The organism is Pseudomonas sp. N-1-13 (assembly GCF_057787095.1).
This window is the reverse complement of the sequence record NZ_JBYNRI010000001.1, coordinates 3,334,242-3,391,912: the sequence shown is the minus strand read 5'-3', so window position 1 is coordinate 3,391,912 and position 57,671 is coordinate 3,334,242. Positions and strand designations below refer to the sequence as shown.

Below are 57,671 nucleotides of genomic sequence, written 5' to 3'. Positions count from 1 at the left end.
CGCACCTGCCCTCAAGCCGGTGTTGTCCTTGTTCGAGGGGGTATGCACCGGTGCTGCGGACGGCTACGGCCGGATTGCCGGCAAGCCGGCGATGACCCTGACCCACCTGGGGCCTGGCTTTGCCAATGGTATTGCCAACCTGCACAACGCCCGTCGCGCCAATACCCCGATCGTTAATGTCATCGGCGATCACGCGTCATGGCACGTCAATTACGATCCGCCGCTGGCCAGTGATATCCAGGCGCTGGCCGGGAGTGTTTCCGGGTGGGTGCGTACATCGCGCACCGCGTCAGGTGTGGGGGAAGATTTCCAGGAAGCCGTGCGTGCGGCCTGGCAAGCCAAGGGGCAGATTTCCAGCCTGATCCTGCCGATGGACTTGCAAGCCAACGAGGTGGAGCGCGAGCGCGCCTTCACCGCGTTGCAGGCCCCGGTTCGTCGTTTTGCCGGTGACCGGATCGAAGCCGTGGCCCAGGCACTGCGCAATGGCCAGCGCCTGGTGTTTATCGTGGGTGATCAGGGCTTGTCCGTCGCTGGCCTCGAAGCGGCGGGGCGTTTGGCCCAACTGCCGGGTGTGCGGATGTTCGCCGAAACCTTTCCGCGCCTGAGCTATCGCGGTGGTGGTTTGCCTGATCTGGATCGCTTGCCGTATTTCCCCGAGGTTGCCATTGAGATCCTTGACCAATACGACGCCGTGGTTTGCGCCGGGGTCCCGGATCCGATCAGTTACTTCGGTTACGAAGGCATTCCTTCGCGCCTGGCGGAACGTGATCGCCTGCTTTACCTGGCAGAAGTAGGGGACGACGTTGCGGGTGCGCTCACTGCGCTGGCCGATGCGCTTGAGGCTCCGGCTTATGTGTCCACGTCGCGGGCTATCGAGCTACCAGCGGGCAGTGCCGAGCTGACGCCGCAGTCGATCGGGCAGGTGTTGGCCGCCTCGCTGCCGGACGATTGCATTGTCTCCGTGGAGGGTGGGACCTGCGGTTATCCGTTCTTCACCGCTTCGGCCCATGCCGCACGGCATCGGGTGTTGACCAACACCGGTGGGGCCATCGGCCAAGGTATCCCGGTGGGATTTGGCGCCGCCCTGGCGGAGCGCGGCAATACGGTGTTCTGCCTGCAATCGGACGGCAGTGCCCAGTACACCATCCAGACTTTGTGGAGTATTGCCCGGGAGCAACTGCCGGTGGTGATTCTGATTGCCGCCAACCATCGCTACGCGATCCTGCAGAACGAGTTGCGCCGCTTTGGTATGACCGAGCTGGGCCCTGAGGCCCTGAGCCTGACGGTGCTGGACCGTCCTCGCATCGATTGGAAAGCCCTGGCCAAAGGCTACGGCCTGCCGGCCAGCACCGTACACACCAATGCTGAATTGCAGCGCGCCCTGGCCAACGCCAAGGCCGATGGCGGTCCGTGCCTGATTGAAATGGCGCTGTAAAGGAGGAGCTATGAGTCAGATCCAATTGTTACCTGCCGTCGAACAATTCCTGTCACAACCTGGGCGCCTGTTTATCGGCGGCACCTGGCAGGACGCCGCCAATGGTCGCCGGTTTGCCGTGGAGAACCCGGCCACTGAACACACCCTCGCTGAAGTTGCCGAAGGCGGCGAACGCGATGTGGATGCCGCCGTCGCTGCCGCCCGCGCGGCCTTTACGGGGACTTGGGCGCAGCAGTCGCCGGCCCAGCGCGGCCTGCTGTTGTTTCGTCTGGCTGAACTGCTCGACCAGCACCGCGAGGAGCTGGCGCAACTGATCACCCTGGAAAACGGCAAGCCGATCGCCGCGGCCCGGGGTGAAGCGGCCAGCGCGGCCAACATCATCCGTTACTTCGCTGGTTGGCCGACCAAGATCGAAGGCAGCACGCTCCCGGTATCGCCCTCCAGTGGCGCGCCGATGCTCAATTACACCTTGCGTGAGCCGGTGGGTGTCTGCGCGTTGATCGTGCCGTGGAACTTCCCGTTGACCATGTGCGTGTGGAAGCTCGGTCCGGTGTTGGCGACCGGCTGTGTCGCGGTACTCAAGCCCGCCGAACAGACGCCTCTGGTTGCGATTCGCCTGGTGCAACTGATCGAAGCCGCTGGTTTTCCGGCCGGGGTGGTCAACCTGATCACCGGCCTGGGCGTGCATACCGGCGGACCGCTGGCCCAGCACCCGGACGTGGACAAGATCGCCTTCACCGGCTCGACCCAGGTGGGGCGGCTGATTGCCCAGGCGGCCACCGGCAACATGAAGAAAGTGTCCCTGGAGCTGGGGGGCAAGTCGCCCAACATCATCTTGCCGGACGCCGATATCGTCCGTGCGGCCAAAGGCGCCGCCGATGGCATTTTCTACAACCAGGGCCAGGTCTGCACCGCCGGCTCGCGCCTGTATGTGCACGCCAGTGTTCTTGACCAGGTACTTGAAGAACTCCAGCGCCATGCCGCCGCCCATGTGCTGGGGCCAGGGCTGGATCCGGCCAGCAGCATGGGCCCGCTGGTCTCGGCCCGGCAGTTGGGCACGGTGCGTGGCTACCTGCAACGGGGCCAGGAAGAAGGTGCCGAACTGATTTGCGGCGGCGACCGGCCGGCCCATCTGGAGCGCGGCCACTTCATCCGCCCCAGCGTGTTTCTCGACCGCGCCGAGCGCGCCTGTGTCGCCCGGGAAGAAATCTTCGGCCCTGTGCTGACCGTCATGAGCTGGACCGAAATCGATGAACTGGTGCTGCGCGCCAACGACTCGCCCTACGGCCTGGCGGCCGGTCTGTGGACCCGCGACTTGCGTTCAGCCCATCGCGTGGCGGCACAACTGAAGGCCGGATCGGTGTGGATCAATTGCTGGAACGTCGTAGACCCGGCCTCGCCGTTTGGTGGTTACAAACAATCCGGATGGGGCCGGGAAATGGGTAAGAACGTGATCGATGCCTACACCGAAACCAAAAGTGTCTTCGTCGATCTCGCCTGAGCCGAACAATCACAAGAGGAACTGCTATGGATCTGGAATTGCAAGGCCGCGTGGCGATCGTCACGGGCGGTGGTATGGGCATCGGCAAGGAAGTCGCGCGTTTTCTGTCCCAGGAGGGATGCAAGGTGGTGATCTGTGCGCGGCGCATGGAGTATCTCCAGCAGGCCGCCGAAGAAATCAGCGCACAGACCGGCAACGAAGTGCTGCCGCTGTTCTGTGACACCAATCAGATGTCGGCCGTGTCCGACATGGTGGAGGCCGCCCACAAGCACTTTGGCCGCATCGACATCCTGGTCAACGGCGCCGCCGCACCGTCCGGCGTGGTGCGCAATGACATTGAACATGCGGGCGACGATGAACTGCTCTCCGACCTCAACACCAAGGTGATCGGGTATTTCCGGTGTGCCAAGGCGGTGACCCCGCACATGAAGGCCGGGGGCTTTGGTCGCATCATCAACATCGGTGGCTTGACCGGGCGCGGCAGCAAGGTCCTTTCGGGCATGCGCAACCTGGCCATCGCCCACATGACCAAAACGCTCTCCGATCAACTGGGCCCTTCGGGCATCACCGTCAATCTGATTCACCCCGGTGTGGTGGATACCCCGCACATCCAGGAGCTGTACGAGCGCGAAGGCGTCAAGCAGGGCAAGACGCCGGAGCAGGTGGAGCAGGGCTACATCGACGCAACGCCGATCCGCCGCACGTTGGCGCCCATCGAAATGGGCTGGCTGATCGGTTTCCTGGCGTCGCCCAAGGCGGGCGCCGTGACGGGAGAGTCCATCGGCATCGATGGCGGCCTGACCCGTGGCATCTTCATTTGAGGAGCAACAGTGATGAGTAACGGAACCCTTTTGGTCGCCACTGTGGGACAAGCGGTGATCCGCAGCGCCGACGATGGTCATACCTGGCATCGCCTGGGTCTGGGACAGGATCTGGAGTTTGATGCAATCACTCGATCCCTGAGCGTTCATCCCGATGCGCCTGAAGTGATCTATGCCGGGACCGACGTCGGCCTGTGTGTCAGTCATGACACCGGAGGCCATTGGCAGCGAGTGGATTCGCCATTCAACGGGCAGACCGTGTGGAAGGTTGCAGTGGATCCACAGGATGCGCAGCGCATCTTCGTCGGTACTGGTGCACCTTCGCGCGCCGTGCTGTGGCGCACCCTTGACGCCGGCCTGAGCTGGGAGCGCGCGCCGGTGGATATTCCGGAGTTCTGCGAAGGTGTCAGTCGGCCGCGCTTGCTGGCTTTCGCTTATGACCCGACTGATCGCGACCAGCTCTGGTTCGGCCTGGAGGAGGGCGGGTTGTTCCACAGCCGTGATGGCGGTGATTCCTGGACCCGTGTCGATGATCGGCTGCTGTGGGACTTCAACTCGGACGTCCACAACATCCTGGTCCTGCCCAACCATGGCCAGAAGGTCATCGTGGTGGTGTGCGTCAACGCCGTTTACCGCAGCCTCGATGAAGGGCAAACCTGGACTGGCATCATTGCCCGGGAAACGTTCGGCCTGTACTACGTGCGCGCCATGAACGCACCGCTGGGCAGTGAAAGCACCCTCTACCTGAGTATTTCCGACGGTACGCCTGGCACGACCAGCAAGGTACTCATCTCTCGGGATGCGGCCCTCAGCTGGGAGGTGCTGCCGCTGTCACAACAACCCAACTCGTGTGTCTGGGCCATTGCCTTCAACCCTGGCAACCCTCGTCAGATCGTTGCCGGGACCAAATACGGACACCTGTTCACCTCCGAGAACGGTGGGGACGGCTGGCAGAAGCAGTGGCGTGAGTTCAGTGAAATTGCTGATGTGCTCTGGACGCCCGCCGTGGCGCAGATCAAGTCCGGGCATCAATCCATCGTCAAACAGAACTGAGGTATCGCACGATGAAAATCGAGGTCGTTCGAACTCACCTGTCGCTGTTTGTCAGCGACCCTGAAACCTCGGCACGTTGGTACGCCGATGTTCTGGGTATGCACGAAAGCGCCCGGGGTGATAGCTGGGTCATGATGGCGTTTGGTGCCAAGCATCACGATATCGCTTTGATCCGCGCAGAGCCGGGGGCCCATCAGGGCGGCCTGGGTTTGCAGCACTACGGGCTGGAAATCGCCGGCGACATGACCACCCTGCGCCAGCTCTACGGCATGTTGCTTGCCAAAGGGGTTGAGGTGGTGAAGATCACCGATCACGAAATCGGTAACGGCGTGTACTTCAACGACCCCGATGGCAATCGCATGGAATTTTTTCTCGAGACCGAACATGACGACGCGCGAGGCAAGGCCCGTTTCAAGGCTGCCGGAGCGCCCAGCCGAAATTTTGATCTCGACCCACTTTGAAAGAGACCTGTCCGATGAAAACCGCAAATTTCGCCAGTTACCACATCCGCAAATGGTATAGCTTCGTCGAGGAAACCCTGGCCAACGAAAGTGGCCAGTTGGCCGATGGTGAACCGTTGTTCAAATACGCCATTGGCGCCGTGATCGCCAATCCCTATGCCGGGCGCTACAGCGAAAGCCTGGCCGAGCTGGTCGAGCCATCACCTTTGTTGGGGCAGGAGTTTGGTCGTCGCATCCAGGCACTGGCTGGCCAGCGTGAGATTGTCAGTTATGGCAAGGCGTGTCTGGTGGGCAGCCAGGGCGAGTACGAACATGGCAATGCACTGCTCACCAATCCAGCAGCGGATCCGATTCGGGTGGCATTGGGCGGTGGCAAATCCTGGGTGCCTTCCACGGGCAAGCGTGGCGGGCCTGGCGTGACCATCGATGTCCCGCTGGCCCATAAGGATGCGCTGTATGTCCGCTCGCACTACGACAGCATTTCGCTTTCGTTCGGTGATGGCCCCTCGGCGGACGAGTTGATCATCATCTGGGCCTTCGCCACTCGCGGGCGTTTGCATGCGCGCCTGGGTGGTCTCCAGGCTGCCGACATCAAGGGCAATGATGGCCTGCATTGAGGTGGGTTGACCGTGGAGACCAAACGAATGTCTGCAAACAGCCACTTCTTCACCAATCGCTCGCAGATGCGCCTGCACTATCTGTCGTGGGGCAACCCGTCGGGCATCGCGGTGGTGTTGTTGCACGGGCTGCGCTCCTATGCCCAGACCTGGGATGGCCTGGCTAATGCGCTGGGGGAGCAGTACTGTTGCTATGCCCTTGACCAGCGCGGTCGCGGTTACAGTGACTGGGCGGATCCCTCCAGTTACCGAACCGAAGCTTATGTCAGTGATCTTGAAGATCTGGTGGCGCACTTGGGACTGCAGCGTTTTGTCCTGGTAGGGCATTCCCTCGGCGGAACCAATGCACTGGAGTATGCGCGACTCAATCCGGGCCGACTGCAAGCCTTGGTGATCGAGGACATCGGTCCGGGCTCGTCGGTCAGTGGTGATGGTGCCGAGCGCATTCGGCGCGAGATGAGCCAGACACCGCTGGTGTTTGCTGACTGGGAGAGTGCCGCGCAATTCTGGCGCCAGGCTCGACCTGGCCTGTCGCTGGAGGGGCTGGCCTCCAGGCTGATGTACTCCATGAAGGAAACACTGGCCGGAATCGAATGGCGTCACGACCAGCAAGGCATTGCCCAGGCGCGCCTGAGTATTGCCCCGACTGACCTTTGGCCTGCGGTACGGGCACTGGATTGCCCGACGCTGTTCATTCGCGGTGCGCGTTCCGATTTCCTGCCCTTGGCGACCCTTGAGGCGATCAAACAGACCAGTCCATGGGTGCGGGCAGAGGAAATCGCCGACGCCAGTCATTACGTCCATGATGACCAGAGCGAAATGTTCAACCTTGTCGTCATGGATTATTTGTACGACCAACGCCTACAACCACAACAACAAAGCGGTGAATAGCGATGAAGCAGGAGAAAACCCAGGTTGTCATCGTGGGTGGCGGCCCGAACGGGATCACGGCTGCCCATTACATGGGGCTGTACGGAGTCGACTGCGTCGTCCTTGAATTGGCTGACGGCGTCCTGCCGTATCCGCGCGCGGTGGGCATGGATGACGAGGCGCTGCGTGTGTTGCAGGGCATCGGCATCGCCGAGTTGGCCGCGCGCGACATGATCTGCAACGTGCCCTTGCGTTACTACAATGCGCGAGGCGTCTGTTTTGCCGAGGTCAAGCCGAGCACGGCAAACTATGGCTGGCCGATGCGCAATATCTTCATGCAACAGTTGCTTGAAACGACGTTGCGCGAACAATTGGGCAAGCACGCCAGTGTCGAGTTGCGCCAGGGCCATGAAATGCTCGACCTGGAGCAGGATGCCGAGGGCGTGACCTTGCAGGTGCGCGATGCCGGGGGCGAGCTCTATCAATTGCAGGCGCAGTACGTGATCGGCGCCGATGGCGGACGTTCCAGCGTGCGCAAGAAGCTCGGTATCGAATTGCTGGGGCTGACTCATCCACGCAAATGGGTGGTGATCGACACGGCCAACGACACCCTGGATGCACCTTATACGGCCCTGCATGCCGACCCTCAGCGGCCCTTTGTCTGCATCTACCTGCCATATCAGCAACGGCGCTGGGAGTTCATGCTCCTGGAGGGCGAAGACGAGACCAGGATGTGCGAGGAGGCAACGATCCGGGACTTGATCCGTGGGCATATCGGCGATGCGGTCGATCAACTGGAAATCATCCGGATCCGCGCCTACACCCATAACTCCCGGGTCGCGGCGCGCTTTGTCCAGGGCCGGGTGGCACTGGTGGGGGATGCGGCGCATATTTCCCCGCCATGGGCCGGGCAGGGGCTCAATTCGGGCTTGCGAGATGTCGCCAACGTCACTTGGAAGCTTGCGGCGATTCTCCAAGGGCGAGCGTCGCCGGCGATTCTTGCCAGTTACGATCAGGAACGCCGTGGGCATGCGACCGATCTCATCGCGTTGGCCGACAACATGGGCGCCGTCCTGGGGCTGACCAACCCGCTGATGGCCGGTGTCCGGGACTGGTTGTTCCAGGCCGTCAACAGCGTCGACAATCTGCGTTCGCACTTGTTGGAGTTCAAGTTCAAACCCAAGGCGACCATCACCAAAGGCCTGGTGTATCACGAGCGCGCCGAGCTGCATGAGGATGATCTGGTCGGGCAGTTGTTCATCCAACCCTCTATCGAAGATGCCCAGGGCCAGCGCCGGCGTCTGGACGAGGTGTTGGGGCATTCCTATGCGGTGCTGGGGTATCGGGTCAATCCGAGCGAACCGCTCAGCGAGCAAACCGCTGCCTATTGGGCGCGCTGGGACACGCGCTTCATCCAGATCAATCGTTCGCGCAGTGGCGTGGGGCGCAACCAACCCTTGTCTGCCAATGGTGCCCTTTGCGTCGAGGACGTTGATAACCGCCTGGGCGAGTGGTTTGCCAAGGTGCGTGACTGCATCGTGGTAGTGCGGCCGGATCGTTTTGTCGCCGCGATCACCACACCCGAGCGGCTCGAAGGCGTGTTGCGCAAACTGGCGGAGCAACTCTCATGAGGCGCGAAGATGATCTGCTGGTCCGGCTTCATGATGCCGCACACGCCGTACACGCCTTGCCTTCGTTGGAGCTTCAGGCCTTCGACCTGTCGGCGGGCTACACTTTGCAGCGCGAGGCATTGCGCCGACGCCAGGTCGCTGGTGAGCAGTTGACCGGATGGAAGGTGGCCTTCGCTGGCCGCGCCGCCCAGGACCGTTTCGGTATCGATGAACCGGTATTGGGCGGGCTGACCGATGCCATGGTGGTGGAGCCCGGCAGTACGGTGCCGCTTGCACGGCTGATCCAGCCCAAGCTGGAAATCGAGTTGGCATTTGTCCTGGGGCGTACTCTGGAGTCAGGTTTTTACAGCGACGAGGACATTCTGGCCGCCGTGTCCGAGGTCGCGCCGGCGTTCGAGATTGCCGATTGTCGCTGGCAGGGCTGGCGTTTCGGTGTCGGGGCGTTTCTTGCCGACAATGCCGCCGCGGGACTTTATTGCCTTGGCTCGCGGATCAGGTTTCATCCTGAGCTATTGGCCCACGTGACCTATCGCCTGGAATGCGACGGGGCGCCCTGCGGCGAAGGCGATGCCCTGGCGCGCGAGGACACGCCCCAGACAAACCTGTGCTGGCTAATCCGGCGCCTGCTGGCCGACGGGCAATGTGTTGAAGCGGGTCAGGTCGTGCTGTCCGGAGCGTTGTTGCCACCCATGGCTATCCAGGCGGGCGAGTACCGGTTGCATATGCTTGGCACGGAACTGGCTTTGGCTTTCCAGGCATAAACCCCAGCCATCGTCAGGGAGGATCGAGCCACTTAAGACAGGCCGACAATAAGAACAGCGCCTCTGAGGAACGATGACCATGCTCGCCGAAGTCCGTACCTTCAATGATCCCCAGCAACACGCCGGTTCCATCCTGGGCTGGCAACAGGTCTATGACCAGCTTGGTCGTGGATGTCTTTCCAGTGAGCTGCGACAGATTTGCGCCGACCGTTTTCAGATTTTCCAGGAAGTGTTGGATAAACGTGTGGTGCAGCGAGGTTGCGCACCAAAAGGGCGATTGTGCATTGCCATGTCGCTGGGCAGCGCGCCGGTGGTCCAAGGGCATCAGGTGGGCGCCCACAGTGTGGTGCTGCTGCGAGATGGAGAGGACTTTGTCTTGCATGCCCCGGAAGGTACGCACTTCTTTGCGGTCAACGTCGACACTGTTCGTTTCGCCAAACTGGCGGCTTACGAATTGTCGGGCGAACAGCTCAAGCGTTTGAAAAGCGAATCGCAGATCAGCGTGGATGAGGCGGTGTTGCTGAGCGTGCAGCAAAGGATCCATCCGTTGTTCCGTCACCTTCTGGAACAAGCGGACGCCATCACTCCAGCCTCGGAAAAAATGTTGGAGGAGGTCCTGCTTAACGCATTCCTTGATCTGTTCAGTCATGCCTCTGACGAGGTTCGTGGCCGTCGCGGCAACGTCGCTGTCAGTGCCTACCTGGTCAAACGTTGCCAGGAACTGGTCGTAGACAGTGGTGACACATCGCTGAGCATTCTTGATCTGTGCGAGCAATTACGGGTGAGTCGCCGGACCCTGCAGAACAGTTTCCAGGCGGTAACCGGAATGCGTCCGGTCGAGTACCTGCGTAACTTGAGGCTCAATGCCGTACGGCGGCGCTTGATCACGACCCGTGCGACCACGCTGAATGTCGGTGAGATCGCCGTTGCCATGGGCTTCTTCCATCTGAGCCACTTCGCCGCTCATTACCGAGCGCTGTTTGGTGAGTCACCTTCGGACACTCCCAGGGCTGGCTGATTGAGTGTTACCTGGCTACCACTGTGCACACTAATGGGCGTCGCTTGAGCCATTTGGTAGCACGTCTACCCAATTGACGCCGGGCCCATGCACGCCCCATAGCAAGACCCTTTCCTTCAAATCAATCACTTGCACATCGATCCATTCAGTTGGCACGCATTCTGCTTTTTGAATTTATGGATAATTGGATACAAAAATTCAAAAGGTGCTGCCATGCAATTCGCTCCGAGTTACGTTGGGCGCCCGTCGATGACGGCCGAGGAGGAGGCTTACAACTTCCTGCTGGACGCCATTTGCGGGGGACGATTGCGCAAGGGTGACCGGCTGATCGCTGAAGACATCGCCAGCGAGATCGGTATGAGCCGGATGCCGGTGCGCGAGGCGTTCCGTCGATTGGACGCCCAGGGCCTGGTGACCCTTAGACCCAATCGCGGGGCCGTTGTCAGTGGCCTGGATATCGATGAGCTGCACGAAGTCTTCGAGATGCGCAGCGTCCTCGAAGGCCTGGCGATCCGTGTCGCGGTAGCCAGGATAGGCGAGCGCCAATTGGCAGCCTTGGAGCGTCTGCTGGACGAGATGGACGATTACCGCGAGGAAAGCGCCGAGTGGGTCAGCCGGCATCGCGCCTTTCATGAATACCTGTGCAGCCTCAGCGGTCGTCCCCGGTTGCTGAAGCAGATCAGTGCCCTCTATTCCTTGATCGAGGCGCCCATGCGCCTATGGCTTGAGCACGTGGAAAAACCGCTGAGTGCGCGCCAGGAACACGCGGTGATTCTTGAGGCGATTCGTACTGGCGACGCCGATAAGGCCGAGGCAGTGGTGCGCGCGCACATCGAAGGCACCGTTCCTGAGTTGATCCAATTTCTGCAATCGAAAAAATAACCAGAGCGGGCCCCGCGCCTGCCGTTGTTTTGACTTTGAGTACTGCCCGTTACTAACTGAACTGGAGTGTCTGGTCATGCATAAGCCTCGCCTGTTGGTTGCCGCCCTATCCTTGGGATTCTGTGCGCAGTGGGCGGTTGCCGCGCCCGTTGTTCCGGAGCGCTTGCTCAAGGTCGAAAAACTCGTCTATTGCTCAGGCATGGATTCGCCGCCCCTGGTGTCCTTCGATGAAGCGCAGAAACCCAGGGGCTTGACCGTTGACCTGGGCCTGGAAATCGCCAAACGCCTGGGCGACAAGAAAGTCGAGTGGCGGGTGATTCCCTTTTCCGGGCTGCTCCCGGCTTTGCTCGCCAAGCAGTGCGACATGATCGTCGACCAGTTGTTTGACAAGCCCGAGCGCCGTGAGGTGATCGATATCGTCAACTACATGTACTCCAGCCAGGCGGTGGTCGTGCCCAAGGGTAATCCGAAGGCAATCAAGACGCTGTCGGACCTGTCCGGGCATAAAGTTGCGGTGCTCAATGGCTCCACCATCAAGACGCTGCTCGACGCCGAGAATGAAGCGCTGACCAAGGCTGGCAAGCCTGGAATGAAACTGGTGGTCTACAACACCGACACCGATGCATTCCAGGCCTTGCGCATCGGCCAGGTCGATGCTTACGGCACCACGGTGGAAACCGCCGGTTATTACGCCACCATGGCCCCCGATTTGTTTGAGGAAGGGGTGCCCGCCTTCAGCCGGATTCTTACCGGACTGGGTATTCGCAAGGACGACACGCAACTGAGCGCCGCAGTGCAGCAGGTGATCAACGACATGCGCAGTGATGGCAGCTACAGCCAACTGCTCAGCAAATGGCATGTCGCCAGTGACACTCTTGATTGAGGTGAGCGTTGATGAACTTCAATTGGGATGTGTTTTGGCAGTACCTGTTGCAGCCCAGTGATGTTTACCTCACCGGGCTCTGGCTGACCTGCGTGATCAGTGTTTTGGCGATGCTGCTGGGCTGCTTCCTGGGACTGGCCGCGGCGTTGCTACGGTTGTCGAGCAATCCGTTGCTGCATTTACCGGTGCGTTTTTATGTGTGGCTGATGCGCGGCACGCCGTTGCTGGTGCAGATTGTCTTTCTCTATACAGCACTGGCGGCAGGGGGGATTTTCCGCTTCGAAGACATCGATCTGTTCGGCCTGGTGATTCCCGGCAATATCCAGGCGGCGATCATTGCCCTGGGGCTCAACGAAGGTGCCTATATGGCCGAGATCATCCGGGCCGGCATCGGCGCGGTGGACAAGGGCCAGTACGAAGCCGGGCGTTCCCTGGGCATGACGTTCGCCAAGCTGATGCGCCGCATTGTCTTGCCCCAGGCGTTCCGGGTCATCGTCCCGCCACTGGGCAACGAGTTCAACGTGATGCTCAAGAACACCACGTTGGTCAGTGTGATCGGCGTACAGGAGCTGTTGCTCAGTACCCAGATGGTCACGTCGGCGACGTTCCGGGTGTTCGAGTTGTACCTGGTGGTGGCGATCTATTTCCTCTTGTTGACCACTCTCTGGGGCTTTTTCCAGCGCTGGCTGGAAGCCCGTTTCGGCCAATCGGACCGACCCTCGTCACCACCGCCGGCGTCGACGCGGATGTTCGGTCGCAGCACCCTGAACCTGTTGAGGGCACGTTAGCCATGGCGCACAAAAGTGAAGAGCTGATCATCGAGGCGCTGGATGTGCACAAGTCCTTTGGCGAGCTGCAGATCCTCAAGGGCATATCCCTGCAAGTACGGCGCGGCGAAGTGGTGGTGCTGATCGGTGCCTCCGGCTCGGGCAAGACCACCTTTATCCGCTGCATCAATCTGCTGGAAGACATCCAGGGTGGGCGCATCCGCGTCAATGGCCGGGCCATGGGCTATCGCGAGCGGGCTGACGGCAGCCTGGTGCGTGAGTCGGAGCGCAACATCGCCCGCCAGCGCCGGGACATCGGCATGGTGTTTCAGCGCTTCAACCTGTTCCCCCACATGACGGCCCTAGAGAACATCATCGAGGCGCCGATCCAGGTGCTCGGGATACCGCGCACCGCAGCGCTGGAAGAGGCGCGCAACCTGCTGGAGCGGGTCGGTCTGGCGGACAAGGCCAACCACTACCCGTCGATGCTCTCCGGCGGCCAGCAGCAACGGGTGGCGATTGCCCGGGCCCTGGCGATGAAACCCCAGGCCATGCTGTTCGATGAACCCACCAGCGCCCTCGACCCGGAAACCGTTGGCGAGGTGCTGCAAGTCATGAAAGCGCTGGCAGAGGAGGGCATGACCATGGTCGTGGTCACCCATGAAATGGGCTTTGCCCGCGAAGTGGCAGACCGTGTGGTGGTGCTGGACCAAGGTGAACTCATCGAGCAAGGCCCGCCGGAGCAGATCTTCAGCCATCCCACGCACCCGCGAACCCGGGCTTTCCTCAGTCGCGTGTTATGACCGTTCCGGGGTGTTCGCCCTGAGTCCCGCCAATGAATTGAAGAGTCTTTGCCATGCTGAAATTTTCTGCTCACGAGTACCCTTATCCGTCGCAACGCCAGAGCGTTTTTGCCCGCCGGGGCATGGTCGCCGCGTCCCAGCCTCTGGCTGCCCAAGCGGGCATCGAGATCATGCAAAAGGGCGGCAACGCCATTGATGCGGCCATCGCCACGGCGGCGGCGCTGACGGTGGTCGAGCCCACGGGTTGTGGCATCGGTGGCGATGCTTTTGCCTTGGTCTGGTGCAAGGGCCAGTTACATGGCCTCAACGGCAACGGCCATGCACCGGCGGCCCTGAGTATCGAGGCGGTCAAGGCGGCCGGCCATGAACGGATGCCGCTCTATGGCTGGACGCCGGTAACCGTCCCGGGTTGCCCATCGGCCTGGGCCGAGTTGTCGCAACGCTTTGGCAAGCTGCCCTTTGCCGTGTTGCTGCAGCCGGCGATCAGCCTGGCGCGGGACGGTTTTGCGCTGTCGCCGGTGGTTGCCCATCAATGGCAGATCGCTTTGAACGAATTCACGCCTCATCGTGATCAGGTCCTGGATGCCTGGTTCCAGACTTTTCTGATTGACGGTCGCGCGCCACGGGCCGGGGAGATTTTCCGCAACCCGGCCCAGGCCCGAACCCTTGAAGAATTGGCTGCCACCCGCTGCGAGAGCCTGTATCGCGGCGCCTTGGCCGAACGCCTGGATGCCCACTCCCGGGCCAGCGGCGGCTACCTTCGCGCCACGGACCTGCAGGATTATCGCGCCCAATGGGTGGCACCGATCCACGTCAACTATCGAGGCGTCGATGTCTGGGAAATCCCGCCGAGCGGACAGGGGCTGGTGGCCTTGATGGCGCTGAAAATACTGGAGGGCTTCAGCTTCGATCACCGCGACAGCCAGCAGACCTGGCATCGCCAACTGGAGGCCATGAAGTTGGCCTACAGCGACGGCCTGCACTACATCACCGACCCTCTGCACATGCGTGTGGCGGTGACTGACCTGTTGAGCGAGGAGTACAGCGCCTGCCGTCGCGCCCAGATCAGCGAACAGGCCCAGGCACCCAAACCCGGCGATCCCCACGCCAGTGGCACGGTGTACCTGGCGACTGCTGACGGGGAAGGCAACATGGTCTCGTTCATCCAGAGCAACTATCACGGATTCGGCTCCGGCGTGGTGCTGCCCGACAGCGGGATTGCCTTGCAGAATCGCGGACAGGAATTCAGCCTGGATCCGAGCCACGCCAATTGCCTGGTCCCGGGCAAGAAGACTTTTCACACCATCATCCCTGGTTTCCTCACCCAGAATGGCCAGGCCCTTGGCCCTTTCGGCGTGATGGGCGGTTACATGCAGCCCCAAGGCCATGTGCAGATGGTGATGAACCTGGTGGACTTCGGCCTGAACCCGCAAGCGGCGCTGGACGCTCCGCGCTGGCAGTGGCTTGGTGAGATGAAAGTTGGCATCGAGCAGGGTGCCTCCGGCGACTTGGCCAATGCCTTGGCGCGGCGCGGTCATGAAGTGCAGATCGCCAGTGACCGGACTGATTACGGACGAGGCCAGATCATTCTCCGCGACCCGGTCAGCGGTGTCCTGTGCGGCGGCACCGAGCCCAGGGCGGATTCTCATATTGCTGTGTGGTAGGCACGATGAACCGGCCGTGCTTGCAGGGACTCCCGGGGGCGTATGGTTGAGAACCCGGGAGGACGAGCGCCGCCGCAGGCAACACTCCATGACCGATGAAACACTCATTGCGTCGTGATAGCACTCAAGTGAATAAAAACGATTGAAAAAACCCTCTGGACGCTATACACCGAAGGCTCACTGGCATATTGCCCGGCAATCAGTCATTCAATCTCGCCACTGTGGCGCAGGGAGCGCTGATGAGTTTTCGCCCATTGAGCGATCCCCCGCAGCCATCGAACCATTACGGTGTGGCAATTCACCTGCAAGAAAACCCGGATGCGGCCGGCATGGCATACGTTGGCAACGAAGACGCGATCGAACAATTGCTGGAATCAGCGCGCACCTGGACCCACACCACCCAGTGGGTGGTTTATCGCGCCGGTGAACAACTGCATCTGCTGGGGCAGGGCGACCCAGGGCAACAGTGGCCGGCCAGCGTTGCGAACGCAGAGTTCGAGACCTTCTGCCGGACCAGACGGTTGTGCCGCTGGCCGACCGGTCGGGGCGAAAGTGTGCTGGGTTGGCTACTGGCGCCAGTCACCGATACCGAGGAGCCGGCCCTCGCCGAGTTTGCCCGATGCCTGGGCATCCAGGTACAGACCAACACCCTGGCCCGGGCCCAGATTACTCAGCGTGTGCTGTATGAAATTACCTACCTGGCCAGCTCCACCCGCGACCGCTCCGTGTTCCTGGTGGGGGTTCACCGGCTGCTCGCCAGCCTGATCGATGCCGAGAACTTTTATCTCGCGCTGTATGACCCCCACAGCGGAAAAATCGACTACCCGTACTACGTCGACATCATCGACGTCGATGCCGTGGAGTCCCAACACTACGAATACCTTGACCCTTCACGTCTGTCGTTGACCGGCCAGGTGCTGACCTCGGGCCAGCCGTTGCTGATCGATGCCGCGGGCATTTGCGCCGCTCAGGCCGAGGGTCGTTTCTATTGCGTGGGTGATCGTCCCGAATTCTGGATGGGCGCTCCGCTGAAAAATGCCGCCGATGAAGTGTTTGGCATGCTTGCCATGCAGGTCTACGACGTTGCACGCACCTACAGCGCCGAAGACCGCGCGCTGTTTCTGGTGGTGGCCCGGCACGTGGCCATGGCGCTGGACCGGATTCTGCACCGTGAGGGCATGGAAGAGACGGTGATGCGTCGCACGCTGGAACTGTCGGCAGTCAATGACGCGCTGAGGCAGGAAGTGGCAGATCGAGAGCGCGCCGAACACCTGCAGAGTGCGCTATTTCAGATTGCAGAACTGTCGAGCCAGCCTGGCGACATGGCGGAGCTGTTCCAAACCTTGCATGGCATTGTCGGGGATCTGCTGTTCGCGGAGAACTTCTACATCGCGCTGTTCGACGACGCGATCGGTGAAGTGACCTTTCCGTATTATGTCGATGAGCGCAAAACCACCCTGCCTGAGGCACGCCGTGGGTGCCGGGGCCTGACTGAGTACGTTATCCGCCAGCGTCGTCCTTGCCTGATTGATCCTTTCGACGCGGATCGGTTGTCTGCACAGGGTGAACTCGAAGTGGCCTACGAGTCGGTCCGCTTCCATTCCTGGCTGGGCATTCCGTTGTTCGATGGCGATGTGGTACGGGGTGTGCTGGCGGTGCAAAGCTATACCTCCCAGGTGCGCTACACCTTGCGCGACCAGGAACTGCTGACGTTCGTGTCACGGCACATTGATACGGCATTGTCGCGCCGCACGGCCGCAGAAGCGATCCATGCCGCCAACCTCAAGCTCGAAGCCAGGGTGCAGGACCGCACCCGCGAACTGGATCACGCCAACGCCAAGCTGCAACACGAAAACGCCCATGATGCGCTGACCGGGCTGCCGAATCGCTCCTACCTGCAGCAGCGCCTCAATGTGGCCTGGGCGCGGTTCGAGAGCGAAGGCGGGCAACTGTCGGTGATGTTCATCGACCTCGACCGTTTCAAGATGGTCAACGACAGCTTCGGCCACCATTTTGGCGATTTGCTGTTGATGCAGGCCGCCCACCGCTTGCGCAGTTGCCTGCGTGACACCGACATGCTGGCCCGCCTGGGGGGCGATGAGTTTTCAGTGCTGGCGCCCGAGGCGACACTGGAGGTGGTGATCGAAATCGCCGAGCGGATTCTGTCGGTGTTCGACCTGCCGTTTTTCATCAATGGCCACGAAGTGTTTTCGTCGTGCAGTATCGGTATTGTCAGCGCCGACAGTCAGTTTCACCACGAACCCGCGGACTTGCTGCGCGATGCCGATGCGGCGATGTACCGGGTCAAGAATGCCGGGCGCGACAGTTACGCGGTGTTCAACCAGGAAGTGCGTCGTGAAGTCTCGGACCAGGTTGAGCGTGAAGGGCACCTGCGCAATGCGCTCAAGCGTACCGACGAACTGCTGCCGTATTTCCAGCCGATTGTCAGCGTCGAAAGCGGCGAGCTGGTGGCCCTTGAAGCGCTGATCCGCTGGCATCAACCGGGTGGCCGGATCATCGCGCCGGGCGAGTTTCTGCCCGATGTCGAGGGGTTGCGTCTGATCGGTCGACTGGATCTGTACATGCTCACCAGCATCGTGGCGATCCTCGCACTACCGCAACACGCCAATTGGCCACCGGTGCATGTCAATTGCTCCAGCTACAGCATGACGCGCCCGGATTTTGCCGATGATGTGCTGGCACTGTTGGCCCGTTACAACGTCGCGCCGTCGCGGATCTGCCTGGAGTTGACCGAAGGTGCGCTGGTGGCCGAGCCCGCCATTGCCCGATTGACCATGCAGCAATTGGCCGACAACGGCATGTCGGTGGTGCTCGATGACTTTGGCGCAGGATTTTCATCCCTGAGCTATGTGCATCAATACCGTTTCAGCGGTTTGAAGATCGACAAGTCGTTCATTTTCGAACTGACCACCAGCCCCCGCAGCCGGGCGATCGTCCGGGCGATCGTGCGTATGGCCGAATCACTGGACCTTAGCGTGGTGGCCGAAGGTGTCGAAGATGAAGCGACGTTGCTCTTGCTGCGGGAGATGGGGGCAGGGCAGGCCCAAGGTTATTATTTCGCCAAGCCGATGGGGCTGCAGGCATTGCTGGCGACTTCGCTGGTTGGTGGCTAGGTGCGTGGAACGGGCGGTTATTTCTGCCTGAGGGCGGCGATGGACAGGCCTGAGACGATGAAGGTCAATCCCGCGCCCAGGTTCAGTCCGTTGGCAAGGCGAGGGCGTTGACAGATGTATTGCGACAGGCGCGTGGCGAAGACCCCCATCAACGAGAACCCCACGGCCGTCAGCAGGGCGAACCAGAACCCGTAGACCAGCATCTGTACGGTGACCGAGCCGAGCGCGGGGTTGATGAATTGAGGGATGAACGCCAGGACGAACAACCCGGGTTTGGGGTTTAGCGCCGCCGAAAGAAAGCCTGCAAGCAAAATGCTTCGCAGTGGCTGTCGTGCGGCGGGCGCGAAGGTTATCAGGCTTCTGGAGCGCAGCACCTTGATCCCGAGCCAGACCAGATAGGCCGCCCCTACCAATTTGACGACCCAGAAGGCAACCGTCGAGGTCTGGATCAACAGCGTCAGCCCCAACGAGGCGGTGGTGACGTGAAACAAAATGCCCAGCCCAGACGACAGGCCGGACACGATGGCGGCCAGGCGACCCTGGCTCAGCCCCCGTCCTATGGCCAGCAGATTGTCAGGACCGGGTGACAAGACCAGCAGCACGCAGGCTGCGGTGTAGGTGAACCAGATATCCATCGGAAACACGGTGAAGCTCCCTGTGAGGTATGAATGGGGTCAACGGATGATGCCCGCGAGGCTGTCCTGGATTGTGGCGCTGGCAGAGACAAGGCCAAGGTCCTTCATTTCTAGCAGCGGTGAACCGGTTCGGCAACTCAATAACGGGCCCCGAACTCCTCGGCAGCGGGGCTGATGGGGGGAGTAACGCTGGGATCAACGACCGTTTCATGAGGATTCGCTTCACCCACTTGAACGTCTACTACCACGCGGCCTCTGACGTAATGCAGGGCGAACATACGCCGCTCATTCCGACTTGGAGGATAGGTTTACATGAACATTCTAATGGTCCTGACATCCCACGATCAGTTGGGTGACACCGGCAAGAAAACGGGGTTTTGGCTGGAAGAATTCGCCGCGCCCTATTACGTGTTTGTCGACGCCAAAGTGACGGTTACGCTCGCCTCACCAAAGGGAGGGCAACCGCCGCTGGACCCCAAGAGCGACGAGGAACAGGCCCAGACGGACGCCACTCGCCGCTTCAGCGCCGATACCCGGGCCCAGGCAGCGTTGGCCGACACGGTGCCGCTGGGCGAAATTGATCCCTACGACTTCGATGCCGTGTTCTATCCCGGAGGTCATGGGCCGCTGTGGGATCTGGCCGAGGACACTGATTCCAAGACCCTCCTCGAAGCCTTTTACGCCGCGAATAAACCCATCGCGGCCGTCTGTCACGCGCCTGGGGTGCTCAAGAACGTCAACGCGCCGGATGGCCATCCAGTGGTCAAGGGCAAGAAAGTGACCGGGTTCACCAACTCTGAAGAAGAGGCCGTGGGATTGACCCAGGTGGTGCCATTTCTGGTGGAGGACATGCTCAAAGCCAGAGGTGGCGAGTATTCAAAGGCGGCAGACTGGGCGAGTTACGTGGTCGAGGATGGCCATCTGATCACCGGCCAGAACCCGGCTTCTTCCGAAGCCGCCGCCAACGCGCTGCTCAAGCGCTTGCAGCAAGAGCAGAAGGCTTGAGTCAGCTCAAACAAGGGCCGGATCGCAACCGACGCGTCGGCCTTGAGGCCGTCGCGCGTTCACCTCGCAAGGGCGCATGCCGTTATGTTCGAATGCACAGTCGCGGACAATCAATGAGACTCGCGCAAGACCTCGATGAAGGCCTGCAAGCCTGACGGGATATAGCGGTGCCCCGGATAATACAGAAACAGCCCAGGAATCCTGGGGCACCAATCCGCGAGGACCTCGACCAGACGAGCGTCTGCCAAAAGTTGCGATACCGTCTGCTCTGGCACGTAAGCGATGCCGAGCCCGGATATGGCTGCATCGACCATGATTTCGGCATTATCGAGGGTTAGCTGTCCTTTGGGCTCGATGACCATGGATTGTCCGTTCCTGGAGAATTCCCATCTATAAGGTTTACCACTGGGCATCCGGATGCAGATGCATTGATGTCCTGGCAGATCATCCGGCGTAAGGGGGACAGGATGAGTCTTCAGGTATTGGGGGGACGCCACGGTAATAAATCGCGTATCCGTTCCTATCGGCACGGCGATCATGTCTTGGGGGATCGCTTCACCTAAACGGATACCGGCGTCGAAGCCCTCGGCCACGATATCGATCAGACGGCCCTCGGTCACGAGGTCAACCGACATCTGGGGGAAGCGTTCCAGGAATATCGGAAGGGCAGCTTTCATCAAAACGCGCGCGGCCTGTTCGCTGGCATTGATCCGTAAAGTGCCGCTGGGAAGATCCCGGTATTCATTGACTTCCTCAATCGCCAGCTCGAATTCGCGCAACACAGGCGCCAGTCGTCTTAGCAGACGCTCTCCCGCTGCCGTCGGTGAAACGCTGCGCGTGGTGCGGTGCAGCAAACGCACCCCAAGACCGGCCTCCAGCGTTTTCATCATATGACTCAGGGTAGAGGCTGACAGGCCCAACTCATCGGCCGCTTTACGAAAGCTGCGATGAGCAACGATGCGGGTCAGCGCGCGTAAATCGGCAAGCGAAAGGGGCAATTGATTCATGGCTATATTTCATTAGCTCATCCGAATTATGCCCCATAGTAGCAGCAGTCCGGCTGACGTAGTTTGGTCTCACATCGATGGCAACTCACCCTTCATTCGGAGATCAAGCACATGAGCAAAACTTGGTTAGTGACTGGAAGTTCGTCCGGCATTGGTCTGGCGGTGGTCGAACAATTGCTGGAACGGGGGGACCGTGTGGCGGCTACTTTGCGTAAGCCTCAGGCCTTGAGTCACTTGAAGACACGCTACGGCGAGCAACTGTGGACAGCGTTGCTCGATGTAAACGACGCATTGGCCATCCGCGCTGTGGTTCATCAGGCGTTCACCGAGCTAGGACGTATTGATGTTGTGGTGAGCAGTGCGGGCTACGCGTTGTTTGGTGCGGCGGAGGAAGCCAGCGATGAACAGATCGACCAGCAGTTGCAAACGAATCTGCTCGGTTCTATTCAACTCATCCGTGCCTGCCTACCGTTTCTGCGCAAACAGGGGGGCGGTCGAATTCTTCAAGTGTCCTCGGAGGGCGGGCAGCTCGCTTACCCGAACTTCAGCCTTTACCACGCAAGCAAATGGGCCATTGAGGGATTCGTTGAGTCGGTCGCTCTGGAGGTTGCGCCTTTTGGGATCGAGTTCACCCTGGTAGAGCCGGGCCCGACACGAACTAATTTCGGCGCCGCGCTGGTTCGTCCGCCCGCGATGGCTGAGTACGAGCAAACGCCTGCCGGTGAAGTGCGTAAAGCAATCGCCGAGGGTACTTTCCCGCTTACCGGAGACCCGCAGAAAATGGCCAGGATCATGCTCGAGATTGTCGACGTCGATCCCGCACCCAGGCGTCTACTGCTAGGCTGCGGGGCTTACGAGCGTGTTCGCAATGCCCTGGTCCAACGGCTGGCTGAGCTGGAGCAATATCAAGCGCTTGCAATGAGCACGGAGGTTGACTGAGATCGGCCCGTTTCTCATCCAGTCCTGATCATGGACCCCGAAAAATCAGTGTTCCCATTGTTCAAGCAATATCGAGACAAATTTTTCCGCGGCCGGGGAGAGCGATGCGCCCCTTCGATAGACCAGGCCCAGCGATCGGTTTACCACCGGATCAATCAACGGCACGCTGACCAATGTCGGGTGATCCTCGGCCGGCATTGCCAGGCTGGGCATGGCCGACACCCCAAGGCCTGCCTCGACCAACCCCAACGATGTAGACAAGTGCTGCACTTCGTAGAACCACTGCGGACGCCAGCTCAAACCCGATAAAGCATGGTCAAGCAGCATTCGGTTGCCGCTGAGACGACCGACACCGATCAGTCGGTAATCGCTGAGCTCAGACCAGCTTACCGAGCTGCGTCTGGCCAGTTCATGGTCGCGTCGACAAGCTAAAACGAAAGGTTCGTTGACCAATGGCACGAACTCGATATCCGGGTGCTGGCCACTCATCATATTGATACCGAAATCGGCTTCGCCACGCAGTACCGCCTCGAGCCCTTCGTTTGCGCTGAGGTCGAGCAGGCGGATGCGGATTTTGGGGTAGCGCTCGTTATAGAGGCGGATCACCGAAGGCAGGAAATAGAAGGCCGCGGTGGGGATGCAGGCCAAGGTCACCCGACCGATCTGGCGCTCCGCCAGTTCGCGAATATTGAGAATCGAGTCGTCGAAATCATCCAGCAAGCGCCGCGCCTTGGGCAGGAAATCGCGCCCGACGCTCGTCAGGCTGACCTTGCGGGTGGTGCGATCCAGCAAGGCGGTCCCCAGGCCTTCCTCGAGTTTTTTCATGCGCCGGCTCAGGGCCGGTTGAGAGAGATGCAACGCATCGGCGGCTTCATGAAAACTGCCTAGTTCAGCGATTTTCACGAAAGATCGTATGTCCTGAAGCTCGTATTCCATGTTCTTTCTCACCGGGCAAGAGCGATGCGCTGGGAAATCATCGTAAATTAATTCATTCGTGAAACGCAATAATTGCTCTGATCTTTGCATTGGAAACACTTTTAGAACCCTGCCACTCTTGTGTCCAGAACATCAATTATCCAGATTGATCAATAAGAGTTAGTGTTCATGCAGCGAATTCCTTGTGTGCTGATGCGCGGTGGTACTTCCAAAGGGCCCGTATTTCTTGCCTGGGACCTGCCCAGTGCCATCGCCGAACGTGATGAGCTGCTGCTCAACCTGATGGGGTCCGGCCATGAGCTGGAAATCGACGGCATCGGTGGCGGCAGCCCGCAAACCAGCAAAGTGGCAATCGTCAGCCCATCGTTGCACCCGGACGCGGATGTCGACTATCTGTTCGTCCAGGTCATGGTTTCCCAGCGCCGGGTCGATACCGCGCCCAACTGCGGCAATATGCTGTGCGCCGTCGGCCCGTTCGCCATCGAGCAGGGGCTGGTCAAGCCTTCCGGCGATCTGACCCGCGTGCGGATCCGCAACCTCAATACCGGGACCTTCGTAAATTCAGAGGTGCAAACCCCTGAGGGCAAGGTCAGCTATGAAGGGGACACCGCCATCGACGGCGTGCCTGGCACGGCGGCTCCGGTGCAACTGACCTTTCTGGATGCGGCTGGCAGCAAGACCGGCAAGCTCTTCCCGACGGGGCAATCGCTGGACCTGATCGATGGTATCCCGGTGACCTGTATCGACATGGCGATGCCGATGCTGATCGTCGAGGCCAGTCAGCTTGGCAAGCGCGGCGATGAAAGCCCCGCTGAACTGGACGCCGATAAGGCGTTCCTGCAACGCCTGGAGTCCCTGCGACTCAAAGCCGGCCTGGCCATGGGCCTGGGTGATGTCAGTGACAAGGTCATCCCCAAGCCGGTGCTGGTGTCTCCTGCCAAGTCGGGCGGGACGGTCCAGGTGCGCTATTTCATGCCGCACAACTGTCACCGTGCCCTGGCCATCACTGGCTCCATCGGTCTGGCCACCGCTTGCGTGACGCAAGGCAGCGTAGTGGCGCAGTTGCTCGGCGGCATCAGCGAGCCGCGTCTGCAGCAGGTTCGTATTGAGCACCCAAGCGGTGGTATCGACGTCGTACTGTCCTACACCGGCGAAAAGGGTGAGACCATTCGTGCCTCGGTGGTGCGTACCGCCCGCCGGCTTTTCTCAGGTTTCGTCTACGCCACCGCTTCACACCGGCTGGCCGGATAGTCCAGGCAGTCATTGTCGTTTGCATCAGAACAATTCTAAAAATGGGTGATGCCATGAAAGTTGTTAAATCGCTCTACTTCCAGATCATCTGCGCCGTGCTGCTGGGCGTGCTGGTCGGGCACTTCTGGTCGCAACAGGCGATTGCCTTGAAGCCGCTGGGTGATGCTTTCATCAAGTTGATCAAGATGATGATCGCACCGGTGGTGTTCTGCACGATTGTCACCGGCATCGCCGGCATGAGTGACAAGCGCTCGCTGGGGCGCTTGTTGAGCAAGACCATGCTGCTGTTCCTGGCGCTGACGGTGATCAGCCTGATCATTGGCCTTGTGTCGGTCTACCTGTTCAAGCCCGGTGCAGGCATGAACATAGACCCGACCCAGTTGAGCACCCAGGGCCTGTCGCAATACACCGACTCCGCTGCGAAGCTGAGTGTGGTGGACTTCTTCATGCACATCATTCCCGACACCTTTATTGGCGCTTTCAATAAAGGCGAGGTGCTGCCGGTGCTGTTTATCGCAGTGCTCTGCGGCTTTGCCCTGTCGTCCTTGGGCGAGCGCGGCAAGCCGGTGCTGGATGTGCTGGAATCAGCTTCGCACATGGTGTTCAAGATATTCTCCTACCTGATGCGTTTTGCTCCGATCGGCGCTTTCGGAGCCTTGGCCTTCACTGTCGGGCAGTACGGCATCACGTCGCTGGGCTCGCTGGCCAAGCTGATCATGACCCTGTACGTCGCTTGCGCCTTCTTCGTCTTCGTTGTGTTGGGCAGCATTTGCCGTGCACACGGCTTCAGTTTGTGGAAGCTGTTGCGTTATCTGCGCGAGGAATTCCTGGTGGTGCTGGGCACTTCTTCGACTGAACCGGTGATGCCGCGGATGCTGGAAAAGCTCCAGGCCCTGGGTTGCAAGAAGGGAGTCGTGGGGCTGGTGCTGCCAACCGGTTACTCGTTCAACCTCGATGGCACGGCGATCTACCTGTCGCTGGCGGCCATTTTCATTGCACAGGCCTGCAACATCGACCTGACGCTGACCCAGGTCATCACCATGCTGGCGATCATGTTGCTGTCTTCCAAGGGCGCCGCAGGTGTTACCGGCAGCGGCTTTGTCGCGTTGGCCTCGACCCTGACCGTCATCCACGATATTCCTCTGGCCGGTTTGGCCCTGTTGATCGGGATCGACCGGTTCATGTCCGAGGCGCGGGCGCTGACCAGCCTGGCGAGCAACGCAGTGGCGACCGTGGTGATCTCCATCTCGGAGAATGCCTGCGACCGCGATGTGCTGTTGCAGACCCTGGATGGCAAACCCTCCCCGAGGCACATCCAGGCAACGGAGCACGCCTGGGACGACACAAAGGTCGCGAATCACATCTAACCGGTCACGGCTGACCCGACATCACCGCGTTATCTTCCTGAACACCTGCGCCAGGCAATCATTCGAGTGTCGCCTGGCGAGTGGGATGGCGTGCGCCTGAATGTCGGCCAAGCTACTCATAACAACAAGAGATCTGACTTATGCTCGCTTTACTTGGCTTGGCCATGGTGGTGGTCTTCACCTTCCTGATAATGACCAAACGTTTGTCACCGATCGTCGCCCTGACGGTGGTGCCAATAGTCTTCGCCGTGATCGGCGGGTTTGGCGGTACCACCGGCAAGATGATGCTGGACGGCTTGAAGATGGTCGCGCCGTCGGCGGCGCTGCTGTTGTTCGCAATTCTGTTTTTCGGCCTGATGATCGATGCCGGTCTGTTCGACCCGCTGATCCGCAAGATCCTCAAGCGAGTTAACGGTGATCCGATGAAAATCGCCGTGGGCACGGCGCTGCTGTCGCTGTTGGTGGCGCTGGACGGTGACGGCACGACCACGTACATGATCACCTGTGCAGCGATGTTGCCGCTGTACAAGCGCATCGGCATGAACCCGATGATCCTGGCGACCATTTCCATGCTCTCGTTGAGCATCATGAGCGGCATGACGCCCTGGGGCGGCCCGGCGACCCGTGCGATCGCAGCGCTGGGCCTGGATGCCGGCGAGTATTTCGTACCCTTGCTGCCGACCATGATCGGAGGTGCGATGTGGGTGGTGTTCACGGCGTTTCTGCTGGGGCGTGCCGAACGCAAGCGCATCGGCAACACCCATCTGCAAAGCGGTGGGGGTAATTGCTACATCAAGGCGATTATTGAAGACACGCCGCACAAGCGCCCGAAACTGGCCTACGTCAACCTGCTGCTGGTGACGGCGGTGATGGTTGCGCTGGTCATGGGCCTCATGCACTCGGCGATCCTGTTCCTGATCGGTTTTGTCCTGGCGTTGATGATCAACTATCCGCAACTGGATATTCAGAAAGAACGAATTCTCGCTCATTCGGGCAACGCCATGACCGTGGTTCTGCTGGTGTTTGCCGCGGGTATCTTCGCCGGGATCTTCTCTGGGACGAAAATGGTCGATGCGCTGGCGCAAACCCTGGTCGACTGGATCCCGCCATCCTGGGGCCATTTGTTCCCGCTGGTGGTTGCCATTACCAGCATGCCGCTGACCTTCGTGCTGTCCAACGATGCCTACTACTTCGGTGTCGTGCCGATCCTGGCCAACGCCGCAGCGGCCTATGGCATTGATCCGGTCGAGATTGCACGGGCCTCCATTCTCGGCCAACCGGTACACCTGATGAGTCCGCTGGTGGCCTCGACGCTGCTGCTGGTCGGCATGGTCGACCGTGATCTGGGCGACTTCCAGAAAGCCACCGTCAAATGGGCGGTGCTCACTTCTCTGGTCGTGACTGCGTTGGCCTTGCTGACTGGGGCAATCAGTCTGTTCTCCTGATCCTCCAAACCTCTTTGACACCTGACGCCCCATGCCAGTGGGGCGGACGGTCAGCTGCATTCCAAATAACAACAATGAGTAGTTTGATATGACCTCTGTTTATAACCGTGGAGCTTTATTGACTCTCCTGGCTTTGTTGCCGCTGGCCAATGCCAATGCGCAAGGCTTTATCGACGACAGCAAACTCAAGCTGCAATTGCGCAATGTTTACATCAATGAAAATTTCCGCGATGAACATGGGATGAGTGCGCGAGCGGCAAATACCGCCAAGAGCGAGCGCACCGAATGGGGCCAAGGCTTTTTGCTTGATTATCAGTCGGGATTCACGACCGGCAGCCTCGGTTTGGGTATTGATGCTTTGGGCCTGCTGGGGGTCAAGCTCGACTCCGGCCGCGGTCGTAGCGGCACCGGCCTGCTGCCTGTGCATGATGACGGTCGTGCCGCCGATGAATTTGCGAGCTTCGGGATGACCGCCAAGGCTCGATTTGCCAAGACCACCGTCAAGTACGGTACGTTGCTCCCTAAAACGCCGGTGCTCATTTACAACGATGCCCGACTGCTGCCTCAGACCTACCAGGGCGGCCAGTTCACTAGCACCGACATTGATAACCTTAGCCTGACGGGCGGCTATCTTGATCGTTTCAAGTTGCGAGATTCGAGCGACAGTATGCCCATCGTGCCAGACGGCTACAGTGGCGATAAGTCAGGGGACTTCAGTTACCTCGGTGCCGATTACAAGTTGGGCAAGACGATTCGCCTCAGCTACTTTCATGGCGAACTGGAGAACTTCTATCGGCAGAACTTTGCGGGTGTCCAACATGATCTGCCGCTCGGCCCAGGCGTGCTGACCAGTGATCTGCGCTACTTCCGCAGCGTTGATAGCGGTTCTGCCTATGGCGGTAAAATCGACAACCATATGCTCAGCGGCCAGCTGACTTACGCTGTCGCAGGCCATACCGTAGGCGGCGGCTATCAAACACTGAAGGGCGACGCCGGGCTGCCCTACATCAGCGGCGCGTCCGTTTATTCTTTCAGCAACGCCGGCATAGGCAAGTTCGTAGAGGAAGACGAGAAGACATGGATGCTCAACTACGGCTACAACTTCGCGGCCCTGGGCGTCCCCGGCCTGACGTTCTCCACGCGTTACCTTAGCGGCGACGATGGAGAGTCCAACACCACCATCAAAGAGTGGGAGCGCGATGCTGAACTGGCTTATGTGGTGCAGCAAGGTTCCTTCAAAGGGTTGGGCGTGAAGCTGCGCAATTACGTCTACCGCTCTGAATTCTCGAGGGGACGGGACAGTAACCGGATCTACCTTACCTACGATATCGCCCTTTGGTGATCGTTCGTCGCCCGCCTGATGGCGGAGGGGTGGGCGGTCATCGTCGATTTTCCAGGGCCGGGCAGGGTGGCCCAGCAAGGGCCACCAAGCCTGCAACGGTCTACTCCTGAACGCCCACCGCGTGTTGCTGTAGCCAGAAAAATGGCAAACAGCAGCACGAGGTTGATCCAGATCAAACGGCATTCGTTGATCGGCGCCATTCTTTTGATAAGCATGGGGCAGAGATACGGTCATGACAAACAACAGACCCATCAGCGGGGCGCAGGTGGTTCAGGACCGGAGCAAATCCGCATTGCCCGGGTTTTTGCATCTTCGGGGCACACGCTCGAGAAAACGTCAGGCAGCCATTTTGCTGTCGATTCTGGCGGTGCTGACCTCGGGATATTTCACGGTGTCGTACTTCGCCACCCATGCGATGCAGGATCTGGCAGACACCTGTACCGAGCGTTATGAGCTTGAGCTGGAGAATGCCGATATAGGCCCGCTGCCAGAGGCGCTGCCGCGCTCCTTGTGTGAATGTCTGGCAAGTTCGCTTCTCGACAAAAACGGAATCATGCGTCTGGCATTGGTCGACAGGGGCCTGCTTGAACCGCTGGCCCTTGAACCTGTGACGCAGAAGGACGCTTCGGCCTGCATTGATGCCCTGTGGGTGCCGAATGTCGAACTGGCCACGGGCTTACCCCATGAATGAAGTTCATCAGGACTAAAGAGCCGCTCTATGCGGCACCTGTCCACCCAAGCAGGAATGCGCAGGGACGCCATTTTTATCATCGGATGCCGAGGTGTGAAATGACTCATCCATTGCGTTTACTGTTTCTTGCCCCCCCTCAGGCAGCTCACTCTCCCGGATTGGAGTATGCCGGCGATCTGGCACGCGCCCTGGGCGTGCCACTGCACGTGGCGATGTTCACTGAGCCCCACGGTGTAGAGCCGCCCGGCCATGCAGTCACCGAGAGGCCCGACATCGTGCGCGATAACTTAATGTCGTCGCGTCGCAAATGGCTGGAAAGTGAAAGTGCGCACCTGCAGGAAAAAGGCGTGGATGTCCATCCAGAGCTGGTATGCGCCAGTTCCTCGGCAGTCGAATGCGTTGCCTATGCGCAGCGTGTTGAAGCGGACTTGATCATCAAGGACATCCAGGAACGCCCAGGCCTGGCGCAGCGCGGTTTGTCAGCACTGGACTGGGAACTCTTGAGCGTCAGCCCGATTGCCGTGCTTTATGTGTTGCCGGGCCCGATTCAGACACCCAGCAAGTTTCTGGTAGCGGTTGACATGGAGTCACAGGCGAAAGGAAACCGCGACAATCATTCGCTCATCGAGGCGGCCAGGCACCTGGCAAACGCCTGCGGTGCCTCATTGCACGTGATCAGCGTTTACGACTGTGCCGCTGCCAGCCACGGTGACCTGTCCCTCTATGAGGCCCAGGTACAGGCGTTCGATGCCTTGGCCAGCCAGCATGGTATTGCCAGCCAGCATCGGCACTTCATTCCCGGCGCTCCGGCGAATGCAATTCATGCTTATCTGCAGCGCAGTGCTTACAACCTGTTGGTCATCGGTGCGGCCGATCATCATACGCAGGCCTCTGATATCGGCTTGACCGCTGAAGGGATACTCGAAGACCCCATGTGCAGCGTCCTGATGATCAAGTTGCCAGCCGACGCAGCGCCGCAGCAGGCCAAACGATACGGTTAGACCGCTGCCTCTATGCCGCTGTGGCCTGCCGGCGGCGTGAAGAACGGCAGCCTTGCTCCGGTTGATATTTATCAACGTCAGGCACCTTCCGACGGCGCAGTCTGAAATGACGCTGGTGCCCGATCCGGCGCAGATGTCACGGCTGAATGTGTAGCTGGCAGTGGCAGAGGTTGAGTTTCACCTGTCTGGAGGCAGATCATGGGCCGGTATCAACAGCTGTTACTCATCACCCACCTGGCCCTGCGCCATTCTCCGGTGATCGACCATGCCGCAGCGCTTGCCAAGGCCAGCGCTGCACGCTTGCATATAGCGGCGTTGATTCCTGCCTTGAACCTGTTGTCGCTGCTTGAAGAGGGTGACCGTGAAAAGACACGCGAGCGTTACCTGCAGGACCACCGCGACTGGTTGGGGGAACAGGCGAAAAAGCTACATGCCAGAGGGGTCGATGTGACCACCGAGCTGGCGTGGGCTGATGACATGGAAAAGGACATCCTGGACCACTTCAGCGAATTGCAGCCTGACCTGTTGATCAAGGAAATCCAACATGAGTCGGTGCTCAAGCGTGCTTTTTTCACCCCGTTGGACTGGCACCTGCTGCGTTACTCACCGGTACCGGTGTATCTGGTGGGCGGGGTTCGACCTGCCTTGCCGCGCAAGGTCGTGGCGGCGGTAGAGGCGTCGCTGGCCGAGCCTGGACAAAATGAACTCAATGATCGCGTTATTCGCCAGGCCTGCAGTCTCGCCGAACAGTGTGATGCTGAACTGCACTTGCTGTATGCCTACGACATATCCCAAGACTACCAGGCGTCAGACACAGGCTTAACGCTGTCGGAGCTGACCCGATGGCAGCGCAAAGCGTTGGAACAATCGTTTCTGAAACTGGCCAGTCGATACAACGTTCCGCCCGGCCGCAGGCATTTCGTTCTGGGACACCCGGTTGCGGCGCTGAGTGAGTTTGCCAACACACATCACATGGACGTCATCGTGATGGGCAGAGTCCAGGATCCAGGCGGAGAGAAACTGCTTGGCAGCACCACCGAGCATATCTTGTATCAGGTGCCTTGCAGTGTTTTGGCGGTCTAGCGCAACTGCATCGGGCTCACCCCGAGCCGTTGCTTGAACGTGGTTGCCATGTGCGCCTGGGAATTGAACCCGCAGGCGAGGGCGATTTCCGACAGCCTGGCGGTGGAATCACGCATCAGTGCCCGGGCCTTGGCCAGACGCCGGTCGATCAGGTAGCTGTGCGGGCTTTTGCCCGTGGCGAGCTTGAAGGCCCGCATGAAATATCCTTCGGACAACCCCAGCAAACCTGCCATCGCTGACACGCCCAGCGGCCCTTCAAGATTTGCCTCGATAAACTCATCAAGCAGGCGCATGCGCCGGGGGGTGATAGCGCCTTGGTCCGGTGTCGACAACGCGCTATCACCGGTTGCCCGTTGTGCCAGCGCCAATGCCCAGGTTTCCCAGTCATCTTCCACGCAGGCACGTAACAGTGCGCCGCGCATTCGCAGCGCGAGGTCAATGGCCTGCTGATCGATGCGATTGTTGAATGGCTGATCCCCGATCAGGGGGACACCGCCGGTCCGCGTTACGCGCAGGTATTCACCGCCCATGAGCGACTCAGAGAACACGTCGCAACCGGCGGGAACGAATGCCAGGCCGTTGGGCATGGCCTCGAAAGGATGCACCCGGTCGCTGCCCAAGGCGTGCAGGCCGCGCTGGCTGTCGAAGGCAAACCCGATGGAGGCCTGGGCCGCCACATAGCGGGTCGAGTAAGCGGCGCTGGGCAACAATTCGATCGCCCAGGACCCGGTCTCGACACGGCGGACCGGTTCAGACAAGGGCGATGGCTGTAGGCGGTTTTGATGGTTCATGAGCGCCATAGTAGTGAAGAAGCGGCGCAAAAGTCAGGTCGGTTTTTTGAAAGCCGACCCACGGCGGCGATGCCTAGACTGGCTAACCACTCAGGGAGATAGCTTCATGTACCGACTGACTCGTGACGATATTGAACAGGCGGCTCGCCATGTGTACCAGGTGATGCCCGCCACCGCCCAGTATGCCTGGCCCTTGCTGGCTCAGCGGCTGGGCTGCACGGTGTGGGTCAAGCACGAGAACCACACTCCCACCGGCGCTTTCAAGATACGCGGCGGCATCACCTTCATGCATTGGCTCAAACGTGAACATCCCGGTGCGAAGGGCATCGTCACCGCCACCCGCGGCAATCATGGCCAGAGCCTGGCGCTGGCGGCGAGCGCGCTGGGTTTGAAGGCGTTGATTGTCGTGCCGCAGGGCAACTCGGTGGAAAAGAACAATGCCATGCGCGGCTTTGGCGGCGAAGTCATTGAGTGTGGGCGGGATTTTGATGAGGCCCGTGAAGAGGCCGCCCGTTTGGCGCAAGCGCATGACCTGTTCCTGGTGCCACCGTTTCACACGGAACTGGTCAAAGGCGTGGCCACTTACGCCCTGGAACTGTTCACTGCCGCGCCGCATCTCGATACCGTCTACGTGCCGATTGGCTGCGGATCGGGCATTTGTGGCGTGATCGCCGCCCGCGACGCACTGGGCCTGAAGACCCAGGTGGTGGGCGTGGTGTCCCGTGAAGCCGCGGCGGCAAAGTTATCTTTTGAGGCGGGCGAAATACAGGAAACCGCTTCGGCAAATACCTTCGCCGATGGCCTGGCCGTGCGCAAACCGATCCCCGCAGCTTTTGCCCTCTACGCAGCCGGGGCCGCACGGATCGTAGCGGTCAGCGAACAGGAAATTGCCGAGGCCATGCGCGTCTATTACACCGACACCCATAACCTCGCCGAAGGAGCCGGGGCCGCCGCCTTGGCGGCGCTTATTCAGGAACGTGAAGCTCGGGCGGGGGAGACAGTGGGGGTGATTCTGTCGGGTGGCAATGTCGATCGATCGGTGTATGCGGGCGTAATCGGTTAGTGACCGTCAGCCACCTTGCGCTCGATCTCCGCGATTTTTCGACTGAGCTCCTCTGCTTCCTGCTCCTTGGTTTGAGTTGAGGGGGGCGTAGCGCTGTCCTCAAGATTCTTATCGACCGGTTTGCCAGACGTATCGGTCGGCGGGGTACTCGAGGTTGCTTCTGATTCGATGCCGTTATCGCTGTTCATAATCGCGTTACCTCTGTTGATCTACACATTAGAGGCAGGGGTATGGAATGAGTTCGAGATTATTGCAGACGATAAAGTCAGGAATTGACGCCTTTCAAACAGCTTCACCTTGAGCCCCCACAACAGCACCTGTTTACCTACGCCGTTCGGATGGCCTCAGGCCTTGGCCTTATTCATCGACACGTTCAACGAAGTCGAGCGGGCAATGACGCTGATGATCGTCAAGGCTGCAATCACCAAACCGGGCGAGGTGGCCAGCAGGACACCGGTGGTGCCGGCTCCGGCCGCCAGAATCTGCCCGGCCGCCAAAGGCCCGGCCACCGAGCCCAAACGACCGATCGCTACCGCTGCGCCGACGCCGGTGGCGCGCACTGAAGTTGGGTAGGAAGGCGGGGCCAAGGCGTAAAGCACCAGTTGCGCAGCCATCACAAACAACCCCGCGGCAAAACCGGCGATGGCCATGGGGATGATGCCCACGGACAGGCCAACCCCGCCCAGCGCTGCCAGCAAGCCGGTGTACACAAACAGCACCACCTTGATGCCGTTGCAGCGATCCAGCAACACTCCGCCGAGCAGGGAGCCGAGGGCGCCGCCGATATTGAAGAGCATCTGTACCAGGCCTGCCTGGGGTTTGCTGAAACCTTGTTCCAGCAGTAACGAGGGCAGCCAGTTGAGCAACATGTACATCACGGTCAGGGTGAAGAAGTAGCTCAACCATAACGCCAGGGTAACGCTGGCGCGGCCTTCGCCGAACAATGCCTGGCCGGTTGAAGTGCGCGTCGGGTTGACGCTGTTTTGTTGTTGGCGAAAGGCGCTGGATTCAGGCAGCAGCACCATCATCAGTGGCACCACCAGCAATGGGGCAAGGCCGCCGATGATGAAGGTCGTCTGCCAATGTTCGGGAAACAGCATGGCAACCACCGCCGCCAGTGCCCCACCCAATGGCACGCCGGCATACATGATGCTGATGGCCGTACCGCGACGTTGCTCTCCCACGGCTTCGGCACACAGGGCGATCAGGTTGGGCAGGGCGGCGCCCAGGCCCAGGCCAGTCATGAAACGCACCAGCAGCAGGCCGGAGAAAGAGCTGACGTAGGCGGTGCTGAGCGAGAACACGCCAAACAGCAGCACCGCTGCGATGAGGATTTTCTTGCGACCGATGCGATCGGCAATCCAGCCACCGAAGAAGGCGCCCGGCAGCAAACCGATGATGCCGGCACTGAACACCCAACCCATCATTTTCGGGTCCAGGGCAAAGGTCTGACGCAACCCTGCGGCGGCAGTGCCGGCAGCTTGCAGGTCAAAGCCTTCAATCAGAGCGACGATAAAACACAGGGCAATAGTCAGCGTCGTGCGACGTGATGGAGTGTCCATGGCAAACCTCTTTATTGTTTTTGTGAGTGTGCTGACGGGCGCACGCAGGCTTGCTCGCATCCAGCAATGCAAAGCCGCAATTAAGATTAACAAAGATAACTAAAAAGTGAACGCTAACGGAAAATGTCCAAATGCATCGACATAAACCTATTCAAATCAACGGGATGTCATGTGTTTTTTAGGTTTTCTTGGAAATAGATACGAATATTAATGTTCGATTATCGGCCATTGTGGATTGACGGCACCTCCGGCTTTTCCCACTCTCTGGCCCGAGATCGCGGCTGGATGGCTGGCGATCACGTTCAAAAAAACAACAACAATAAGTGGACATAGGACATGACGAATTCACCCCGGGGCGTCCTTGCGACGACCTCAGACTTACCTCTTTGCGCACGCGGTTTCGTCCTGTTGGGCTTATGTGCGGTCACCACTCCAGCGCTGTCGGAAGGTTTCATCGACGATAGCCGCGGCACATTGACCTTACGCAATTTCTACCTGGACCGGGATTACAAGGATGAGGGGGCGAAAACCGCGGCCCGGGAGTGGGCTCAGGGTTTCATCATGAATGCGGAGTCGGGTTTTACCCCGGGCGCTGTCGGCTTCGGCCTGGACGCCCGTGCATTGATCGGGGTCAAGCTGGACTCGTCACCGGACCGCAGCGGCACCGAATTACTGCCGGTATCCAGCAGCGACAAGCGCGCGGCGGATGAATATTCGCGCCTGGCCATGACTGCCAAAATGCGCTTTGCCCAAACCACGGTGAAGACCGGCGATGTGTCGATTTTCCTGCCGTTCGCCTTTGCCAGCCCGTCGCGGTTGCTGCCGCAGACTTTTCGCGGCACCACGCTCAGTTCCAAGGACATTGACGGACTGACGCTCAATACCGGCTATATCGATCGCATCAACAGGCGTGACTCCACTAACTACCAGTCGATGAGCATCGCTTCGCCGAACGGGCGTTTCAACGGTGCGGCCACCTCATCGCACATGGCTTATGTCGGTGGCGATTATCAGGTAAACAAAGACCTCAGCCTGCGCGCCTACCACGCCGAAGTGGCCGACCTGTACCAGCAGAACACCCTGGCCTTGCTGCATAACATGCAAGTAGGCGAGGGCACGCTGACCACTGATCTGCGCAGTTTTTTCAGCGACGAAGATGGCAGTGCCAAGGCTGGCAAGGTGGACAACCGCAACCTGTCGGCGCTGTTCGGCTATCGCCTTGGCGGGCATCACCTGAGCCTGGGTTACATGCACGCCAGCGGCGACACAGCGACGCCTTATGTGTCAGGCACTGAGTTGATGGGTATGAGTGAATTGACCATGAGCTCGGACTTTCTCAATGCCAAGGAACGGACCTGGCAGGCAATCTACGACTATGACTTCGCCGCCGCCGGGGTGCCCGGCCTGAAGAGCCGGCTGCGTTACGTGCGCGGTGACAATATCGCGCTGGCGGCGCTCAATGCCGACGACCGCAAGGAGCGGGAGTTCCAGATGGAGTTGGGGTATGTGATCCAGAGCGGTCCGCTGAAGAATGTCGGGTTGATGGCGCGCAAGTCGATCTATCGCAACGACTTCCCGAGCGGCGCGGCATTTCGTGATGAAAACCAGACCCGCTTCCTGGTGCTCTACACCGTGCCGATCTGGTAAGCCGTGGGGCGAGTGGATACCAGCAGTGCGTAAGCGTGGGCTGAGCAGTGCTCAGCCCACTCATGAACTGAGTCGGCCCCGCAGGGCTGCTCGCGACGTAGAGTTACTTTACCCGCTCCCAGATGATGTGAACCTTCGTGCCATCGGGGCGCTGGAAGTTTTCCACCATCCGGTTGCCGTCGACTTTCAGTTGCAGGTCATCTTGAGTACGTGTCGCACCCACCCAATTCGGGAACGTAGATCCTTCGACGGTATTGCCGGTGAACTCGCCGTTCTGGTCGACGGTATATCGTCCGAAAAAACCGATGCTCCCAGCCATCGCTGCCCGGTTTTCCTCATCGGTTCCTTCGCCCCGAGCGTTGGATCGAAACGCGGGCACTCGCGGATCGGTGAGCACCTCGACGAACGTCAACTCTTCAGTGAACACCAGCCATCCATGTGGATTGGGGCCGTACGCATCCGATCTGGTGCCCTGGCGCTCAATGGTTGCGCTGACCATTTTCCATGTTCCGACCAGCGGGCTTTTCATGGCGGAAAACGCTGCCGTGCAAACCGAAAGGGCCATGATCGCACCTACCGTCAGTAGCGATATTTTCAGGGTCATTGGAATCACCGTTGTTGGTTATCTGAACACTGTTGTAGAGAGTTAAAAACATCACGCATTCATCAGGGCAACCAGGGCAGGCACAGACAGTACGGCTGTGTAATAGCCCATGAACTGCACACCGATGTTGAAACCCAAAAAGCGTGAGAGGAAACCGCCCAGCAGGCCGATGGTGACGATCACCAGCAACCCCAGCAGGCCGCCTTCCCAGATGCCGATCACCAGGATCAGGCCGACAAAGGTCGAGATCACGGCTTCGTGACTGATCTTGCGCGACACGTAGGAGGCGGCTCTGTGGGCGTAATTCATGGTGAAGGGGTAAGCGATCAGGATGGCCACGACCACCGCCAACACGCCGTAGCCAAAAAATTCCCAGGTGCTGAGCAATGAATGCAGGTTGTTCACCTGGCCTGTCGTCGCGTCGACGCTAAAGCGCGGCGGGGCGTTGAACAGTGGCGCTGCCGGGCCCGCTGCGACAGGGCTCAGGGGCAGGCCGAAAGCGATCAGCGGGATCAATGCTTCGGCCAGGTAGGTTGACTCCGTAACGCCGTTTCGAGCGGTGATGACCGTGGTCAGGCGATGGTAGACATGCTTGACCCTCGAACCGACGAGCTCGCCCATGATCACGGTCATGGCCACCGGGCTGAACACAAAGGTCGCGCTGGAGATCACGGCGGTAATGGCCGTCCACATGCTCTGCTTGCTGTCCAGCACCTTGAGCGGATTAGGAAAGAATCCACCCCAGCTTTTTACGTCGGGCGACAGGGAAAACGTGCGCACTTGCTGGCGTCGCATGGTGTCCCGTTCGGCGGGTGCGAGCAGCGAGAACAGCGCGGCGATCAACGGGCCAATCGCGATGCCCAGAAAGTAACTGACACTGAGCTTGACGCCGAACTGCGCGGTCATGGTTTGCAGGCCAACAATGATCATGACGAACGGGATCAGCGTCAGCACGGCCGCCAGACGGCCTTTGGAGAACCACGCGATCGCCACCGCCGCAAGCAGAAACACCCAAGGCGCAGCCTGCTTGATCATGTCACCGAACGGCGCGAGCATCAGCGCGAACAATACGGCCATTGGCACCGCGATCAACGCAGCAATGACCGCCCCGGAAATCATCTTGCGCAGGGCAATGTGGGGTACGCCCAGATTGCGCAGAAAGTTGGCCTCGCGCATCAGTGGCGTCGCCATGGTGTCGCCAGGAATACCCAGTAGCGCCGTCGGTACGGCGTGGGTCATATGTTTGGCGACGGCGCCGGCCAGAAAGAATGTCAGCACGCCGGGGGCAGGTACGCCCAGCAGGACGACCAGCAAGGTCAAGGGGGCGAGGGTAGTGGTTTCATCGCTCCCTGAGATCAGCCCGATCCCGGCAAAAATCACCGCCCCCAGGATCCCCATGCCCAGTGCCATCAGGACCTGATCCATCAGTGGAACGATCATGATTGACCTCCATTGCCACTGACTGCACCGACGCCAACAGTGGGTGTTGCAGCCGGGCTCTTCTCGGGAGCGACAAGGCTTTTCTCGTAATCGGCGAACAGCTCATAAAGGTCCATTTCCCGCAGTTCCGCGATCGTGGCCGGCGGCAGATCAGCCAGACTGCCCAGTGGGCCGTACTCGTTCTGCAACTCAATCAGGATTTTTGCGCGCCAGGCCGGATCAGCCAGATGTTCGATGACATTGCGCTTGGGTTTGAAAAGCAGCGCACTGATGGCGCCACCTGCCAGGCAGCCGACAATACCTACCAGCATCGCGTAGGCGCGGGCCATTTGCACGGAATCCACCCAGCCGACAAACAAGTGCTGGGCGATAAAAAAAGCGCCGAGGCTGACGGCTGCACCGATGCCTATGGAGTAGAGCAGGTGGCGACCATCAACCGTGTCGCCCCATACTTCGAACAGTTCGGGTTTCATAAGGATTCTCCCACCTCCCCTGAGGGGTTTTATTGTTATGAACGTGAAGAGATGTGGTTGAGTTCGTGACTACGAGCCCGACTCCTGCGCGCGTTTTTGCTCAAGCAGCTCAGCGGCTTTGTCCGAGCGCACGTCCCGGGCTTCGACCATCTGCGCGACCAGCCAATTGACCTCATCGCCCCTGGCCCCCGCCGAAAGCGCAATGTTGCGTGCATGCAAAGCCATGTGCCCGCGTTGTATCCCTTCGGTAGACAGTGCCCGCAATGCGCCCAGGTTTTGCGCGAGGCCGACCGCTACCGCTATCTCGGCAAGTTCCTGGGCGCTCTTCACTCTCAGGATGCGTAACGACAGTTGCGCCAGCGGGTGAGTCTTGGTCGCGCCGCCGACCAGGCCGACGGGCATGGGCATTTCCAGCGTTCCCACCAGATGGCCCTTACAATCTTTTTCCCAGGTCGTCAGTGAACCGTAATGCCCGTTGCGACAGGCATAGGCGTGTGCCCCGGCTTCCACCGCGCGCCAGTCGTTGCCGGTGGCGACGATCAAAGGGTCGATGCCGTTCATGATGCCCTTGTTGTGAGTGGCTGCACGATAGGGATCGACGACCGCAAAGTTGTAAGCATCGAGGATGCCTTCAATGACGTCCTCGCCCTTGTAGGCCTTGGTGGTGAGATGTTCAGGTGCAATGCGGATCTGGGCCCGGGCAAGCCGCAGGTCGGCGAGGTTCGACAGAATGCGCAGCCGTACCTTGCCGCCGGTAATCTGCTCCATCAGCGGGGCCACCGCTTCAGCCATCGTGTTCACGGTATTGGCTCCCATCGCATCGCGTACATCCACGATAAGGTGGGCGACCAGCATGGGGCCGCGAGGGCTCTGGGCGAAGGTATGCACTTCGATGTCGCAGCAACCTCCACCTAGCTGGTTCAGCAGTTGATCCTTGCGGTTGGCCAGTTCGATGATTTCGTCCTTGCGGCGCAACAGACTCAAACGGGCATTAAAGGGATCGTCGATTTCCACTATCTGCACTTGCGCGCGCATCAGCGGCAGCGAGCTGGAGGTCTGAAAACCACCGGCTTCGCGCGCCAGTTTGGCCATGAACGAGGCGGCGGCGACCACCGAAGGCTCCTCGACGACTAACGGCACGATGACGTCGCGTCCATTGATCTGGAAGTTGCTCGCCACAGCGTAGGGCAACTCAAATTTTCCGATGACGTTCTCAATCATGCCGTCGGCTATTTCCAGGGGCAGGGCGCCTGCGTCGCGGAGCAGAGCAACGTCATCTTCTGCAAGCTCAAGCAGTTGTTGCAAGTGGCTCAGGCGTTCGGCGGGCGACAGGCTGCGGAACATCGGGAGGCGGGAGTCGATACTCATGGTAGCAATCCAGTTGCAGTTATTGTTTTCGAATGCCTGCCACCCTATGCGTATGTGTCCTGGCAAAAAAGGTACAGTTTGGACAGACAGTACCTAAGCTGTACCCTATGCGAATAATTCATCCAGGACTTCGTACAATGGCGCGACTGACGCTTGCCCAAGAGCTGACGGCCTCCTTGGTGACGCAGATCGGCAACGGTACCTACCGAGTGGGCGACCGTTTGCCGTCCCTGCGCGAATGCATGCGCTTGTTTGGTCATTCGAAAAACACAGTGATCAACGCTTATGAATCGCTGGCCTCCCAAGGACTGGTCGAGGCGCGTCACGGGCAGGGGTTCTTCGTGACACGAGGCGCCCCGAGCAGCAGCGAACCGGAAGAGCCACTGCCCTTTACCCGGGCGATGGACACCATCTGGCTCATGCGCCAGCAATTTGTCCGTGAGCCGGGTCACTCGCCGCTTGGGGAAGGTTTTCCGCCCGTAGAGTGGCTGATGGATCTGCGATTGGACAAGTTCACCCGTCAGATCATGCGCATGGGGGTGACCACGCTTTTTCGCTACGGCAACCGGCTGGGCAATGCTGCACTTCGTCAACACCTGATGCAAAAACTGGCGAGCTATTCGATTACCGCCAGTGCTCGGCAAATCGTCACGACCCATGGGGCCAATCACGCACTGGACCTGATCATCCGCCGCTTCATTGCCCCCGCAGATTACGTTTTCGTCGAAGACCCGGGTTATTACCCGCTGTTTGGCAAGTTGCAACTGCAAGGGGCGCGAATGTTATCCGTACCCCGATTGCCGGACGGGCCGGACCTGCAAGTGCTGGAGCAGCATCTTCTGTTGCACAAGCCGAAACTGTTCTTTCTCCAGTCGGTTGGGCACAATCCGACGGGCTCCGATATTTCCCCCGGCAAGGCTCATCGACTGGTTCAGTTGGCCCATGAGCACAACTTCATTCTGGTGGACGACGACGCTTTGGCAGATTTCAAACCCGCGTCGGCCATCAAGGTGTCTGCGTTGGATCAGTTGAACCGCTCACTGTACGTGGGCAGTTTTTCCAAATCGGTTTCCGCGGCATTGAGGGTGGGGTTTATCGCCGGGAGCAAGGACGTCATCGATGAACTGGGTGATCTGAAAATGCTCCTGCATACCAGCACCTCGGAGCTGTGTGAGCGAACTATCGATGTCATCCTGACGGAGGGGCATTTTCTGCGACATCAGATCCGCCTCCAGGAGCGACTCAAGAGTGCCACTGCGGCAGGTTTGCAGATGCTCGATGAGATCGGCGCCGAGGTGTTCTTTCGGCCAGAGCAGAGTCTGTATTTGTGGGCCAGGTTTGCCCACATTGACGACGCCCGGGAACTGACCCGGCAACTACTGCCGAAGGGATTCATGATTGCTCCCGGCCATATTTTTTCACCGGAGCAGTCGCGTATAAATCCCTGGACCAGATTGAATGTCGCCTACCTGAATGACCCGTTGCTTAAAGCCGAGTTGAGTGGCTGAGGGCTCACCACTCATGCTGCTAAGGCTGGGTTTGCGTTCCGGTCGAGACCACGCTTTCGTGCCGATTCACACCGCGCGCCTCAACAGGCACCCATAGGCGTTCACTGCGACATTTGAATTTCACGCCTTTGCGCGGCGCCATCGTCCTGGCTGAGTCCATGCACACAGCCCTGGACGCGTAAGTCGGCCCCGGCTTTCGCTCTTCTACACAACCTTCCACGCCGCTGCAGATAGCCATAACCACAAAATAAACAGTCATCATCCTGAATGCTCCTATAGAGCGATGCGATTAATACATCTGCGTCAGGCCTGAAAATGCTGGCTGTGACAGACGGATGATGAGCCTGCATTCAAATCCCCAGCAATGGCTTGCACGGGCCAATCGTCGGAAAAATGTCGTTAGTTCAGGTTTATTCAGATTTGGATTTTTCGACGCCAATTCGTTGGCGTTTTTTACCGCTTCAGTGGGTATTCCCTATGGGAAATGCTGCGTGGCAAAGGAGCGTGAGCGGGAGAGCGGCTCACTCGAAAAGATTGTAATGGGAACAATTCGCGTTTAAGGTGCGCGCGTCCGTCATGTTCAGTCATGGCGTTTTTCGTGTTTGTCTGCCTGAGGCGTTCCATGTCGCTCCATGAAACGGATTCGATCGTTTCCCTCGATAATTTGTACGGCACCCATCGGGGTTGGCTGCTGGGTTGGTTGCGGCGCTCGCTGGGGTGTTCGCAGCAAGCGGCGGATCTGGTCCAGGACACGTTTTTGCGTTTGCTGGTGCGTGGCCAGCCCATCAGCGCGCGCGCTCCGCGTGCATTGCTGGTGCGTATCGCCCGTGGCCTGGTGGTCGACCACTGGCGGCGCGATGCGCTGGAGCGAGCGTACCTTGACGCACTGATGCAGATGCCCGAGGCGAGTCATCCATCCCCTGAGGTCCGGCATGAGGCGTTGCAATGCCTGGAGCGTATTGCGCAGTTGCTCGACGGTCTCAAGCCGGCAGTGCGAGAAGCCTTTCTGCTGTATCAGCTCGGTGACCTGAGCCATGTGCAAGTGGCCCAGCAGCTTGATGTGTCCAGCCGTACCGTGGAGCGGCATGTGGCGAGCGCGCTGTTGCATTGCTACAAGGCGTGCTTCGAGGCACCGCAGTGAGCGCCGCCGAGGCCTTGCCGGAGGGTGTCATCCGCACGGCCATCGAATGGCAGATGCGATTGCGCGCCAATGCCAACAGCGCTGAGCTGCGCAGGCAATTGAACGACTGGCGACGCCAAGACGCCCGCCATGAGCTGGCCTGGCAACGCTTGCAGCAAGTCGGCGGATTGTTCAAGGCCAGTCCATTGCCCGATGCCGCCCGTACCATTCCTCTGCTGCGCCAGGCCGAGGCCGATCTGAGTCGCCGTCGCACCCTGAAGTTGCTCGGCCTGGGGTTGGCTGTTGGCGGTGCGACGCTGCTGACCACGACAGCGCCTCCCACCTGGCGAAGCGACTTTGCCACGGCAACTGGCGAGCGTCGCCGGCTCGATCTGGGCGCTGGTGCCGAGCTGATGCTCAATACAGGGAGTGCAGTGGACGTGCGCGGCCACGAATGGGTGCTGCGTGCGGGTGAGGTATTGGTCGATGGCGCCGACTGGCGTGTGCGTTGCCGTTTTGCTGAGTGTGAGGGGCGGCAGGCGAGGGCGGTGCTCAGGGAGCGGGACGGGTATAGCGAAATCCACGTCGCGCGCGGTGAAGTGTTGATTTCCACACCGTTCGGGCAACGGCACTTGCAAGCCGGTCATGCAATGGCCATTGCCGCGACGCGGATGACGGCGTTGGGCCGCGGGCCGCTCGACCCTTTCGCGTGGGCCCGTGGCCTGCTGATCGTCAACGACATTCGCTTGGTCGACTTCCTGGCCGAGGCCGGACGTTACCGCCAGGGCTGGTTGGGCTGCGACAGCGCCGTGGCCGACCTGCGCCTGTCCGGGGTTTTCCACCTCGATGAACCTGCGCTCATGCTGCGCAACATAAGCCACTTGTTGCCCGTACAGGTGGTCGAGCGCACCCGCTGGTGGGTGCGCATCACGCCGCTGGCATAAATAAGTTGTCGGACTTTTGCGCTTCGTCCGGTTAGGAGTGATCACTTCCTCAATGGATACCGTCATGTTCCTTGCCAGACTGTCTCTGCGCGCCATCGCGCCGTTCCCGACCCGAACCTTGCCAGGCGCTGTCTGCCTGGCGTTGACCTTGCTCGTCGGCACGCCGAGCCTGCCGGTCATGGCCGCATCATCCAGCGCTGAGCAGGTGGCGCCGAGTGTACCCGCCGGGCAGTTGCAGCAGGCGCTGAGCATCTTTGCCGAGCGCGCCGGTATCACCTTGTCTTACTCCCCGGAAGCGGTGCGTGGTTTGAGCAGTCCAGGTCTGCCCGGCGGCGGCTCACTGGAACAAGGTCTGGCGACGCTGCTGGCCGGCAGCGGCCTGGTCGCGCAAAAGACCTCGTCCGGCTACGTGGTGCTGCCAGGCAAGACCGACACCCGCTATGAGCTTGAGCCCACCAACATCAACGCATCCGCCGTTCAAAATGCTTTTGCGCCGGTGGAGGGTTATTTCGCCAGCAATGCCAGCACGGCCAGCAAAACCGATAAGCCAATCCTGGAAACCGCCCAGAGCGTCAGCGTGGTGACGGCTGAGCAGATTGCCGACCGAAAGGTCGACCGCGTCGAAGACGCCGTGGCCTACAGCTCGGGGGTGCGCGTCGGCAGTTCGGGGCTGGATCCGCGGTTTGACATGATCAGTGTCCGTGGTTTCGAAACCACCATCGGCGCTGACTTTCTCGATGGGCTGCGCCAGCCGGGCAGTGGATGGTTGTCGTTATACTCCACCGAGGCCTACAACCTGGAGCGCATTGAGGTGCTCAAGGGACCGGCATCGGTGCTGTACGGCCAGGTCAGCCCTGGCGGCATGGTCAACCGGGTGAGCAAGCGCCCGAGTCTGCTGGCGAAAAACGAAGTACAGGTGCAGGCGGGCAACTACAACCACCAACAGGCGCAGTTCGACGTCGGCGGTCGTCTGGATGAGGCGGGAGACGTGTTGTTTCGCACGGTGGGCGTGTACCGCGATGCAGAAAACTATATCGACCAGTTAAACAACGACACCCGTCTGCTGGCGCCTTCACTGAGCTGGCAGATCGACCCCGATACCCACCTGACGCTGCTGGCCCAATATCAGGAGCGCGAGACCGGTGCGTCGCCGATGCTGTATCAGGAAGGCGACCACCTCACCGATTTCTGGCAGGGTGATGAGTACTTCGACAAGCTCGAGCAACGGCAGTGGACGCTGGGCTATGAGTTTGAACACGCTTTCAACGATACCTTCAGCGTTCAACAAAACCTGCGCTACGGTCAGGTGGACACCACCAATCAGTACCTTCAACCCAGCGACGCCGGCGATGGACATACCCTCAATCGCTCGGCGATCGGGGTTTACGAGGACATGTCCTCGCTGTCCACCGATACGCGCCTGGTGAGCCGCTTTGCCACCGGGGATCTGCAGCACACCCTGGTCACCGGGATGGACTATGCCTGGATCGATACATCGCTGCTGTACGCCATGGGCGATGCGCCGTCGATCGATCGCGACGCGCCGGATTATCACCAACACGTCGATCGGCCCACGACGCCGCTGGCGGACGAGAACGGGCTGGAGCATCGCAGCGGCGTGTATGTGCAGGATCAAATCGAATTGAATCAATGGCGTTTGTCCGCCGGGCTTCGCCGTGACTGGGTCAAGGTTCGTCGAACGAACAACCTGAGCGACGTCAACAGCAGGACCAGCGATTCGGCGACCACGGGGCAGGTCGGTGCACTCTACCTGTTCGACAATGGCCTGGCGCCCTATGCCAGTTACGCGACCTCGTTCCTGCCCGAGAGTGGCACGAACGCCAGTGGCGAGCCCTATAAACCAACCAAGGGCGAGCAGTACGAAGTAGGCCTCAAGTATCAGCCGCCGGGCTCCAGTACCTTGCTGACGGCCTCCCTCTATCACCTGACACAAACCAATGTCCGCACCCGTGACCTGTCGAACCCCCTCAACAGCATTCAGACCGGTGAGCAGGTCTCGCGCGGTCTGGAGTTGGAGGCGGTGTCGGACCTCAGCGACCGCATGAAAATGACGGCCAGTTACAGCTATAACGATCCCGAAGTCACTCGCAGCAACGACGGCAATGAAGGCAAGGAACCGATGAACGTGCCCCGTCATCTGGCGACGTTCTGGCTGGATTACCGCCTGCCCATGGGCCTGGGCATGTCTGTAGGCGCGCGCTACACCGGCAGTAACTACGGTGACGCGGCAAACACGGTGAGAAACGAGGATTACACCTTGGTCGATGCCGGTGTGCACTACGACTTCGGTGGCGGGCTGGACGGCGTACGCCTGGCCTTGAATGGTCGCAACCTGTCCGACAAACGCTACATCAACTGCCAGGAAGGTTACTGCTACCGGGGTGAGGCGCGCAGCGTCGTCACCAGCCTGAGCTATCGCTGGTGAGGAGTGAGACGATGATGGGTATTTTGTTCAAGTATCTGGGCGCCATGCTGCTGATTGGCTTGTCCTTCGCCCATGCAGAGCCGGTGACACTGGATGGCACCGAGCAGTGGATGATGAAAAGCGCGCAAGGGCGTGATTACCGCATCATGATCAGCCTGCCTGAAGGTGACGTGCCTCACACCGGCGGCTACCCGGTGATCTACCTGCTTGACGGCAACGCCTATTTCCCGGCTTTCCATGCCGCCAAGCGCGCGCAGGATCGGTTGCGTGGTTCGATTCTGGTCGCCATTGGCTACCCGAGCGACACGCCGCTGGATTTCGTGCGTCGCGCCTTCGACTTGTCGCCTCCCGTCCCGCAGGAGCGCAACAATCCGCCACAAGGTGGCCAGGATCTGTTCCTCGACTTCATCGAGCAGCGCCTGATGCCGAGGGTGAACGAGCGCTTCAAGGTCGATCAGGATCAGCGCAGTTTGGTAGGGCATTCTTTCGGTGGCATGTTTGGCATCTACGCGCTGTTCACCCGTCCGGCGCTCTTTCAGCATGTTGTGGCGGTGAGCCCGAGCCTGTGGTGGCTCGACCGTTACCTGTTGGCGCCCGAACGCGCCTTCACAAAGCGTGCGCACGCCGGGCAAGTGGACCTGACCCACAGCAGCCTGACGTTGCTGTTGGGCGAGCGCGATATGGTGCAGGAGATCCAGGACGCCCGAGCTCTTCAGTTACGCCTGCAGGCGCTATCGCAGTATGGGTTGCGTAGCGATTTCCAGATCGAACCGGGCGAGGATCACATGTCGGTGCCGTTTCGTGTCCCCACTCGGGTGCTCGATGAGTTGCTCAGTACCAGGCGCTTCTGAACGGCAGCCAATCAAGATCGGGTCGGGTCAGGGATCTTGATGACCCCCTTACCTGATCCGCGTTCACGATTTTGAGTACGTGTGGCATCTATGTACCATGGGCACATGATTTTTGAGCGGCCACGAGGTATTGATGACTGCATTGTCGTTGTCGCCAGTGACCGAGTCGCAGGGGACGGTAAAGGCCCAGGCTTGATCCAGGTAGGGATGATGAACAGGAGCAGCCGTTGAACGAACAGACATTGTCCCAGCGCCTGGAGCGTGTGGCCGCGCATATACCCGCAGGTGCGCGCCTGGCCGATATCGGCTCTGATCACGGCTACCTGCCGGTGGCATTGATGCGCCGTGGTGTGATCGCAGCGGCGGTGGCTGGCGAGGTGGCGTTGACGCCGTTTCGTTCGGCTGAACGCACCGTGCGCGAGAACGGTTTTACCCAGCAGGTCATTGTCCGCCTGGCCGACGGCCTGGCGGCGATCGAGCCCGGAGACGGGATCACGGCAGTCAGCCTGTGCGGCATGGGCGGCGAGACGATCCGCGACATTCTCGCTGGCGGCAAGGCGCGCCTGAGCGGTGAGGAACGGCTGATCCTGCAGCCCAACGGCGGCGAGCAGCCACTGCGTCAATGGCTGATGGAAAATGGTTATCGCATCTGCTTCGAAGAAGTGCTGCGGGAAAACCGCTTCTACTACGAAATCATCGTCGCCGAGCGCGCCGGCCCGGTGACGTACACCGCGCAGGAGCTGTACTTCGGGCCATTGCAGATGCGCGCCCGCAGCCCGGCGTTCCTGGCCAAGTGGCAGCGCATGCTGCGCCTCAAACAGCGGACCCTGACTCACTTCGCCCGGGCGCGACAAGCCGTGCCCGAGCAGAAGGTGCAGGACATCGCTTTGCAAACCCGCTGGATCACCGAGCTGCTGGCCTGAGTCCGGTACTCGGAAAATAACGAAGCAATCATCCCTCGTCGACCTCGTCACCGCCCCCGGAAAACTTCGATATGAGCGTTAAGCGCTCGCAAGGGCTTGCCCCTGTCATGTGAACCTTCCGCCCATGCAGCGCTCACTTGTTAAGTCGCCGCGTTGAGTGATCGCGCTGTCTCATTGCCGATAAGGAATTCGCATGCACCCAACCTCGCCAACCATCGCCCTGGATTACCCTGTCGAACGTGAGCTGAGCCTGCGAGCGGTCAGTACGGGAATCGTGATCGGTGTCCTGTTGACGCCTTCCAATGTGTACGCCGGCCTCAAGATTGGCTGGTCGTTCAACATGTCGATCATCGCCTTGCTGATCGGCTATGGCATCTGGCAAGGCCTGGCCAAGCGTTCGGCCGCGCAACTGCCCTGGACGCTGCACGAAAGCAACATCAACCAGACCGTGGCCTCGGCCGCAGCGTCAATCATTTCCGGTGGGCTGGTTGCGCCCATCCCGGCCTACACCTTATTGACCGGTCAACAGTTGGACGTCATCCCGATGATCGCCTGGGTGTTCTCGGTGAGCTTCCTGGGGATCTGGATCGCCTGGTACCTGCGACCCTCGCTGCTCAATGACAAAGCACTGAAATTCCCCGAAGGCATGGCGACCCTGGAGACCCTTCTGCACATCTACAACCAGGGCCACGAAGCGGCGAAGCGCTTGAAGGTGCTGCTCAGCGCTGCGCTGCTGTCCGGGCTGGTCAAGTGGGTCGATACCTTCGTCTGGGCTTTCCCGCGCTGGTCGCCGACCCCGCAGTTGGAACGCCTGACGTTTACCGCGGACCCTTCGCTGTTGTTGGTGGGTTTCGGCGGGATCATCGGGATTCGCGTTGGCCTGACCCTGCTGCTTGGCGCCTTGTTGGCGTGGGGTGGATTGGCGCCGTGGCTGCTGGAGCAAGGCTTGGTGCAACTGCCGCCGGACAGCAGTGGCCCGCAGTTCGCGGCGCTGGTGGAGTGGTTGCTGTGGCCGGGCGTGAGTCTGATGGTCTGCTCGACCCTGACCTCTTTGGCGATTCGCTTGTGGGCATTGCACAAGTCCACCAAGGCGGGCGGGGGAACGACTTGGGTGGTGCCCAAGACCGGACCTGCCAGCGGTTTCCTGGTGGCGATCGTGTTGGTGGTGAGCCTGCAAGCGCTGTTGTTTGGCATCAACCCCTGGATGGCGTTGTTGACCATTCCCTTGGCCATCTGCCTGGCCGCCGTGGCCGCCCGGGTGGTGGGGGCCACGGGCATTGCGCCCATCGGCGCCATCGGACAATTGTCCCAACTGAGTTTTGGCATCGTCGCCCCGGGGCAGGTGCCGATCAATTTGATGAGCGCCAACACCGCGGGCGGTTCGGCTGGGCAATGCACGGACTTGATGAACGACTTCAAGGTGGGCCGGGCGATTGGCGCCACACCCCACAAGCAGTTGATCGCCCAGACCCTGGGGATTTTCGTTGGAAGCATCGTTGGGGTATTGGCCTACCTGGCCCTGATCCCGGACCCACAATCGATGCTGCTCACCCAAGAGTGGCCGGCCCCGGCGGTCGCTACCTGGAAAGCCGTGGCGCAAACCCTGACCCTGGGGCTGGACTCGCTGTCAGCAAGCATTCGCTGGGCGGTCATCATCGGCGCCGTGGCCGGCTTGTTGCTGGGGATTCTCGACAGCGTACTGCCCACCCACCGGGCCCGTTATTTGCCAAGCACGGCGGCTTTGGGCCTGGCGTTCGTCTTGCCGGCCTCGGTGTCGCTGATGATGGCCTTCGGCGCGGTACTCACCTGGCTAGTGAGCTGCCGCTGGGCGAGCCTTACAGAACGCTTTGCCATCACCGCGGCGGCGGGGTTGATTGCCGGGGAGAGCATTACCGGGGTGGGGGCGTCGCTGTGGCAGATGGTTGGAAATGGGTGAGGGAAGTGGAGTACGGGCGACCGGTCTTTCAAGACCCATTAATCAAAAGGCAGCGCGGTATGCAAGGTATATGCATGCAGCCATGCCCCCACGCTTGTCGCACCTGAAATGTAGTTAACCCCAATGGACGTCTCTGCCCAATGCTAGACATTATTGCAATATTCCTCTGTATCACAGCAGTACTCGCTTACCTCAATCGGCGCTACGTAGGGCTACCCCCGGCCATTGGCGTGATGGGTATTGCCTTGGGCTTATCGTTATTGAACATGGCCTCCGATGCGCTGGGCTTTCACTCCCTGCACACGCTTGAGCAATCACTGGTGGAGTCCATCGACTTCTCCGAGTTGCTGATGGAGGGCATGCTGTCATTGCTGCTGTTCGCGGGGGCCCTGCATGTCGACTTGTCGCAACTGCGCGCCTATCGATGGCAGGTGGCGTCCCTGGCTGTGGTTGGCACGACTGTGTCGACGCTGTTCATCGGCTTCGGGCTATGGTGGCTGCTGTCTTTTACCGACCTGGAGTTGCCGCTTGCCTACTGCCTGGTGTTCGGTGCGCTGATTTCACCCACCGATCCGATTGCGGTCATGGGCATTCTGAAATCCGCCGGTGCTCCAAGTAGCGTGGAATTGGTGATTTCCGGAGAGTCGCTGTTCAACGATGGGGTCAGCGTTGTGCTGTTCTCACTGATTCTGGCGATGATCGCCAGTGGCGACGCGCCCTCCGTTACCGGCGTTTCGCGGCTCTTGCTGGAGGAGGCGGGCGGCGGTGCGCTTTTGGGCGCGGTTGTTGGGTACGTCACGTTCCGCATGCTCAAGAGTATCGACAGCTATCAGGAGGAGGTGCTCATCACCCTGGCCGCTGTGCTCGGCGGATATGCCCTGGCCACTCATTTGCACGTGTCCGGCCCGCTGGCGATGGTGGTGATGGGGTTGATCGTCGGTAACCATGGACGCTCTTATGCCATGTCTGAGCAGACCGAGAAAAACCTGGACATGTTCTGGGAGTTGATTGACGAAATACTCAACGCGGTCCTGTTTGTACTGATCGGTCTGGAAGTGATTCTGATCCACTTTACCAGCCCGCTCATTGTCACGGGCTTGATGGTGATCGTGCTGACCTTGTTCTCGCGTCTGTTGACGGTAGGCGTCCCGATAGCGGTCCTGGGGCAGCGTTTCCGGTTACCTGAAGGCTCCTGGAGCGTGCTGACGTGGGGTGGGCTGCGCGGCGGGATATCGGTGGCCCTGGCGTTGTCGTTGCCACCGGGGGATGCTCGCGATGTCGTGGTTGGCATGACCTACCTGGTCGTGGTGTTTTCGATTCTGATCCAGGGTATGACCATCGGTAAGCTGGTCAAGCGCGTGATCCCTTGCTCGGGCGAATAGCGCTCATGCAAGTCGTGGACGTGACTCCTTGACTTGCATGATCCTGCGTCGCTGCTGCATTGAATGTTTCTAGGGCTGCGATGTGGTCAGAAGCTCGGTGCTCACGGTTGAGCGCCGATCAATGCGTGCCACGACATAGGCACACACTCCAAGTACCGCAGGGCATAGAGCCAGTACTGCGAAGCTTTTCACCACGGGCATGCCGCTGTTGAGCACGTAGGCCCCGAGTAACGGCCCGCATACAGAGCCGATCTTACCCATTGACGCTGCCCATCCGGCGCCGTTGCCGCGAATGGCACTTGGGTAGAAAACCCCGGCGATGCTGGTGATGCCGTAGTGGCTGCCTTTGACGAAAATAGCGCCCATCAGGCTCAGTGCAATAAAGGCGTCTCCTTGCAGTTCGCCAATGCCCAGGACCAGCAGAAAAGGTAATGACAGCAGGGGATAGATCATCACGGCGTAGGGCCCCCGGGTGTCGACCACTCGCATCAATACGAGCCCGGCCATGGCGCCGCTGAACGAGGCGAAGGAGCTCACCCATGATGCAGTCGCCCGGTCGAAACCGGCGTACTGGTACACCAGCGGGCTCCATGACGCGAGAAAATACATGGCCATGGAGCTTGCTCCAAAGCCAATCCAGATCATGGGAGTGATCCATTTCAGTTTGCCGATGAACAACTGTCCGACACGGAAAGGTCGGTGACCGATGTCGATTTCATCGGCAAGAAAATAGCGGTCCCCGGCGCGAAGATCGATGTCCGGATCCAGGCGCCTGAGGATCCGCGCCACGGTTTCGGGGCGTCTTTGCTTGCTCACCAGAAATCGCACCGATTCTGGCAGGGTGAAAAACAACAGCACACTGGAAAGCAACGTTGCGATGCCGCCCAGCGCGAACACACTGGCCCAGCCATAGTGGGGAGCCATCCACACGGTTAGAGGGCCGGCAACCGCGCCACCCAGGCTGAAGCCAACCATGATGATTGTGATCACGGTTGCACGGTAGCGCTTGGGCACAAACTCGATATTCAGCGCCCAACAGAGTGGCAACATGGCGCCCAAGGCAAAGCCATTGAGAAAGCGCAAGATCAGCAGCGAGGCGTAGCTATCGGCCAAGGTGAACAGCAACGTCATCAGGCCAAAGGCGCTGGTGGACAGGATGATGGTCGGGCGACGGCCGATCCGGTCACCCAGATAACCGAAAAAGAATCCACCCAACATCATGCCGAACAAACCTATGGAAAAGATGTTGCCCAGTTGCAACTTATCCAGGCCAATGTCCTCGGCCATGTAGGCGGCGGTGTGGGAGAGCATCAGCAAGTCGAAGCCATCGAGGAAGGTGATCAGCACCGACACACAGATGATCAGATAGTTGAAACTCGACAGTCTGCGCCCCTCAATCAAGGCGGCGACGTCAATTGCGCGTGACGGGATCATGATTGCTCTCCGCACAGTAAGATCCAAGTGAGCGTGTTCCGGCTTGCCGGACTCACCACAGTTTCCAGGTGTAACCGACGATCAAGCGATTTTCATCGAGCTGCTGGGTCAGACCATCCCCCGACCGGTACGTGACGTTGCGCCAGCGCAGGTTCAGGCCCTCCAGGGCACCGCTCTGGAAGACGTATGTCAGGTCGGTGTCACGTTCCCACTCACTGCCGTCGTTGACCGTACGGGTGCGGATATCGCTGCCTTTCACATAACGGGTCATGAACGTCAGGCCCGGTATCCCAAGCGCGGCGAAGTCATATTCGTAACGCAATTGCCAGGATTTTTCGTTGGCTTTGGTGAAGGAGTTGTAGGTGACGAGGTTCGCCACATACGGCGTACCGGTGTCGATCACGGGGAACACACTGTCTCCGGATAGGTGCTGGAACGCGGCGGCGAATCGCTGGGCCCCGACGGTCAAAGTGAACATGCCATTGAAGTTGCGGTTATCGATCTTCCCGGCTTTTGCCGCGCCTGTGTCGCTACTGTCGACGTAGCGCAAATCGGAGCGCAGGCTCATGCCTTCCCCCAGTGGCAGGACGTGAATCACTCCGGAAAAGTGCTGGCGGTAGATGTCCTGCAGTTCACCCTGGTGGTAGCGCAGGGTCAGGTTCTTGCCCAGCGTATAGTCGCCGCCGAGCAGGTCCAGATGATCGCTGCTCTGGCCGGCATAGCTGATGTCGTCATTACTGGAGGAGTCGCGACCGTTAGCCTCTGTCAATCTCGCTGCGGTGACGGTCAGGTTCTCGACTTCACTCGACGTCAGGTAGGCACCGGTGAAGGTCGAGGGCAATAGTCGGGTGTCGCTGTAATACGCCAGCGGGTGAATCGGCATCAGGGTTCCTACCTTGAGCCGGGTCTGGGACAGACGCATTTTGGCGGTCAGTCCCAGTTCGCTGTACTCGTCGACAGGCTGGTTGCTGTCGGGCCCGTAGGGCAACAGTGCGGTGCCCCGTCGACCTCGGCCCGAGTCGAGCTTGATCCCCAGTTCACCCAAGGCGTCGAGACCAAATCCAACGGTACCTTCGGTGTAGCCAGACTGAAGTTCGGCGAAGAAACCTTGGGTCCATTCTTCGGCCTTGGCCTGGGGGGCGCCACTCTGGCGAAAGTCGCGATTGAGGTAAAAATTGCGCGTGGTCAACGTCGCGCTGCTGTCCTTGAGAAAGTCTGCCTGGGCGTAGCTGCCGTGGCAGAAGAGGGCAAATGCGGTGAAGATGGCTAGATTCCTGTTCATTTTTTTATTGCTCTCAGGAGAGGGAATACGATTATTCAGGGCGAGTTTTGCCTGACCGCGTCGGTGACGACGCGGCACAGCAGGCGTGGCTCAAGGTGTTGTGAATCAGAGGCAGGCGGTCACGTCTGTGACGGGGCGGGCAATGGATCCACCGCAAGGTCGTGGCGGGTCAGGTGACCGATTGCGAATGCACAGGCGGCCAGCATTGCCGGACATATGGCCAGGACCAGGAAGCTCTTGACCACTGGCATTCCGCTGTTCAGTACATAAGCGCCCAGCAATGGGCCGAGGATCGAGCCGATCTTGGCGATCGAGGTGGCCCAGCCCGCGCCATTGGCGCGGATAGCGCTGGGGTAGAAGACCCCGGCGATACTGAGGATTCCATAGTGGGAGCCTTTGACGAACACGGCCCCGACCAGGCTCAGCATCAGGAACGCGGTGCCCTGCATGCCGGTGATGCCCAATACCAGCAGGAAAGGCAATGCCAGCAGCGGATAGATCATCACCATGTAAGGGCCGCGGGTATCGACGAAACGCATCATCGCCAAGCCCGCCATTGCGCCGCTGAACGAGGCGATCGAACTGACCCACGAAGCTGTCGCGCGGTCAAAGCCTGCGTACTGATAGACCAGTGGACTCCACGAGGCGAGAAAGTACATGGCCATGGAACTGGCGGAGTAGCCCAGCCAGATCATCGGGGTAACCCATTTCAGGCGGCCGATAAACAGCTGGCTGACCCGAAATTCCTTGCGGCCCAGATCCGGCTCGTCCAGTAGGACGAAGCGGTCGCCCGGTCGCACATCCAGGCTCGAATCCATACGCTTGAGCGTTGCCGTGATTTTTTCCGGGCCTTTGCGTTTGCTGGCCAGAAACCGCACCGATTCGGGCAGGGTGAAAAACAGGAGCACGCTGGCGGCCAGGGTCAGTACACCGCCGAACACGAACACGCCCTGCCAACCGATATGCGGCGCCAGCCAGACGGTGATCGGGCCGGCCATCGCGCTGCCCAGGCTAAATCCGACCATGATGATGGTCACCACCGTCGAGCGATAACGCTTGGGTACGAACTCAATGTTCAAGGCCCAGCACAACGGCAGCATGGCACCTAGGGCGAAGCCGTTGAGAAAGCGCAGGACCATCAGCGATTCATAGCTGTTGGCCAAGGCAAACAGCAAGGTCAACACGCCAAATGAGCAGGTGGAAAGAAGAATGGTGGGACGCCGCCCGATTCGGTCACCCAGGTAGCCGAAGAAGAATCCACCGAGCATCATTCCCAGCAGGCCGATGGAGAAAATCTCACCCAGCTGGATCTTGTCCAGACCGACCTCATCGGCAATGTAGGAGGCCGTGTGCGACAGCACCAGCAAATCGAAACCATCGAGGAAGGTGATCAGAACCGAGACCAGAATCACCACATAGTTGAAGCGTGAAAGTTTGCGACCTTCTATAAGCGCCGCTACGTCCAGGGTGCGGGACTGTGACATGTGCGTTCTCCACTGCATTTTTTATTTTTGTTGGAGTGGCGCCCCCCTATGGATGGTGGGCGCGTCGAACTGCTTTAAGCACTATTCCAGATTGAACGCCAGCCGCTCGCGCAATGCCGGGGCAGGTATATCACTCAACCTGCCATCGGGGCCCGCGAGGTCCAGCGCGTGGGCCGCAGCGGCCCCCATTGCGATACAGGGGCCCATTACACGGACACTCGACAGCGCGGCCGCATCGGCGTCGATGCAGCGACCGGCCACGACCAGGTTATCGCTGCCTTGGGCAAGCATGCTGCGCAACGGCACACTGTGAACGTGATCGTCACCAAAGGGCTCCCACTGGTAACCGCTGGTATTGCCGTGCAATTCCACCGGCCAGGAGGTGCGAGCTACCGCATCCGGGAATATCGTTGCCGCCCGCACTTCGTCAGTCGTCAGATGGTGATGTCCGACGATCCAGCGCGTCTGGCGAATACCTGGCAGCGCGTACGCCCGTACCTTGGCCTTGCTGTAGGCCTCGGGGTATTCCGACTTGAGGAAGTTGATGACCTGGTCCACCTGCTGGCGTCCGGCGATCGCGACATGGGAAGCGGCCACCGGATCCAGAGGCGTTTCGATGTGAGTCATGTTGAAGGCTGCGGTGCCACGGCCGGGGAACTGAAAGAACAGTCCGTCGTCGCGTTCGATACCGTAGCTTTTGGCTTTTTGTTTGACCCGTTCGGTGAACTGCGCGCGGGTGGGCAAGTACGCTTCATTGATATGCTCAAGGACGAACATCTGGGTGCCATAGATGGGGGTGTCCGGCTCGCGACAGGCAAGTCCGGCATTCCAGGCTAACGCCGCGTCTCCGCTGGCGTCGATAAAGCCGTTGGCTGCGACACGCACATCGCCGTAGCGGGTGGCCAGTTCCACTTCGCGGATCCGCGGACCTTCGCGCACGACATCGCGTAACACCGCACCGAGCACCACGGTGATCCCGGCGTCGAGCACTTTCTGGCCAATCCATCGACCCAAGGCAACTTCGTCGTAGTAAACAACAGTCGTCAGGGGGCCAATGGCCTGGTGCAAGTCCCCCGAGGCGCCCAGGTCACGCAGGATATCGTCGGCGATTCCGTGGGTCAGCAACCGGCGGTTCGGACCATTGGAGAACAGCCCGCAGAAGGTCCCGATAATTGAGCCGACCGCCTGACCGCCGAGCATCGGCAGGGCATCGAACAGCACTACGCGTTTGCCGAGCGCAGCGGCCTCCAGAGCGGCGGAAATACCGGAGATACCCGCGCCGGCAATGCATACGTCGGCCTGCAAGCGTTGAGCGGTGGGGGCGCTGGTACGGCGTACCGTGCGAATGACATGAGCCATAAAACTACCTTTGAGATGTAAAAAGGGCAGCCGATCCCGAGCCCGATGACCAAGGGTCACGGGAGCGGTTGTTGCGGCTGGCAGATTCCGGTTACGACAGGTCTCGCCTTCGCTCCGGCCCGGTCGGGTGTTGCGATACGAACTGATCGGTTTGCAGCTGACGCGGAGTCACTTCAACGGTCCCGGCGTCGGCGTCGACGCGAACCCAATCCCCGGTTTGAATCCGGCTCAACGGGTCTTCGGTGAAGTCGGTCATGGCGGGCGCATGGACGACCACGGCGCCAAGGCCCATTTTTGCGGTCATTTCGTTGAACAACATGGCGCCAGGGGCTACGCCGGCGAGACGGGCGATATGGAACTGCGAGGACCAGCCGGACGAACCTTTGGCGCCGGGAAACACCAGCACTTTGCCGGCGAAACTGATGCCCTTGAGTTCGTGACGGGTCTCGATGACGGTGCCGCTGCGCGGGTCGATACCGCCCCAGCCGGAGATGCGGTCCCGGGTCACCAGGGCCTCGCCTTCGAAACAGCCGCCGACGACCTTGCGGCCTTTGAGGGTGAAGGTTGTGCTCATCTCAATACTCCTTTCCAACGGCCCTCGATGGCGGCCTGGACGCAATCGGCGGTGCTACCGAACCACGCCTGGATACCCATGATCGCCGGCAGGTAGTGCGCCTGTTTGGCCGAATCGACTGCCGCCACCCGCGTGCCCGTGGGAAGTACCTTGCCAATGGCTGAGCAGGTATCGGTCATCAGATGCCCGCCGGCCTGTTCGATGATGCGGGTGTAGCCGGCGACGTCGGCCAGTTGTTTGATCGACGCCGCCGTAAATATCCAGAGCTCGGTATTCGGACTCAGGCGTTGGCCTTCCAGCAATTGGCAGACCTCCCAGATCTGTTCGAGGCTGTAGTGCGGGCAACCGAGCATCACGAAGTCAATCTCGTCATCGCGAGCGGTGATATTGACTTGCTCGTAGGCCCAGCGCCGTTCGGCCTCGCCGAAGCGCATTGCGGCCAGGGGAGGGGACGCGCCAAACGCCTGCTCGCTGGTT

Annotated in this window: 51 protein-coding genes (2 of these 51 cut by a window edge); 35 read left to right on the top strand and 16 right to left on the bottom strand. The window is 60.0% G+C overall.

Going from position 1 to position 57,671, the window contains the following annotated elements; genetic code table 11:
• From AC3I65_RS15290 to AC3I65_RS15215, 16 genes are all read left to right on the top strand, one after another.
• Nucleotides 1-1,435, top strand: the 3' portion of a protein-coding gene (locus tag AC3I65_RS15290) for an acetolactate synthase large subunit (RefSeq protein WP_488523955.1). The gene continues 107 nt to the left of window position 1, outside the view; the window shows 1,435 of its 1,542 coding nt (coding positions 108-1,542); its start codon lies beyond the left edge, outside the window; it ends in the stop codon at nt 1,433-1,435.
• Between the two features lie 10 nt (nt 1,436-1,445).
• Complete coding sequence (locus AC3I65_RS15285; protein ID WP_139049802.1) at nt 1,446-2,936, top strand: aldehyde dehydrogenase family protein; 1,491 nt, start codon at nt 1,446-1,448, stop codon at nt 2,934-2,936.
• Nucleotides 2,937-2,962: 26 nt separating this feature from the next.
• A complete protein-coding gene (locus AC3I65_RS15280) occupies nt 2,963-3,757 on the top strand; it encodes an SDR family NAD(P)-dependent oxidoreductase (protein ID WP_139049803.1) in 795 nt (264 codons plus the stop codon).
• A 12-nt stretch (nt 3,758-3,769) separates the two neighbouring features.
• The gene (locus tag AC3I65_RS15275; RefSeq protein ID WP_305466114.1) at nt 3,770-4,810 is read left to right on the top strand and encodes a VPS10 domain-containing protein; all 1,041 of its coding nucleotides are present in this window, start codon (nt 3,770-3,772) and stop codon (nt 4,808-4,810) included.
• 11 nt (nt 4,811-4,821) lie between these two features.
• Complete coding sequence (locus AC3I65_RS15270) at nt 4,822-5,271, top strand: VOC family protein (RefSeq protein ID WP_139049805.1); 450 nt, start codon at nt 4,822-4,824, stop codon at nt 5,269-5,271.
• A 14-nt stretch (nt 5,272-5,285) separates the two neighbouring features.
• The gene (locus AC3I65_RS15265; protein WP_139049806.1) at nt 5,286-5,888 is read left to right on the top strand and encodes an amino acid synthesis family protein; all 603 of its coding nucleotides are present in this window, start codon (nt 5,286-5,288) and stop codon (nt 5,886-5,888) included.
• A gap of 27 nt (nt 5,889-5,915) precedes the next feature.
• Entirely contained in the window at nt 5,916-6,779 is an 864-nt protein-coding gene (locus AC3I65_RS15260) for an alpha/beta fold hydrolase (protein WP_139049807.1), read from the top strand.
• Nucleotides 6,780-6,781: 2 nt separating this feature from the next.
• A complete protein-coding gene (locus tag AC3I65_RS15255) occupies nt 6,782-8,389 on the top strand; it encodes a bifunctional 3-(3-hydroxy-phenyl)propionate/3-hydroxycinnamic acid hydroxylase (RefSeq protein WP_160892074.1) in 1,608 nt (535 codons plus the stop codon).
• On the top strand, nt 8,386-9,150 hold the full coding sequence (locus tag AC3I65_RS15250) for a 2-keto-4-pentenoate hydratase (RefSeq protein WP_488523954.1): 765 nt from the start codon (nt 8,386-8,388) through the stop codon (nt 9,148-9,150). The genes AC3I65_RS15255 and AC3I65_RS15250 overlap by 4 nt, the downstream gene beginning before the upstream one ends.
• A gap of 79 nt (nt 9,151-9,229) precedes the next feature.
• Nucleotides 9,230-10,168, top strand: coding sequence for a helix-turn-helix domain-containing protein (locus tag AC3I65_RS15245; RefSeq protein ID WP_139049810.1), 939 nt, complete (start codon nt 9,230-9,232; stop codon nt 10,166-10,168).
• Nucleotides 10,169-10,381: 213 nt separating this feature from the next.
• Complete coding sequence (locus tag AC3I65_RS15240) at nt 10,382-11,050, top strand: GntR family transcriptional regulator (protein WP_047225539.1); 669 nt, start codon at nt 10,382-10,384, stop codon at nt 11,048-11,050.
• Nucleotides 11,051-11,126: 76 nt separating this feature from the next.
• Nucleotides 11,127-11,933 carry an ABC transporter substrate-binding protein gene (locus AC3I65_RS15235; RefSeq protein WP_488523953.1) on the top strand — a complete coding sequence of 269 codons (807 nt, stop codon included), beginning with the start codon at nt 11,127-11,129 and terminating at the stop codon, nt 11,931-11,933.
• 11 nt (nt 11,934-11,944) lie between these two features.
• Nucleotides 11,945-12,721: an amino acid ABC transporter permease gene (locus tag AC3I65_RS15230; protein WP_047225541.1), complete on the top strand. Its 777-nt coding sequence runs from the start codon at nt 11,945-11,947 to the stop codon at nt 12,719-12,721.
• Nucleotides 12,722-12,723: 2 nt separating this feature from the next.
• Nucleotides 12,724-13,503 carry an amino acid ABC transporter ATP-binding protein gene (locus AC3I65_RS15225; protein ID WP_107322847.1) on the top strand — a complete coding sequence of 260 codons (780 nt, stop codon included), beginning with the start codon at nt 12,724-12,726 and terminating at the stop codon, nt 13,501-13,503.
• Between the two features lie 53 nt (nt 13,504-13,556).
• Complete coding sequence (locus AC3I65_RS15220; protein ID WP_139049816.1) at nt 13,557-15,167, top strand: gamma-glutamyltransferase family protein; 1,611 nt, start codon at nt 13,557-13,559, stop codon at nt 15,165-15,167.
• A 239-nt stretch (nt 15,168-15,406) separates the two neighbouring features.
• Nucleotides 15,407-18,301 (top strand): sensor domain-containing phosphodiesterase, encoded by a 2,895-nt coding sequence (locus AC3I65_RS15215; RefSeq protein WP_281460098.1) that lies wholly within the window; start codon nt 15,407-15,409, stop codon nt 18,299-18,301.
• Nucleotides 18,302-18,318: 17 nt separating this feature from the next.
• On the opposite strand, the gene AC3I65_RS15210 is transcribed toward AC3I65_RS15215, so the two are convergent.
• Nucleotides 18,319-18,945, bottom strand: a complete 627-nt coding sequence (locus AC3I65_RS15210; protein WP_305466106.1) for a LysE family translocator — start codon at nt 18,943-18,945, stop codon at nt 18,319-18,321.
• Between the two features lie 303 nt (nt 18,946-19,248).
• Here AC3I65_RS15210 and AC3I65_RS15205 point away from each other — a divergent pair, with 303 nt between their 5' ends.
• Complete coding sequence (locus AC3I65_RS15205) at nt 19,249-19,941, top strand: type 1 glutamine amidotransferase domain-containing protein (protein ID WP_047225546.1); 693 nt, start codon at nt 19,249-19,251, stop codon at nt 19,939-19,941.
• 110 nt (nt 19,942-20,051) lie between these two features.
• Here the strand turns inward: AC3I65_RS15205 and AC3I65_RS15200 are convergent, their stop codons facing one another.
• On the bottom strand, nt 20,052-20,948 hold the full coding sequence (locus AC3I65_RS15200; RefSeq protein WP_160892086.1) for a LysR family transcriptional regulator: 897 nt from the start codon (nt 20,946-20,948) through the stop codon (nt 20,052-20,054).
• Nucleotides 20,949-21,059: 111 nt separating this feature from the next.
• Here AC3I65_RS15200 and AC3I65_RS15195 point away from each other — a divergent pair, with 111 nt between their 5' ends.
• Nucleotides 21,060-21,887 (top strand): SDR family oxidoreductase, encoded by an 828-nt coding sequence (locus AC3I65_RS15195; protein WP_488523952.1) that lies wholly within the window; start codon nt 21,060-21,062, stop codon nt 21,885-21,887.
• Between the two features lie 45 nt (nt 21,888-21,932).
• Here the strand turns inward: AC3I65_RS15195 and AC3I65_RS15190 are convergent, their stop codons facing one another.
• Nucleotides 21,933-22,823, bottom strand: a complete 891-nt coding sequence (locus AC3I65_RS15190) for a LysR family transcriptional regulator (RefSeq protein ID WP_047225549.1) — start codon at nt 22,821-22,823, stop codon at nt 21,933-21,935.
• Nucleotides 22,824-22,991: 168 nt separating this feature from the next.
• Between AC3I65_RS15190 and AC3I65_RS15185 the strand changes: the two genes are divergently transcribed.
• The 7 genes from AC3I65_RS15185 (at nt 22,992) to AC3I65_RS15155 (ending at nt 31,003) form a co-directional block, all read left to right on the top strand.
• Entirely contained in the window at nt 22,992-24,074 is a 1,083-nt protein-coding gene (locus tag AC3I65_RS15185) for a 4-oxalomesaconate tautomerase (RefSeq protein ID WP_173406850.1), read from the top strand.
• A gap of 41 nt (nt 24,075-24,115) precedes the next feature.
• Nucleotides 24,116-25,441 carry a dicarboxylate/amino acid:cation symporter gene (locus AC3I65_RS15180; protein WP_047225551.1) on the top strand — a complete coding sequence of 442 codons (1,326 nt, stop codon included), beginning with the start codon at nt 24,116-24,118 and terminating at the stop codon, nt 25,439-25,441.
• Nucleotides 25,442-25,581: 140 nt separating this feature from the next.
• Nucleotides 25,582-26,886, top strand: a complete 1,305-nt coding sequence (locus tag AC3I65_RS15175; protein ID WP_047225552.1) for a CitMHS family transporter — start codon at nt 25,582-25,584, stop codon at nt 26,884-26,886.
• Between the two features lie 88 nt (nt 26,887-26,974).
• Nucleotides 26,975-28,228, top strand: a complete 1,254-nt coding sequence (locus AC3I65_RS15170; RefSeq protein WP_173406851.1) for an OprD family porin — start codon at nt 26,975-26,977, stop codon at nt 28,226-28,228.
• A 232-nt stretch (nt 28,229-28,460) separates the two neighbouring features.
• Nucleotides 28,461-28,919, top strand: a complete 459-nt coding sequence (locus AC3I65_RS15165; protein WP_047225554.1) for a hypothetical protein — start codon at nt 28,461-28,463, stop codon at nt 28,917-28,919.
• A gap of 98 nt (nt 28,920-29,017) precedes the next feature.
• Nucleotides 29,018-29,920 (top strand): universal stress protein, encoded by a 903-nt coding sequence (locus tag AC3I65_RS15160; RefSeq protein ID WP_274090181.1) that lies wholly within the window; start codon nt 29,018-29,020, stop codon nt 29,918-29,920.
• Nucleotides 29,921-30,118: 198 nt separating this feature from the next.
• Entirely contained in the window at nt 30,119-31,003 is an 885-nt protein-coding gene (locus AC3I65_RS15155) for a universal stress protein (RefSeq protein ID WP_160892096.1), read from the top strand.
• On the opposite strand, the gene AC3I65_RS15150 is transcribed toward AC3I65_RS15155, so the two are convergent.
• A complete protein-coding gene (locus AC3I65_RS15150; RefSeq protein WP_488524316.1) occupies nt 31,000-31,803 on the bottom strand; it encodes a helix-turn-helix domain-containing protein in 804 nt (267 codons plus the stop codon). The genes AC3I65_RS15155 and AC3I65_RS15150 overlap by 4 nt on opposite strands.
• Before the next feature lie 97 nt (nt 31,804-31,900).
• On the opposite strand from AC3I65_RS15150, the gene AC3I65_RS15145 reads away from it, so the two are divergent.
• Nucleotides 31,901-32,857, top strand: coding sequence for a threonine dehydratase (locus tag AC3I65_RS15145; RefSeq protein ID WP_419417127.1), 957 nt, complete (start codon nt 31,901-31,903; stop codon nt 32,855-32,857).
• Here AC3I65_RS15145 and AC3I65_RS15140 read toward each other — a convergent pair.
• Nucleotides 32,854-33,045: a hypothetical protein gene (locus AC3I65_RS15140; RefSeq protein WP_047225559.1), complete on the bottom strand. Its 192-nt coding sequence runs from the start codon at nt 33,043-33,045 to the stop codon at nt 32,854-32,856. The genes AC3I65_RS15145 and AC3I65_RS15140 overlap by 4 nt on opposite strands.
• 156 nt (nt 33,046-33,201) lie before the next feature.
• The gene (gene mhpT / locus AC3I65_RS15135; RefSeq protein WP_488523951.1) at nt 33,202-34,419 is read right to left on the bottom strand and encodes a 3-(3-hydroxy-phenyl)propionate transporter MhpT; all 1,218 of its coding nucleotides are present in this window, start codon (nt 34,417-34,419) and stop codon (nt 33,202-33,204) included.
• Nucleotides 34,420-34,755: 336 nt separating this feature from the next.
• Between mhpT and AC3I65_RS15130 the strand changes: the two genes are divergently transcribed.
• Nucleotides 34,756-36,066, top strand: coding sequence for an OprD family porin (locus tag AC3I65_RS15130; protein WP_488523950.1), 1,311 nt, complete (start codon nt 34,756-34,758; stop codon nt 36,064-36,066).
• 103 nt (nt 36,067-36,169) lie between these two features.
• Here AC3I65_RS15130 and AC3I65_RS15125 read toward each other — a convergent pair whose 3' ends face one another.
• From AC3I65_RS15125 to AC3I65_RS15110, 4 genes are all read right to left on the bottom strand, one after another.
• The gene (locus AC3I65_RS15125; protein ID WP_076384181.1) at nt 36,170-36,670 is read right to left on the bottom strand and encodes a lipocalin-like domain-containing protein; all 501 of its coding nucleotides are present in this window, start codon (nt 36,668-36,670) and stop codon (nt 36,170-36,172) included.
• A 51-nt stretch (nt 36,671-36,721) separates the two neighbouring features.
• On the bottom strand, nt 36,722-38,110 hold the full coding sequence (locus tag AC3I65_RS15120) for a tripartite tricarboxylate transporter permease (protein WP_080962847.1): 1,389 nt from the start codon (nt 38,108-38,110) through the stop codon (nt 36,722-36,724).
• Nucleotides 38,107-38,583 carry a hypothetical protein gene (locus AC3I65_RS15115; RefSeq protein WP_107322835.1) on the bottom strand — a complete coding sequence of 159 codons (477 nt, stop codon included), beginning with the start codon at nt 38,581-38,583 and terminating at the stop codon, nt 38,107-38,109. The genes AC3I65_RS15120 and AC3I65_RS15115 overlap by 4 nt, the downstream gene beginning before the upstream one ends.
• 69 nt (nt 38,584-38,652) lie before the next feature.
• Complete coding sequence (locus tag AC3I65_RS15110; RefSeq protein ID WP_448693943.1) at nt 38,653-39,951, bottom strand: hydroxymethylglutaryl-CoA reductase, degradative; 1,299 nt, start codon at nt 39,949-39,951, stop codon at nt 38,653-38,655.
• Nucleotides 39,952-40,088: 137 nt separating this feature from the next.
• Here AC3I65_RS15110 and AC3I65_RS15105 point away from each other — a divergent pair, with 137 nt between their 5' ends.
• The 8 genes from AC3I65_RS15105 to AC3I65_RS15070 all read left to right on the top strand — a co-directional run bounded on the left by AC3I65_RS15105 (nt 40,089) and on the right by AC3I65_RS15070 (nt 51,061).
• A complete protein-coding gene (locus tag AC3I65_RS15105; RefSeq protein WP_488523949.1) occupies nt 40,089-41,459 on the top strand; it encodes an aminotransferase-like domain-containing protein in 1,371 nt (456 codons plus the stop codon).
• A gap of 622 nt (nt 41,460-42,081) precedes the next feature.
• Nucleotides 42,082-42,600, top strand: coding sequence for a sigma-70 family RNA polymerase sigma factor (locus tag AC3I65_RS15100; RefSeq protein WP_488523948.1), 519 nt, complete (start codon nt 42,082-42,084; stop codon nt 42,598-42,600).
• Nucleotides 42,597-43,523 (top strand): DUF4880 domain-containing protein, encoded by a 927-nt coding sequence (locus AC3I65_RS15095; protein ID WP_230682586.1) that lies wholly within the window; start codon nt 42,597-42,599, stop codon nt 43,521-43,523. The genes AC3I65_RS15100 and AC3I65_RS15095 overlap by 4 nt, the downstream gene beginning before the upstream one ends.
• Nucleotides 43,524-43,587: 64 nt before the next feature.
• Complete coding sequence (locus tag AC3I65_RS15090; RefSeq protein ID WP_230682587.1) at nt 43,588-45,969, top strand: TonB-dependent siderophore receptor; 2,382 nt, start codon at nt 43,588-43,590, stop codon at nt 45,967-45,969.
• An 11-nt stretch (nt 45,970-45,980) separates the two neighbouring features.
• Nucleotides 45,981-46,820: an alpha/beta hydrolase gene (locus tag AC3I65_RS15085; protein ID WP_047225568.1), complete on the top strand. Its 840-nt coding sequence runs from the start codon at nt 45,981-45,983 to the stop codon at nt 46,818-46,820.
• 227 nt (nt 46,821-47,047) lie between these two features.
• Nucleotides 47,048-47,743 (top strand): tRNA (adenine(22)-N(1))-methyltransferase, encoded by a 696-nt coding sequence (locus AC3I65_RS15080; protein ID WP_316913237.1) that lies wholly within the window; start codon nt 47,048-47,050, stop codon nt 47,741-47,743.
• A gap of 193 nt (nt 47,744-47,936) precedes the next feature.
• Entirely contained in the window at nt 47,937-49,679 is a 1,743-nt protein-coding gene (locus AC3I65_RS15075) for an OPT family oligopeptide transporter (RefSeq protein ID WP_281460100.1), read from the top strand.
• Between the two features lie 140 nt (nt 49,680-49,819).
• A complete protein-coding gene (locus tag AC3I65_RS15070) occupies nt 49,820-51,061 on the top strand; it encodes a cation:proton antiporter (protein ID WP_288911392.1) in 1,242 nt (413 codons plus the stop codon).
• 69 nt (nt 51,062-51,130) lie between these two features.
• Here the strand turns inward: AC3I65_RS15070 and AC3I65_RS15065 are convergent, their stop codons facing one another.
• The 6 genes from AC3I65_RS15065 to AC3I65_RS15040 all read right to left on the bottom strand — a co-directional run.
• Nucleotides 51,131-52,495: an MFS transporter gene (locus AC3I65_RS15065; RefSeq protein WP_488523947.1), complete on the bottom strand. Its 1,365-nt coding sequence runs from the start codon at nt 52,493-52,495 to the stop codon at nt 51,131-51,133.
• 52 nt (nt 52,496-52,547) lie between these two features.
• A complete protein-coding gene (locus AC3I65_RS15060) occupies nt 52,548-53,777 on the bottom strand; it encodes an OprD family porin (protein ID WP_076384193.1) in 1,230 nt (409 codons plus the stop codon).
• 119 nt (nt 53,778-53,896) lie between these two features.
• Complete coding sequence (locus AC3I65_RS15055; RefSeq protein ID WP_047225575.1) at nt 53,897-55,261, bottom strand: MFS transporter; 1,365 nt, start codon at nt 55,259-55,261, stop codon at nt 53,897-53,899.
• An 81-nt stretch (nt 55,262-55,342) separates the two neighbouring features.
• Nucleotides 55,343-56,620, bottom strand: a complete 1,278-nt coding sequence (locus AC3I65_RS15050) for an FAD-dependent oxidoreductase (RefSeq protein ID WP_107322828.1) — start codon at nt 56,618-56,620, stop codon at nt 55,343-55,345.
• Between the two features lie 91 nt (nt 56,621-56,711).
• Nucleotides 56,712-57,194, bottom strand: a complete 483-nt coding sequence (locus AC3I65_RS15045) for an aconitase X swivel domain-containing protein (RefSeq protein WP_281460103.1) — start codon at nt 57,192-57,194, stop codon at nt 56,712-56,714.
• Nucleotides 57,191-57,671: the 3' end of an aconitase X gene (locus AC3I65_RS15040; RefSeq protein WP_047225578.1), read on the bottom strand. It continues 803 nt past the right edge of the window; 481 of the gene's 1,284 nt are visible here — the last part of the coding sequence; its start codon lies beyond the right edge, outside the window; the stop codon is at nt 57,191-57,193. Before AC3I65_RS15040 ends, AC3I65_RS15045 begins: the two co-directional genes overlap by 4 nt.

Bases quoted from the DNA above. Each gene is read 5' to 3' on its own strand.
- AC3I65_RS15285 (WP_139049802.1), top strand. From the start codon at position 1,446: ATGAGTCAGATCCAATTGTTACCTGCCGTCGAACAATTCCTGTCACAA.
- AC3I65_RS15280 (WP_139049803.1), top strand. From the start codon at position 2,963: ATGGATCTGGAATTGCAAGGCCGCGTGGCGATCGTCACGGGCGGTGGT.
- AC3I65_RS15275 (WP_305466114.1), top strand. From the start codon at position 3,770: ATGAGTAACGGAACCCTTTTGGTCGCCACTGTGGGACAAGCGGTGATC.
- AC3I65_RS15270 (WP_139049805.1), top strand. From the start codon at position 4,822: ATGAAAATCGAGGTCGTTCGAACTCACCTGTCGCTGTTTGTCAGCGAC.
- AC3I65_RS15265 (WP_139049806.1), top strand. From the start codon at position 5,286: ATGAAAACCGCAAATTTCGCCAGTTACCACATCCGCAAATGGTATAGC.
- AC3I65_RS15260 (WP_139049807.1), top strand. From the start codon at position 5,916: ATGTCTGCAAACAGCCACTTCTTCACCAATCGCTCGCAGATGCGCCTG.
- AC3I65_RS15255 (WP_160892074.1), top strand. From the start codon at position 6,782: ATGAAGCAGGAGAAAACCCAGGTTGTCATCGTGGGTGGCGGCCCGAAC.
- AC3I65_RS15250 (WP_488523954.1), top strand. From the start codon at position 8,386: ATGAGGCGCGAAGATGATCTGCTGGTCCGGCTTCATGATGCCGCACAC.
- AC3I65_RS15245 (WP_139049810.1), top strand. From the start codon at position 9,230: ATGCTCGCCGAAGTCCGTACCTTCAATGATCCCCAGCAACACGCCGGT.
- AC3I65_RS15240 (WP_047225539.1), top strand. From the start codon at position 10,382: ATGCAATTCGCTCCGAGTTACGTTGGGCGCCCGTCGATGACGGCCGAG.
- AC3I65_RS15235 (WP_488523953.1), top strand. From the start codon at position 11,127: ATGCATAAGCCTCGCCTGTTGGTTGCCGCCCTATCCTTGGGATTCTGT.
- AC3I65_RS15230 (WP_047225541.1), top strand. From the start codon at position 11,945: ATGAACTTCAATTGGGATGTGTTTTGGCAGTACCTGTTGCAGCCCAGT.
- AC3I65_RS15225 (WP_107322847.1), top strand. From the start codon at position 12,724: ATGGCGCACAAAAGTGAAGAGCTGATCATCGAGGCGCTGGATGTGCAC.
- AC3I65_RS15220 (WP_139049816.1), top strand. From the start codon at position 13,557: ATGCTGAAATTTTCTGCTCACGAGTACCCTTATCCGTCGCAACGCCAG.
- AC3I65_RS15215 (WP_281460098.1), top strand. From the start codon at position 15,407: ATGAGTTTTCGCCCATTGAGCGATCCCCCGCAGCCATCGAACCATTAC.
- AC3I65_RS15205 (WP_047225546.1), top strand. From the start codon at position 19,249: ATGAACATTCTAATGGTCCTGACATCCCACGATCAGTTGGGTGACACC.
- AC3I65_RS15200 (WP_160892086.1), bottom strand. From the start codon at position 20,948: ATGAATCAATTGCCCCTTTCGCTTGCCGATTTACGCGCGCTGACCCGC.
- AC3I65_RS15195 (WP_488523952.1), top strand. From the start codon at position 21,060: ATGAGCAAAACTTGGTTAGTGACTGGAAGTTCGTCCGGCATTGGTCTG.
- AC3I65_RS15190 (WP_047225549.1), bottom strand. From the start codon at position 22,823: ATGGAATACGAGCTTCAGGACATACGATCTTTCGTGAAAATCGCTGAA.
- AC3I65_RS15185 (WP_173406850.1), top strand. From the start codon at position 22,992: ATGCAGCGAATTCCTTGTGTGCTGATGCGCGGTGGTACTTCCAAAGGG.
- AC3I65_RS15180 (WP_047225551.1), top strand. From the start codon at position 24,116: ATGGGTGATGCCATGAAAGTTGTTAAATCGCTCTACTTCCAGATCATC.
- AC3I65_RS15175 (WP_047225552.1), top strand. From the start codon at position 25,582: ATGCTCGCTTTACTTGGCTTGGCCATGGTGGTGGTCTTCACCTTCCTG.
- AC3I65_RS15170 (WP_173406851.1), top strand. From the start codon at position 26,975: ATGACCTCTGTTTATAACCGTGGAGCTTTATTGACTCTCCTGGCTTTG.
- AC3I65_RS15165 (WP_047225554.1), top strand. From the start codon at position 28,461: ATGACAAACAACAGACCCATCAGCGGGGCGCAGGTGGTTCAGGACCGG.
- AC3I65_RS15160 (WP_274090181.1), top strand. From the start codon at position 29,018: ATGACTCATCCATTGCGTTTACTGTTTCTTGCCCCCCCTCAGGCAGCT.
- AC3I65_RS15155 (WP_160892096.1), top strand. From the start codon at position 30,119: ATGGGCCGGTATCAACAGCTGTTACTCATCACCCACCTGGCCCTGCGC.
- AC3I65_RS15150 (WP_488524316.1), bottom strand. From the start codon at position 31,803: ATGGCGCTCATGAACCATCAAAACCGCCTACAGCCATCGCCCTTGTCT.
- AC3I65_RS15145 (WP_419417127.1), top strand. From the start codon at position 31,901: ATGTACCGACTGACTCGTGACGATATTGAACAGGCGGCTCGCCATGTG.
- AC3I65_RS15140 (WP_047225559.1), bottom strand. From the start codon at position 33,045: ATGAACAGCGATAACGGCATCGAATCAGAAGCAACCTCGAGTACCCCG.
- mhpT (WP_488523951.1), bottom strand. From the start codon at position 34,419: ATGGACACTCCATCACGTCGCACGACGCTGACTATTGCCCTGTGTTTT.
- AC3I65_RS15130 (WP_488523950.1), top strand. From the start codon at position 34,756: ATGACGAATTCACCCCGGGGCGTCCTTGCGACGACCTCAGACTTACCT.
- AC3I65_RS15125 (WP_076384181.1), bottom strand. From the start codon at position 36,670: ATGACCCTGAAAATATCGCTACTGACGGTAGGTGCGATCATGGCCCTT.
- AC3I65_RS15120 (WP_080962847.1), bottom strand. From the start codon at position 38,110: ATGATCGTTCCACTGATGGATCAGGTCCTGATGGCACTGGGCATGGGG.
- AC3I65_RS15115 (WP_107322835.1), bottom strand. From the start codon at position 38,583: ATGAAACCCGAACTGTTCGAAGTATGGGGCGACACGGTTGATGGTCGC.
- AC3I65_RS15110 (WP_448693943.1), bottom strand. From the start codon at position 39,951: ATGAGTATCGACTCCCGCCTCCCGATGTTCCGCAGCCTGTCGCCCGCC.
- AC3I65_RS15105 (WP_488523949.1), top strand. From the start codon at position 40,089: ATGGCGCGACTGACGCTTGCCCAAGAGCTGACGGCCTCCTTGGTGACG.
- AC3I65_RS15100 (WP_488523948.1), top strand. From the start codon at position 42,082: ATGTCGCTCCATGAAACGGATTCGATCGTTTCCCTCGATAATTTGTAC.
- AC3I65_RS15090 (WP_230682587.1), top strand. From the start codon at position 43,588: ATGTTCCTTGCCAGACTGTCTCTGCGCGCCATCGCGCCGTTCCCGACC.
- AC3I65_RS15085 (WP_047225568.1), top strand. From the start codon at position 45,981: ATGATGGGTATTTTGTTCAAGTATCTGGGCGCCATGCTGCTGATTGGC.
- AC3I65_RS15075 (WP_281460100.1), top strand. From the start codon at position 47,937: ATGCACCCAACCTCGCCAACCATCGCCCTGGATTACCCTGTCGAACGT.
- AC3I65_RS15070 (WP_288911392.1), top strand. From the start codon at position 49,820: ATGCTAGACATTATTGCAATATTCCTCTGTATCACAGCAGTACTCGCT.
- AC3I65_RS15065 (WP_488523947.1), bottom strand. From the start codon at position 52,495: ATGATCCCGTCACGCGCAATTGACGTCGCCGCCTTGATTGAGGGGCGC.
- AC3I65_RS15060 (WP_076384193.1), bottom strand. From the start codon at position 53,777: ATGAACAGGAATCTAGCCATCTTCACCGCATTTGCCCTCTTCTGCCAC.
- AC3I65_RS15055 (WP_047225575.1), bottom strand. From the start codon at position 55,261: ATGTCACAGTCCCGCACCCTGGACGTAGCGGCGCTTATAGAAGGTCGC.
- AC3I65_RS15050 (WP_107322828.1), bottom strand. From the start codon at position 56,620: ATGGCTCATGTCATTCGCACGGTACGCCGTACCAGCGCCCCCACCGCT.
- AC3I65_RS15045 (WP_281460103.1), bottom strand. From the start codon at position 57,194: ATGAGCACAACCTTCACCCTCAAAGGCCGCAAGGTCGTCGGCGGCTGT.